The sequence below is a fragment of the Nocardia alni genome (assembly GCF_019038435.1).
Taxonomy (GTDB): domain Bacteria; phylum Actinomycetota; class Actinomycetes; order Mycobacteriales; family Mycobacteriaceae; genus Nocardia; species Nocardia alni.
Window position 1 is genome coordinate 1 of sequence record NZ_JAGPOX010000087.1, and the last position, 40,757, is coordinate 40,757.

General features: G+C 65.4%; 5 protein-coding genes and 1 pseudogene. 2 read left to right on the forward strand and 4 right to left on the reverse strand.

Annotation, left to right across the window (positions count from 1 at the left end; translation table 11 throughout):
* The 3 genes from JZ791_RS28095 to JZ791_RS28105 all read right to left on the reverse strand — a co-directional run.
* Positions 1-35,810 (reverse strand): toxin glutamine deamidase domain-containing protein (locus JZ791_RS28095; protein ID WP_216898354.1); only part of this gene is annotated, 35,810 nt, incomplete at its 3' end.
* A 43-nt stretch (positions 35,811-35,853) separates the two neighbouring features.
* Entirely contained in the window at positions 35,854-36,351 is a 498-nt protein-coding gene (locus JZ791_RS28100) for a YbaB/EbfC family nucleoid-associated protein (RefSeq protein ID WP_216898355.1), read from the reverse strand.
* Positions 36,352-36,369: 18 nt separating this feature from the next.
* A complete protein-coding gene (locus JZ791_RS28105) occupies positions 36,370-36,687 on the reverse strand; it encodes a WXG100 family type VII secretion target (protein ID WP_216898356.1) in 318 nt (105 codons plus the stop codon).
* A 95-nt stretch (positions 36,688-36,782) separates the two neighbouring features.
* Here JZ791_RS28105 and JZ791_RS28110 point away from each other — a divergent pair, with 95 nt between their 5' ends.
* Both JZ791_RS28110 and JZ791_RS28115 read left to right on the forward strand, forming a co-directional pair.
* Positions 36,783-38,888, forward strand: a complete 2,106-nt coding sequence (locus tag JZ791_RS28110) for a hypothetical protein (RefSeq protein WP_216898357.1) — start codon at positions 36,783-36,785, stop codon at positions 38,886-38,888.
* Between the two features lie 19 nt (positions 38,889-38,907).
* Positions 38,908-39,687, forward strand: coding sequence for an ESX secretion-associated protein EspG (locus JZ791_RS28115; protein ID WP_216898358.1), 780 nt, complete (start codon positions 38,908-38,910; stop codon positions 39,685-39,687).
* Between the two features lie 2 nt (positions 39,688-39,689).
* On the opposite strand, the pseudogene JZ791_RS28120 reads toward JZ791_RS28115, so the two are convergent.
* Positions 39,690-40,757 (reverse strand): annotated as a pseudogene (locus JZ791_RS28120) (hypothetical protein); the annotation flags it as partial.

The window sequence follows — 40,757 nt, forward strand, 5'->3', positions numbered from 1 at the left end:
CCCAAGGGAATCAGACGGATCTCGAAGGGGTTCTCGACCAAGCGCTGTTCGGGGACCTCGACCATCCCAGGACCGTAGAAGGCATCGAGGGCGCGGCCGAGTTCCGCCAGCGCCGCCCGATCGATGCGTTCGCCCAACGGATCCGTGACCCGTGTGCCGAGACGCAGATTCGCCGCCTGTGTCCCCTCGATCAGCCAGTACAGCGGTATGCCAGCGGCATCGGCGGCGGCGCGCAGGGCACCGAATGCCTCCGCGCGCCCGCCGTTCGACAGCCGACGCTGCTGGTTCGCATAGCGCTGGGTCATTTTGTCGATATATCCGTAATATGCCGTGACACGTCGAGCCAGCGTCTCGAAGGGGTCGGGCCGTGAGAGGTCGATCAGCCTGGTCAGGCGCATGCCGCGACGCTGCTCGGCTGCTGCCCGGTCCACGCCGGCCAATAGCCTCTCGGCGTTCATGCCGGCCGAGATCGCGCGGGCGGCCGCGACAATCGATTTACGCAACATCTCTTCGACGTCGACGCGCTGTATCGGCGCCGCGCCGGCAGCCACCAGCTCATCGAGCCGATCCTTGGCCGCTCGGTGCCGCTGGTAGGCGGCCTTGGCGACACGGATCGCTTCGGAACCGAACATGACCGGTTCACCAGCCACGACATTCAGCTCGCGGTCCAGTTCCGAGGGGGAGCGCTCCGCCGCGTCCGGGTCCACACCGGCCGCCCACGCGGCGGCACGCCATGCCCGCTTGGCGGCCTCGGCTTCCTCGGCAGGTCCCTCCCTCTCGGGGGTTCGGGCGTCGTGCAGGTCGATATCCTGTGCACGGCCCCACATATCGACCAGCGCGGTGATCACGGTGCGTGCCCGGCCCGGATCACCAATCAGCGCTGTGAGCCGATCGGTCCCCGCGAGGTAATCCAGTCCACGCACCGCGGCCGCGCCCGGCGCCGCGGCCACCACCCGCTCCAGTTCGGCTTCGAATTCCAAGGCTGCCCGGACGAATGCGTCGAGCAGCGCACGCCTTTCGACATATGCCGCGTACAGCGGTGAATTCCGGTCGGGCGCGGCCGCAGGATTCGCCACTTGCCGCAGCAGGTGGACGGCCTGCCTGGCGCGCAGATACCGCAGCGTCGCCTCGCGTAGCCGCCGCACAGCATCGGGATCGTGGTATGACCGCCGCAACGACCGCAGCTTCGCCTGCGCCGCGGGCATCCGTGTCACATCGTCGACGGCGACGCCAGGCAGCGCCGCTACCGCATCGCTCAGGGCCGCATAGGCATCGCGCAGTTCCGCCGCCGCAGCCTGGAATAGTCCGTCCACCACGTGCGCGGACAGCGGTTCCTCGGGATATCCGGCCAGTGCGCCCGAATCATCGGCCGATTCTGCCGAAACTACTGCTGGAGCGGCGGATACACCTGTCCGCCGGACGGTGGCTGACCCGTCTCGCGTGCCTGCTGATAGTCCTCGGCCACCATCTCGGCCGGCCAGCTCGGATATTCCAGCACCACTCCGGTTTCCGGATCGACCGCCAGGTTCGCCGCTCCCAGCCCCGAACCGTCCGCCCGCTCCTGGGGCGTGAGCGCCGGCCGGCATACCCACACGCCCTCGAACTCCCGCACCCGGAACTCTCGATCGACGCCGAGTACCCGCGTCAGATGGTGCGCGACCTGTTCCTTCGTCCGATACGGCATCGTCGGCTTCCTCTCCGGCCGGTCCGAGAATGAAATCTACCTTGGCAACCCTGTCGTTCCAGCTGTCCCGCGGCGCGTCGCCGGTCCAGCCGGACTGCGGATCCCACCAGACCGGGCCGTCGGCGTCCTTCGGGTAGACCACGACAACCGTATGTCCGGGCCGGTCCTGCTCATCCGTCTGTTGCTCATCCCCCGTCCAGGTCAGCGCGACCATCGCCGACGAGCCGGGGCCCATCGCGGCGACCCGATCGTGGATCTGCCGCAATTGCCCGGCAATCGTGGAACGGCGATCCGGTGTCTGCCATTTCGCCTGCAGGAAGCGTTCGGCGCGGGCCTTGCCGCCATGCTCACCGCGGAACCGGTCTGCCTTGTCGTTCTCGTCGATGTACCGTGCCAGCGCCACCTGTGGATCGCCATTGAACGAGGACAACGCCGCCAGGCAGGCGTCGACACAGTTGGTGTTGCGCCCCTTGTCTCGCATGCGCCCGGCGTTGATCAACTTGCCGTAGGCGTTCGTGCGGGGATCGGCGTGGACCAGGAATCGGTCACCATCGAGCAGGGCGTCCTCGACCGCGGCCTGGTACGCCGCATTCTCCAGGCCGCGCAGTTTTCCGCGCCCGAACGGCTTCTCATCACGCAGGCCGCGCAACCGCGCCTGTGTGCTGGCCCGTAACATATCGCCGCTGATCCGGGTGATATCAGCGGCGCTGAAGGCCGGATCGGCGCCGGGCAGGCCCAAGCGCGCACGCAGCCGGGCAGCCAGTTGCTCGGGGCTCAGCACCGGACTCCAGACGTCGGCGTCGTCGGTGAGTTGCCTGTCAACCGTGATGTGCACATCGGCGGTGGCCGGGTCGTCGGTGAAAACCACGTCGACCAGCAGCCGTTCTCCATTGGACAGCTTGCTCGTCTGGTTGAAATACTGATCGATGGCAAGCTGCGTCTTGCGCTTGACCATTACGATGTCCGACGAGTTCGCCTTACGAGCGGCGAGATGCACCGGAATGGTCAATACCGCGATGCGCATATCCCGGCGCGGGGTGTAATGGGTTACACCGTATGTATATCCAGAGCCGTCCGCACCGGTCCCACGTACCCGCGCGGCCGGGCGGCCCGCCCCGGAACGCCGCAACGTGGCACGCAGATGCCATGCTCGCGCTACCGCCTGCCTGTTCTGTTCAGCGGTGTCGCGGGGCGTGCGATCCTCGGATACCGCGGAATCGTTCTCGGACGAATCCGCTACCGATACCGAGTCCGGCACCGCGGCGACGGCTTTCGTGGGACGCGGCCCGTCGAGAGTCTCGGTGTCCCCCGCGGGTTCCGGCGACGAATAGGACGCCGAACCATCGGACGAACCGCCTGTCTGCGCGGATTCGACCTCTTCGAGTTCGATCAGCCACTGTCCCGGCTCGACCTCGCGCTTCGATATGACATCGAATGTCGTTCCGGGCGCGAACAACACCTCGTCCTCGCCGAGATATGCCTTGCCGGATATCGCCGCGACGTGGCGACCATGACGTGAGGTGATGGCGAAGCGAACGTTGCCGGCGTTCGGCTCCCGCCGGTCGGCGCTGACGAAGGCGGGCTCGGTGATCGTCGTGCCCGGTACGTAACCCGCCAGGACGCCCGCCAGATCGGTACTCCGGACGCCGATCCCGCGGTACACGATGCCGGAATACTCCGGGAAGTGACGCAATCCCGCGACAATCGCATCGATCAGCGTGCGCTGCTCCGCCAGCTGTACCGGATCACCGGACCGTAGCGCATTGTTGGCCCGCACCACGGCTTTCGTGGACGTGTAGAGCAGCACCGCGACCAGTGCGGGCACCGGAATACCCGCCAGCTCTGGAACCGTGAGTGAGCGTTGATAGGCGAACTGCGCTGCGTAAGCGTAGTCACGATCGAACTTCGCGAGCCAGCCGGGCAGCGCCGCATAGGCACGCACGACCGCGGCCGGTTCGTACTTGCCCAGCAGGGAGGGCAGCCCCTCGGCGAAGCCTGATTGCAGCTCACCCCCGACGCCGAGGGCGGCGAGTTCCTCGCGGGTGACCCACCGGGCCTCCGCCGTCTCTGTGCCATCGATCGCCGGCTCGAACATCGTCGGTGCGTCGGCGGCCAGCATCGTGTACCGCCAGCCGTTCGGGCCGCGGGAGACAACCGTACCGGACAAGGCCAGCGAGGCGAGCCACTCTCGGGTGGCCCGCAATTCCTCGATGGTCTCCCGCGCCGCGCCCTGCGCCGGTGTCTCCTTCGAGTGCAGCGCACCGCCGGGCAACTGCCAGTTACTCTGCGAATATCCCGCCGCGGACTTGGTGATCAGGAATCGTTCCACCCCGTCGGCATCGACGTTTCTGATCAGCACGCCCGCGGCGCCGTACCGGCCCCAGATTCCGCTTCCGGGAGCGAACTCCGCATCACCGGACTCACCCGGATCCTCGGCCGGAACGAAGGGATGGAATGCACCGTCCGCGCCGTGTGGCCGCACGAGGGTGTCCGGAATGAACGGCCGACCGCTCTCGTCGAGGAACAGGCCCTGGGTTCCCGGCGGATATGCCGCGGACAATGCCGCGGCGACCGATCGACCATCGAGGTCGACCTGCACGGCCATACCCTCGTTGACCAACAGGTACGGTTCTTGCCCTGGGGCAGTGACAAGGACCGCTGTGCCGACAGGCGTGGTCCGCAGCCACACCAGCAGATAATCGCGATCCGGCAGTGGCTGCGGGGTGGCCGTATCGTCCAGTAGCCGCACTCCCGGACCGGCATTCCGGGTGCGGTTCAGATCCCGCAGCACCCGCGCGATGGCGGCCTGCTGATCGAAAGGCACGGAATCTTCCCGCGCTTCAGCGAATATCGCGCTATCCAGCACACCCTGCAAGCGCCCGGTCAGCTCACGGACATTGGCAGCGGCTTCTCGACGTAGCCTGGTCCAGATCGCGCGCAGGACCCGGGATTCGAGATGTGCCTCGGCGACCGCGAGGCTGCGCATCACCCTGGACCGCTCTGCGGCGATATCGTCGAGCGTCCGCAGCGCCGCGACATAGTGCTTGCGTTCGCCGTGCTTCCACCGCGGAAGCTGCCCGAGCCTCGCCTCGGCCCGTTGACGCGCCAGCGACAGTTCCCGATCGATCTGCCCGGCGGTCGCGCCGGGCGCCGATCGGTCATCTTCTCCGCCGGGCGAACCGTCCACAGAGCCGGATTCCGGTGTGCTACGGCCGATTCTGGACTGTGGGCCGGATGTGGTTTCTTCCTCGCCACCGGCACTCGGTGGCGGCACCGGCTGCCCGGCACTGTCGAACACGATCCCCGAGAACACCGCGCCGGGTCCCGCCTGAGATGCGATCTGCTGCAGCCTCTTGTGCGCATGCTCACCAGCAAGCACAACCTGCCTGAGCTCGCGGCTACCATTGCCGACGGGAGTCATCTCGTGCAGTACGAGCCCGCCGTCCGCCGCCTGGGCGAGGGTAATGAGGTGCGTCCTGATCTGATCCGGATCATTCCCGGACTCCTGCACCGACACCAACACCACTTCGGCCGGATCGCCAACCGCTGTGAGTCGCCCCAGGAACTCCCACCACCCGGCATCGGTCCACTGCCCGCCCGCATACTGCGCCAGTTCATGCGCGTGGAATCCGGTGTACTCGAGTATCAGTCGGGTGTCCGCGTCCGGGATCCGCACCGGACAGCCCTGCGCGGCGAACCACGCCCGAATGAATTCCAGCTCACCCACGCCACAGAGCGCCTGCACCGCATAGCCGCCCTGGATCGGTGAACCCTCCATCGCCGCACGCAGTTCAGCGTCGACGAGGTCGGAAACCTGGATGGCCCTGGCGACGTCGGCGGGTGTTGCGTCGGCACCGCTGTCCTCAGCAGTCTCGTGATCGGAGGCCGATACCCGTTCACGCCGGACAACCTCGGCCGTGGTCGGAATCCACGCCCACGAGGTCGCCGGAGGCTCCGGATTACCGAATGCGGCCCGCAGCCGCTCGGTCAATACGCGGACTCGGGCAACGGCGGTGTCCGTCGCGGCCCGAACCGCCTGCCCGTCGGCTTCTTGCGCCGCCAGCGCCTGTACTGCCAGTCCCCGGGCCACCATGGCCAACTCGGGCGCCGGCAGGTCCGGTACCGCAGCCGAACTCGCGCCGTTGAGCAGCGCCAACCAGCCCGCCGCATAGTGAACGAGCGCCTGCCACGCGGTCATACCGGCGCCAGGCAGTCCGACGGCCGCCTCCGCGAGATCTCCGGCCGCGCCGATCACCATGGTTTCCGGCGACTCCGCCTCGCGCAGTTGCGCCAACCCCGGAACATGCTCGGCCATATGCCGTAACAGCTGGATCATGCCGGCCTGCTGAGGGAGGTTCAGGTGTTCCCGTATCACTCCGTGCGCATCGCCGAACTCGTCGAATTGTGCCGCTGTGGGCAATAATTCAGGCTCGAGGCCTGCCGTACTCGCAAGGCGGTGCAGGCCGGTGAGCAAGAGTTCCTGCGCCGCACCGGAATCCAGCATGGCCACGGCGATCCTCCCGGCCGCCTGCTCGAAGCGGGCCGCCGTCACCGGGTCGGCGGGCACTGCGTCCCGGCCCACCTCCGGCACCGCATCGCTGAGTCCCAGCGGCGAATTGGCCGGGAAGACTTCGTAGAGAACGAGTTCGTATCCGGTGGCCGTCAACCACAACCGGTGCTCTGGACTTTCGCGTAGGAAGGCCTCCAGGGCTTCGGCATGACGACCTGCCATGGCCACGACCCGTATGGTCGGCGGCTCGTACGACACTACGATGTGGTCGCCGCTGCGCAGGCTCGGTACATTGTCGTTGGCCAGATGCCATACACCGCGCTGGGATTGTTGCCGATTCTCCGCATCCAGCATTGCCTGTGGATCTACCGAGTCGAAGGACAGCGCCGCCGCGACCTGGTCGAACCGTGGACCCAATCGCTCGATGAGGCGCCCGAGATCCCGCACATCCCGCCGACGACCGGGGTTCAAGACGAATCTTCGGCGAAGGCGGGTCAACTCGGCATCCCACCCGGCACGGTCGAGCCGGTCAGGGTGCTCCACCTCCAGTCCTTCGGCGAGCTGATAGGCCGCGACTTCGGTGTCGTCGAGTTTCGGCAAACCGAAAATCGCCCGGAATTGCGCATCCTGCAGCGTCTTCCAGTCCCGGCCGTGCACCATCACATACGCGAACGCCTCGGCAATCGTCTCATGCAGGGAATCCTTCTTCTTCGAATATCTGGATCCACTCTCCAACCACTGCAATACGTCTTTCCACACACCATTGACGCCGATGACTCCGGCGCGTGACAATGCGCCTGCGGCGGAGTCAACAAACGGTTGCAGCCGCCGACGGTTGTCGGCTTCGTTGATCCTCCAGCCGTTGATATTGGCCATCTTATGGCCCAGTTCATGGATCAGACCGGTCGCAAAGGGGTGACCACGATCGCCCGATAGGTCATTGCGTGTAATTCTGTCCTTGAATTGTGCGGCCATTGCCGCGTAATCGGTCACCCATTTCCGACCGATGGTGATGACAGCGTCGTACGAGCCGTCCGAGCGCCTGACAATCACCGCATCCATCGCGGTGCTATCCGGGACATCGCCGACAATCAGCCGTGCGTCGTGGACATTCGCGATCTGCTGATGGACGAGTTCGAGGGCGTATCTGCATTCCTCCACCAGAGTAGCGGGCACATCCCAGGCCATGAAGCCTTCCAGGAATGCATGGTGCTCCTCGGCCAGTTGGTCGATAATCTGTTTCTTCGCAACTTGATTACCGGTATCGGGCAGGCCTACGCCAACCTGCGTATCGTAAACTCGTCCGTTCAGAGCATCCAAGAACCGTCGCAGTGAATCGACGACGGCCTGCCGACTCGCGCGATGCTCCGGTGCGACGTTGGTCACCAGGTCAGCCAGATGATTGATCCTGGCCCGCAACAGCATCCGGGACCGCGGGTCGATTATTCCGGACTGACCCTGTCGGATTCCCATCTTGGCGAGTCGAATATTCTTCAGCAGTTGGCTGATCGCCGCGGCGATATCGTCGAAATCGTCACTAGAGGCATTCCCCGCACCAAGGTCCGTATCCCCTTGCCTGGAAGACAGCTGCTGCACACCGGGGTCACCCGCCGGATCCGATGAGCGACTCGAGTACGAATCGGTATCCGGTTCGGACACATCGAATTCCGCTATACGCAGTGTTCCGCCAGTCCAGGGCTGCAGGTAGACGTCCGCGGCTTCGAACTGTTCGACCGCGCTCAGCCACGCGGCGTCGGCGAGAGGTCCGGGCTGTTGCCGGTCGGCCACGGCGATCCGCAGGCGCAGACCGTCGTCGGTGTCGACCAAGGCGACGGTCAGGGTGCCGCCGGTTGCGGTCGACCGCAGTTCTTGCAGGGCGCGGGTGGCCACAGCGAGGATGCGGTCACGCTGCGCGGCGGGCGCCGCGTCCAGCAGGCGGGTCAGGCCGTCATAACCATCCGCGAGTACGAGCGGGGCTGTCGCGGTGAGGGTCTCGCTCGGATCGGGTACTTCCAGCTCGGCGACCACCACACTCGGCGTAGTCGTTGCCCGGCGTCCTTCCAGCAGCAGATCACACAGGTGCGCTGCGAGCCAGTCGCTGCCGAAGAAGCGTTGTGCGACAACGAGCTCCACATCGGACAGCTGGATCGACCGAGACAGTGCACGCCATAATCCCGAGGTCCGGCCCGACCGATCCGGGCGCCCGAACCAAAGCCTCGATGCATCTCCGGAATTTTCTATCCACCAGCCCGCGACCCATGTGTGATCCGTCGGGAAATGTTTGCGCAGTAGATGAGTCGCCCATCCCTGGGCGGCAGATAGCTGCTCCGGATCATCCCACCCGGTGGTTCGCAGATGGGCTGCGAGCCGGCGGCGCAGACTTCGTTCGATCCGGCTGCGGTCGGCGTCGAGCAAATTGGCCATCGCCGCGCTCCCCAGCGGATTCCGGGACTCGGGCACGACCAGCTCGGCGAACCGATCCGTGACGGGGTGATACCCCACCTGTGATCGTGAACCCCGCAACCGCCACTGCATCCAACGCAGCGGCCCGATCCGGTCGTGGCGCATCTCGATTCGCACCGGTCCGGACTCCGGCACCGTAATCTGCACTCGCAGCGGCTGGTCGAGTGCGGTCACCAGGGCATGAACCTCCCGCAGCGTCTCGATCGCAAGCGCGTCGACATCGGCATCGATATCGGTCACCGCACCGAAGTCGCGGTGCCGGCTCGGGAGGGCCCCCCTTCTCTCGCCCATCAGCAGGTCGATGATGCGGGCATACAGCGTCGTAAGGTCCGACAGCCGACCGGGATTCACAGTGCTTCCCACCCGCTGGCTGATGCGGCTCCCGGTCACCTCTCGCGTGGCATGGCTCACCAGAAGCGGGCCGTGGATCTCGACGTGCAGATCGGTCACAGCCCTCGAGGAGGCGCCCTTGGCATGCCATGTCGCCGCCATCTCCTCCAGCATCGGACGCGCGGAGTCGAGGGCGATGTCGCGGTCGAACTCGCCCCCGAGATATGCGCTCAGTACCCGGCGATTTCCCAGCAACCGCATATCCAGCGTCGCACCCGACTCCCCTATACCGCCGGAGACGAACTGGAGGATCAGATCCAGCACCCGTCCGCGATCCTCGGCTGGCCACGGAGAGAGCACCGTGTGCGTATAAATATGCAGCAGCGGAACGAGATCGTCTCCCGCATCCAGTACCAGCGAACGGCCACTGGCCGCAGCAGCAAGTTTCGCCTCCCGCACCTCGAGCGAAACCGGCTCGGCGGACACCGGATTCAGCTGGTCCACCTTCAGTACACGCCCGCCAGGCGCTCCGGTGATCGTGGCGCGCACGGTCGTCGGCCCGATATCGTGCAGCGGCGATTGAGCGTTGTTCAGCAGCGCCAGCACGGCTTCGATCTGTGCCTCATCGCTCCACCCCTGTTCGGACATGAACGAACCGAGCACCTGCCTCGCGGCCGTCCGGTCCGCGCCGACCCCGACGATGAACTCGACCGAATGCTGCTCGCTCGTCTCGGACGGTGGCGCGGACCGAACGGGCCCGGCTCCGGGGGGCAACGCGGCGATCGGCCCCTGCGGCATAGGCCAGTCAGCGGGGATGCTCAGCGGCATCGCGTCGCCGGATGCCTTCAGCAGAATCGTCCACATATCGGTGACGCCCTCGGGCGGAGACCACTCAGAGAACGGCACCGGCTCGTTGTATCGCGCGTCGTCGACCACAATGACGTGCTGCCCGTCGATTCGTATCGACACCAGGACGTCGCCTCCAGCCTCCGAGGCATCCACCCCCTCGCCGCCGAACTCCATCACCACGAGCGCGGCCGCACCGTTCCATGGGGCGACCCCATAGCCCTCGTATTCCTCGAGCCGTTCGGTACTGATGTGGAGGTCGATCAACTCCCCCAGCACGATGCCGATGGCCTCGACGCTCTCGATCGGGAACAGCCGCCCGTCCACGGACAGCTGCAACTCATCAGCCGTGAGTGTGGATTTCCCAGCCAGTATCGATATGTCGACCTGCACGCCCGTCCATCGCGCGGCAGCGAGCACCAATTGCCGTAAGGGGTACTCAGGGCTGGCGACTTCGCCGGACTCGGCTTGCGGCGCACCGACATTGAAATCCGGGCCACGCTTCGTCTCCGGATCGATCAGCACTGCTTCCCGCGACACCACCGGCCAGCCATCGACACTCAACCCGCCCCACACTGGGCCGCCGCCGGCAGCCGGGCGCTCGAACTCCTCACTTTCACCCGTGGCCTCATTGATCAACTCGATATGCCCGGCCTCGCTCTGCCCGCCCACGTACACCAAGCGGAAAGCATGGCCGAGACCTGGCACTTCGCGCGGCGGCACCGTGACGATCAGCGATACGCCGCCCGCCGGCAGGCCTCCCCGTTCCGGGTGCGCCGTATCCTCGAACCACTGGCCCGACTTCTCCAAAGCGTCATAGGCCGTACGCAAATTGGTGAAGTACTGCGGCTGCCCGCCGAAACCAGCGATCACCTCCGCCGCCGGCGTGCCATTCTCAGGGTCTATGACCGGCAGCCAAACCCTTGCCCATTCCTCCTCGTATTCCACGCCATCCGCGTCCCGGCCCGTCTCACGACCCGACGCCCGCGCGAAACCCAGTACCGTCGCCGGACCACACAAATTCACCGCGTCGGGCGAACGCAACAGGAACGAAAGTGTCAACGTGCGCAACAGGTTACGTCGCACTCGCAGGGCACGGCGAGCGGCGATCAGCTGACGCTGACGGCGCACGAATTCCGCACGCCGGTTCTCCCGTATCAGGGCGGTCCGCCGAGGATGTTGGTCCTGCCCGAGTTCGGCGAGCCTGGCCGAGCCGAAGGCGCGCCATGCCGCCCATGCCTCGTCGCGAAGCCGTGTCGCCTCCTCGTAGTCCAGATGGTCGCCGAGTACCGCAGGCCCGGCGTACGTATTGACGGTGGCCGCGGAGTCACCGAACAGCTGGCGCCCGAGCCGCCGCAGATAGAGCTCCACGAATGGCAGTTCGTCCCGTGTGAACACCCCGATCACACGGAACTCCGCCATTGCGAGATCGATATCGTGCACCATCTCCGGGGTGATCTCCACGCCCTGGGCGCCGAACAGCAGCGCACCCAAGCGAGCCTCCAGCACGAAGGTGGATTGCGCTGCGGGATAACCGTTCTCGGTCAGCCATTCGATACCGTCCGCCGGGACTCCGTATTCCGCCACGGCGGCTGTGTAGACCCCCCACAGTCGAGTCGGCTCGGCATCGTCCCGCGGCTCCCCGAATTCGTCGCTGCGGTCCCGCGATTCGTAGTAGGCGACCAGATCCTCCACCGGCTGGTTGCGCCGGAGCCACCGATCGCCGTCGCCGGTCAGCTCGACACCGCCGAACTCGGTGACACAGGTTCCGTAGCCGTTCATCTCGTTCTCGGGGCGGTCGCCCATCCGGAACAGGGTGATCGTCGTCAGTTCACCCGAGAACACGTCGGGGTCGGGCATACGATCCAGCGATACGGCGTAGGTCGGATCGTCGGTGCCGCCGAAAGTACCATGCGGCTTGAACTTTTCGCCGGTCTCGGTATATCCGGTGCGGGTGATCGGACGCGGTTCTCCGAAGGGTTCGCGCTCTCGTTCCCGGCCCTGCCGGAACGGCTCGACGACCGCGATGATGGCTTCCTGCAGCGCCCGCCATTCCTGGGTCAGCCGGAAATACAATTCCGGGGCGCCGACACCGTTGGGGCCGTAGTACTCCCCGGTGGCGCTCACCGGGACCGCCCGGCGGGCTACCTCGTTCAACGCGTCGGCGATCAGCGGCGCCATCCACCGGGGCGCCTTCAGCATGAACAGCGACACGTGCGGCTGCGCGACATTGCGGTGTCCCCACGGCACCTCCCGTCCCAGGACGAACTGCGGTGCGCGGGCAGCATTTCCGGAGACGTCCGCCTCCTCCTGCATACGCCCGGCAAAGGTTTCGCTCAACGCCACCGCATGCGCGTACATATGCGGCGGCAGCGTGAACGCCACATCGAGGGTCAGCAGTCCTGCCGGATCATCCTCATCCTCGTGCCAGCCCGGCGGAATGTCCTGAGTGGCCTGCGCCGGGAGCCCGGACGCCATGCGCCGCAGGCCCGCGACATACAGCCCGAACGCCTGCCACATCAGCATGCCGCCGGGAATACCGATCGTGCCCTCCGGAGCGACCGTCCCTGGTGGAGCGAGCACCAGCGGCGGTGGATGCCCGTGGTCGCGAACGAACCGCTCCAGGAAGTCCCGCAGTTCGCACAATGCCGGAATCTCGTCCGCGAGCCGCCCGAGCTGCTGGGTGAAGTCGATCACCTGTTCCGGAACGATCTGCTGCCGCACTCCACCTTCGAAATCCCCGTCGGGCACGTCCGTGAACCGCACCGATTCGCGGAGATGAGCCGGGTCTTCACCGATCACTGTCGGCGACGTTGCCGCCGGCGGAGCCGGCACCGGCAGTGAGTCGACGAGTACCTGCTCGGCCCGTTCCCACAGCAGGTCGACCAGTGCCTCGGCCTGCTCGCGGGTTCCCCGCAGATGCCGCACCAATTTACGGATGACAGCGGGTCCGAGGATCAACCGTCCCTGCTCGGCCAGCTGCAGCGCTTCCGGTGAGACGCCCACAACCGCCCTGGTCGCAGCGAGCAAACTGTGGCCTCGCAGCTGCCGCAGCGTCCGCAATTCCTGGCCTATCCGCGCGGCGACGGAAGACCGACCGCCGCCGGTGTCCGAGGCGGCGCCATGGACGGCATCGGCGCGTGCCCCCTGCCATGCCTCGTGCACCGATTCGGCCAGATCCGGTTCTACGATCTCGTAGAGAACGGACACTGGATAATGATCGGAATCGCCCGGCCATGCACGAGCGTTGGAAGCCCTGAACTCCGCGGGAGCGAAGATCTGATCCGGCGTCTCGCCCCACGGCACGGTCCTCATGCCGAACTGCCCGAGGCTTGCCGGAGGAACTCCGACGCTCAGCCCCAGTCTGCCGATACTGTCCTGATACCTCTGCTCCGGGCTTCCAATGTTGAAGTCGCCGGCGAACGCGGTCGGGCGGCCGCCGTCCTGATCCGCGATCGGGAAGATCGTCGCTTCGATCGCCGCGTTGTACGCCGCAGCTCGGGGAGATTCGACATCGACTCCCAAGAAACCCAACGGTAGCGGATGCGCATTCACGACCCGGAAACCGCCGATCTCGACCACCTGCGCCTTGCGGTCGTATTCCTCATCGACCGGCACGCCGTTGATCTTCAGTTCGAGGCCGCTCTTGGGCAGGTCCACCGACGTGGCGTTATCGATAGGAAGCCGGCTGAAGGTCACCAGGCATAGCGTGCTGTCATCGAAATGCGACGGGCACATCTCGGTCACGTAGACATACGGGTAGCCGAGTATCCGGCCGAATACCTCCGGGGGCGGAATATTCTCGCCGACCGGCCACTCCTGCGCACACACCACATCGGCGTCGAGCTCGCTCAGCCTGTCGAAGAAGTATCTCCACTGCCGCTCGGCGCTATAGACCGACGGACCAGGGGTGTCACCGGCAGCGGGGTCGACCGATGGGGTCTCGCTCGTTTCCTCGAGCCGGAGACCCGCGACGTTGGCACTGGCCACGATGATCTCGTAGTTGATCTCATCGGACGCGGCGCCGAAGAACCGATCGCGTCCGCGTTCGGCGATGAGGTCCGTGGACCGGGGTCGCCCGGGGAGGTCGCTCGGATCGATATCCCAGTTCCGCGCCGTCGTCCCCTGCTCTTGTGTGAGCGGTACCGCAGCCCAGCGGACCAGGCCGCCCGGCGTCGATCGCGGCCCTGGACGGGTCGCCCCGTGCCACCGCGTGACGCCTTGGCGCACCTCGGGCAGATCCAAGAGGGCCGGTTCCTGTCCGGAGGCCGAATCCCCCTCTGCCATGGAGAGGTCCACGGTCGTGATCACGAGCTCTCGAGTGCGCTGTTCCTCGTCACCGACGAGATTCAGCGTCAAGATCTCAGGCCCGGTCTCACCTGCCGCCGCGAGTAATGCGACGGTGACGGACAACACCTGTTCGAGTGCGACCTGATCTCCCGGAACCCAGAGCTCGACCAGTCGCATCACCACTGCTACGAGATCACCGGGACGGCGCGGGTCGACCACGAAAGCGCGCCGGGCGATCGAGGCCGGGATCGCGGAATCCGCATTCCGCACCAGCCCATGCCGCCAGTGCCCGCGGGCCTGGAACCGGTACGGATAGAACTCGCGCACAAGCCCCTCAGGACCCGGCTCGTCCCCGATCTCGTGTGCAGGCATCGACTCGGCGCCCGGTCCGCCGGGCAGATCGCCCGCACTTGGCGGGCCTGGCTCGGTCGCCTCATTTTCGGCCATCGACCAGGAGATGCCCGCAGCGGCCAGCTCTTCTTGCAACTCCGTACTCGGCGGGCGCCGATGGAATATCAGGCGATCGATGTCGGAAACTCCGACACTCCCATGGATTTGAGCCTCAATGTAACTGTTGCTGTTGAATTGTGTTCCGGCGTAATCACGTTCGATGCCCTCCAAGCCGAAATAGGAGAGCAATCCATGATCGGTGCCGATCGCGCCGAACGACTCCGACTGCGGATCGGCGAGCGCGCTCGGAATAGCCGAGACACCCATCGAGTCGCCGACGCATGCGGTTGTTCGTTGCCGTACCGATGATTTCAGGATGACGTCCACATCCCCGTACTGGTCGAGCGAACTATTCGGCATGCTGGACGCTCCGGTGCGTACGTAGCCGTAGATCGGCCGCGACGCCGCCGGTAGATCGCTCGAATATCCGAACAGCATTCGTTCGAGTGCGACCTTCGCCGCCCGCAAGCTGGACATAACGCCCTGCACGGACCGCTGAGCGAATTCCAGCTCGGATTTGAGCCGACCGCTCCGGAGGATGAGGGGCAACTTCCCGGTGTGCACACGGATCGCGACCTCACCGCTGAACGCGCGGTCCAACTCCCGCGTCTCCCGCAATCGCAACTCGCCGACGGTGATACCCAGTTCCGCCGCGAGCACCGCCTCACGCCGTTCGTTGATCACATACCGTTCCGCGTAGGCGCGCTCACTCTCGTCCGGAAGCAAATCCGCCAGTTCCGCGAGCAGTTCGGCAGCCTCCCGCTCCCGTTGGCCATCCTGCGCCGCATCCAGATATCGCGCGTACAGCTCCCGCACCGCAGTGGTGGGGCGGCTGCGGAGGACGGGCCGGTCAAAGACGGGTTGCTCGTCGTCAGCGCCATTTCCAGACAGGTGGACGCGCATTTCCATGATCTCGTTGTGGCGCGGCGCCCTCGGGCGCTGGTAATTCCCTGAACCGTCGCCGTTACCGTGCGCGGCCTCGAACCCAGCGACGCCTAGGCGGTAGACAATAGTTTCGCCCAGGGTGGGCTCCAGGCCCGGATGGCGTACGGCCACGAATGATTCGGCAAAAGTCTCGGCGAACAGCACAGTGAGATCAATTTCACCAAAACGATCCGGCAGCTGACCATCTGGGCCGAATATATCGTCGTCCACCCACTCGGGGAATTTCGGACGACCGTTCGAGCTGAACTGCTCGTAGAGCCAAGCCTTGAAGTACAGCTCACCTATTCCGCGGCCGCGGTTCGGATTCTCCTGAGTATACGCTTCGTACAGGCCGAACAATATCACGTGGGCATAGTTCGAGGCGCCGTCGTACCATAAGACATGCGAAAGCTCGTGCAGGGTGACCGTGTACGGCTCGCCGCCATGGAATATCTCACGCTTCCCGGTGTGTCCCGCCCTCTCTGTTTCAGCACGGAATTCTTTACTCGTCAACAGCGGCTTTGCAATCTCGATATTATTCAGGCCGAGCCGATGGAGTTTCCCAGATTTTCGCAATCGGCGAACATTTACAAGATGCAGAGCAAACCGCACGGTAGTGTTGGCGGCGCCATAGAGCAGTAGGTCTCGTACCGCCATCGGGCGATGGGTCGACTCTGCCCAATAGGCCGCCAGCGTCCGCCATATCGCGCTGAAACGGAGACTCGCACCCTTCGCCCGATAGCCGGTGGAGACCATCTGCCCATACAGCCCCGGTTGCTTTCGAAATCCCTTACCGCTGAAGAAATCGACGGCGCCGACAGCGTGCACCGACAGCGTCGGGAAATCGTGATAGGTGTCGACGAACGCCAGCGCAACCTGGCGGACCGTATCCGCGTCGTACTTCCGGAAACTGGTAACCGGGTTCAGGCCGTATCGGCGCAGGAACCGCACACCATACTGCCGCCGGATCCACCGTGAAGTACGCCGCACCGACCAGCTGTAGAACCCGTCCGGCGGATCAGCGGGCCGATCGTTTCCGGCCGCACGGCGAGCCCGGGTCCACTGGACCAGCTTGACGGCCCCGGTCCCCAGCCCCCACAGCCCGAGCAGGATGGCTGTCCCGGCCTCAATCGAGCCACGCTCCCCGCTTGGGTCCTCCTCCCGCCTCTCCCTATAACGCTGGCGGGTCCACCGCACCTTGTCACCGGCGAAACCTATGAGCCGAGCACGGAATCGGCGGCGGCGCGGCTGTGACGCCTCGTCGTCGCTCGCATCTACAGACGCCTGCTGCGGCGGGCTCCAGGGTTCATCGATCTCAGGGTCCGTGACCGTGCTGCCGAGCTGATTCCCGCGTTCTTCCAACGTTGATCTGGGTGCGCGCCAACCGATTCCACGAGCGGTGCTCGGGTCGGGGAGAGCGCTGCCGTCCGCGGTGGCCAACCAGGCTTGCGACCCTGAAGTGGCGAGCCCGGCCGTCGACTGTGTAGCGAGTAGACGGACCAGTGGGCTGAGGTTCGCCATCGTGGTGGGCCACAACTGGCTGGCGGACGGCTCGGCGTGCGCCTCCAGCGCGGCGAGGAACGCCCGGAGTTGTTCCAGCACAGCCAGTTCCGCGGGGCTGAACGTCCTCATCTGTTCCCAGAGCGAGAACGCCCCGCCCAGCGTGGCCGCGTCCACGGCGCCCAGAAATCCGCCGAGTCCTTCGCGCTCCAACAAGCGAATTGGCGTGAAGTCGAACGCCTCGACCGAAAGCGCGGGATCGAGCGTGCCTGGCTCGCTGTCGAAGTGGGCGCGATCAGGCTCGGCGTAGCCTTGATAGACCGCCCAGATTTCGCCGCGGATTACTGCCTGCAGGGCCGCCCCGGAATACTCTGCGCCCGTGTACAGGTCGTAGGTGGAGATCTCACCGTATGCCTCGGTCAGTGCGAGTGCCAGCAAATTGCCGTCGGCACCGCGAACCAGAACTACCGACCGCTGCCCGGAACCCAGTCCCGTCAGTGCGCTCCGGACCGCGCTGTACGACGGTTCCCGCACAAATCGGCGCCCGAGCGCATTCTCCCAATCCGCGACGTCGGCATCACTTCCCAGCGCCAGGGGCGCCTGCGCCAAGTCGTGAATGCTCTGTGGCGGCGACCAATCGGTGACCACGGGTAGCTCGAGAGTGTCCGCGCCGCCCGGATCGCCGATCATCGATGCAAGTGCGACCGTTTCGAATAGCAGCACACCGGCGTGCATTCCGACCGGCGTGCCATTGGGGAATACCTGATAGAGATCGACCTCGTACCCGTCCCTGAGCAGCGATTCGAGTAGCCGTGGCTGGGCCGTAGCGAACGCCCGGACAGCCGCGCCATGACGACCCTCCGTGGCGACGATCGCGATACGCCCGTCAGGGTAGACCACCACGTGATCGCCGTATTGAACGCCGCCCGAGCGCAGACGCCCGATTCCCCGCCGCGACCGTTGGGCATCCTCGGCGATCAGCGTCTGCTCGTCGATCTTTCCCACCCGAGCCCGTGCCGCCTCGGCCAGCCGAATATCCGGCCGCAGTACCCGGTCGACCAACTCCACGAGTGTCGCGACAGCGTCCGACAACTCGGGCTCGCTGACCAGTCGCCCCCGCAACAATGCCAACGCAGCGTCCCAGCCCGCTTCGTTGAGCGTGTCCGGTCGGCCCACACCGAGCTTCTCTGCCAGCAGATAGGTGTCGATCGTTTCGCCGTCCAGCAGCGGCAGCTTGAAGCGGGACCGCACCCGTGGGTCCTGCGGCATGATCCAGTTGTGCCCGCCGCCGACGATATAGGAGCCGGCCTCGGCGAGAGGTTCCTCCGAGGGGCCCGCCTTGCTATATCCCGACTCTTGCTCGAGATATTCTTCGATGCTGTTGTATATCCCGGCAGCCACGAGCAACCGGCCGGTCATTTCAACCGCGTCCTGTTCGGCCTTCTCAGCAGACTTCAGTATTTGGGGTATTTTGGCCGGATCACCGCGCCATGCCACATTTCCTATTGCGACGTGGCCCATTTCGTGAAGTATCAGATCGAGCAAGCGGTTGCCCGTGATCGGCAGATAGAATCTATTGCGGATATGCTCGTCATATTTCTGAGCCATCAGCGTCGGATCGGTCGCCCATCGTAGGTCGATCGCCACAATACCCGCGCCGTGATCACCGTGGCGAAGAAATCGACTCGTCATCATGAAGGCGCCCGGCGCACCGGGCCCCACCCATATCATCGGAATTCTAAGGTTCGGAAATACGTTATGGAAGATATTAACGGCCATTTCACAGGTTGCGGCCAGGTACGGCGGGATGTCCTGCCCTCTGAATCCGACCAACATCGTTCCCCGAGCGGCCGTACGAGAGATGATCGCATCCTTTTCCGCGAGCTCTTTCGCATTCTGTGGACGATCGACCGAACCCGACAGATGGACGCGCCCTCGCAGATCGTATAGATAATCCGCAACCGGCTTGATTACATCGGCTGGGACCAGTAGCGTCAGTAACGCGATCAGCAGGCGCAGTGATCCCGATTCCACCCCGGATGATTCATCCCGATAATCTATCACATTGTTTCGATAGTCGCTGATCAGACCGGATATTTCATGCAGTATATCAAACCACGACTCGCTGTCGAAACCCGCTGACTCACAGAACTCGTCCACAACCCGATACTGCAGCACTACCGTTCGCAATACCGTAGCGTAAGATGCCGCAGTACTGTACACCGGACCGCTCTGTCGAAGGTGATGAATTGCCAGCTCGGCTCGGATCAACGGATCGCCGAATTTCTTTGTCAATCCCTCGACATAGTCGACGATATCGCCGGATACGGTGAGCCTCGCGAGTATGCTCGCCAGAACTCGCGTATGCCGGACCGCCGCCGCCTTGATCTGGGTACCCTCCACACCCGCCGTGGCCAGCGCATCGGCCAGTTCGAATGACACAACGGGTGCAGGCTCGCCGCGTGCCGCCTCCAGTACCCGCATAGCATCGACAATCTGATGAAAACGCTCCACATCGGCCCGCAACTCCATCATCGTCTGCACACCGGCGTCGGAGAAACCACCCGCCCGCAACTGCCCGATGACGGCATCTATCAGCCCGATTCCGCCGGCCGCGGTCACCACCATGTCGAAGTCGATCGGGACACCTGGTAACAGAGCCCCGAAGACACTATCCCGAAGCCGATCCACGGATCCTCGAAGATAGTCCTCGAGACTTTCGCGCGACCAGCCAAGAATGTCATAGCCGCGCGACACCAGTACCTTGACGAGGTTCTCTCGCCGATCACCCTCCGCGCCGGACGACCACGCACTCTGCCGCATCGAGGTGTCATCCGGTGACTCATCAGGGCGGGTGGGATCGACCTCCGCCAACCGGATCAGCCATCGTCCCGGTTCGGTCTCGACCGGCGGCTCCAGAACCCGGAACGCCGTCCCCGGCGGGAACAGGATCTCGTTCTCGATGTGGTCGTACGCCGTGACATCGCCGATCCGGCTGCCTGTTCGGGACAGGATTTCGAAATGCACGTTGCCGGGGTATTCGTCGCCGATTTCGGTGCTGACGAATGCGGGATCGGTCACGATGCCCCCGCCGTACTTTCGTAGAAAACCAGGCAGATCCTCGGGCGCGATCTCGATCGCACGGTGCACCCAGCCCTGATATCGCGGCAGGTGTGCCAGCGCACCGGTCAATGCGTCGGTGATGACGCGATAGCGTGCGAGCTGGGCGGGATCACCCGATCGGAGGGCATGGTTGGCCGCCGGTGACCACCGATACCCGAGCACGGCCACCAACGCACTCAACGGAATCCGTGCCAGGTCGGGGTCCGTGGCGACCTGGCGATAGACCATCTCGAGGAATTCGGCATAGGGAGCGCCGAAGCCGACGTGATCGGCGAATGCCGTCGGCAACTCCCGATAGGCGCGGACTGCGGCGGCCGGCTCGAGCTGTTCAAGTGCCGCAACAATATTCGAAGTCAGTGCAGGATCGAGGTCGCCTCGTGCGGCCAACTCCAGCATATCGGTTCGGGTCACCCACCGGGCGTTGCCAACCTCGCCACCGACGACGACCGGGAACCTGCGCTGCGCGTCGGCCACCAGGACGACCGTGGAGCCGGCCGCGTCGACAGGCTCACCGTTGAGCTCCAGCAGGCTCATATCATCGTCGCCGACTTGCAGATTCGCAGCGAGTGCCCGCGAGACCCCCTGTGTGGCATTCTCGTTCACGCCGAACGCACCACCCGGCGCCCGCCAGACCCCAGGACCATCGCCGATGCTCGCCTGCTCGAGCAGGAAGTATTCGTTCCCGGCAGCGTCCACATGCCTGATCAGCACATGTGCCGTGCCCTGCACCTGCTCCGGCTCGCTGTCATCGGCGGGAACTCGGAACGGATGAGTTGTGGCATGCACGGCGTTCATTTGCTCGAGCTCGTCCGGAACCACCTGGCGGCCAATGGCATCGAAGAACAGCCCGCGCACCGACGCCGGATAGTTCATACGCGGCGACGGCCGCCCGACCTGCCCGTCGAGCGCGACCCGCACGATCGCGCCATTCTCGTTGACCAGAAGATACGGTTCCGCACCGCGCCCCCGAATCAGCACCGACGCATGCTGCCCCATGATCCGCAGCAGCGCGACCAGGTGGTCATGATCGGGCAGCGGCCGGGTATCGGAGCTCGACTGCTCCCCGGCGAGACCGGGCTCACCGTATAGATCGCGCAAGGCCCGGGATGCAGCGGCCCACTCGTCGAAAGGTACTGTCGCCGACTCGGATTCGCCCATGAGCAGCGGATGGACAAGCGCCGCTTCCAACTCCGCGAACAACGTCTCGACCTGGACTGCGGCCGACTCGCCCATGGCGGACCATCGAGCCTCTTCCGGCTGGCTCGGCACATCCTCCAACAGTGCTCTGACGAACACGTGGAACCGCGCAGCCTCAGCCAGCCGCTGCGCGATGCCCTCGACCTGCCCGTACGCTGCCGCGGCCTGCTCGAACAATTGCTGATCCGAGGGCGAGAGTTCGGCCCGCGCCGCCAGCCGTCCGAGGCTCGCATCCGCGATCTGGCGTGCCTTGGCCACGTCACGACGACGACGCCACTCCCGCAGATCCGTCTGCCAACCGGGAACATCACCGGGTGAGCGCGCCGAACCTCCGGGCGTGTCATCGTCATCGACCGTCGGGAGATCATCCCGTGTCTCGTTGTCCGATGCGGTCGTCTCGTCGAGTACATCGTCGCTCAGCTCGGGCAGATCCTGCGTCTCCACCTTCGACACGCCCACACCGTCGAGCACATCATCACTCAGCTCAGGCAGATCCTGCGTCGCATCCCCCGCTCGGACCGGACCATCGAGCACCTCGTCTGTCAGCACCGGCAGATCACCGATTGTCGGGTCGGCGGAATCGTCGGTCGGCTCGATGAGCGGTCGACGGGTGTTCGAGCCGGAGGCACGCAGCTCTCCCAGCGTCCCATCGTCCAGCCGACCGCTGTCGATCAGTTCTCGCACGGCCTCCGACAGGTCGGTGTTGGCCACTACCTCAGGCTCCTGAGTGTCGTCACCCAAGTTGCGGTAGGGGTGTTCCGGATCCACTCCCCCGTCACGAAGCGCATCTAAGGCCGCCGCAACGAAATCGGCTTCGCTGGTACTGATGGTATTGACGAGCACGGGCCAGATCAGTTCACATCGAAGGCCTCCGAAACTCTCGCCGTTCTGTTCCGGCTCGGCACCGATGGAAACCCCCGGCCCAACCTGATGCGTCATGGCAGGAACACGCCAGCCCAGTGATCCCGTATGCCGCCGCCCGTACCCCGTCAACCACGCCGAGGACCTACCTGCGGCGTCGAGATCGCCGGTATAGATCACAACGCCGTCCACGCGCGTATGGTCCGGACCTGCGATCTTCGTAGTAAGCACGCCCCGGAATCTGCCGGGATCCGCAACGATCCCGAGAGCCACGGCTCTGGGTACGGCCGCGGTGGACAGCGCGTTCCGATCCGTACCCACCGGGTTGACATACACGCGGTATTCGACGCTGCTCGAGTCTCTGCTCGAACGGAAGTACGCCACGGACACGACCTGGGCAGGATCGACGGCGCCCCCGCTATCCGCTGTCAAGTCGATCCGGAACCTGCTGCTCGCGTCCCTGCCCTCCAGTTGAGCCGCTGGCCTCAGTCCCGAGGTGCGCATCTCCATGATCTCGACCAGAGCATCCACATATGCCTGTGGATCGTCCACGGGGTCGATGAGCCCGTGGTGGTTATAGATCCGATAGACGGCATCGGCGCTGTCCAGCGATTCGCGACGCACCCAGAGTTCGTGCAGGAACGACTCCAGATTCTCCCGCGACAACGATGGCGGCTGCTCGCCGTTGCACCGATACGTCAACTCCCGAATCGCCAGCAGCTCATCGAACGGCGTTTCCTCCGAAAGCCTCTCGTGCAATTCGTCGAGAGTCCGCGGCTCGTCCAGCACCTCCGGATAGTCGGCTGTCGCCCGTGCGACCGCCTCCAACAACGCCTGCTGGTCAACCGTGGGCCGCAGCTCCTGTGTATCGTCGCTGACGGTCGAATCCGGGCCGCGCCCAATGCCTTCGGGACCGTGATCGTCATCCGCGGGCGTGCGGCCGACCGGGAACGTCTCCAGCACATTGGCGTAACTGCCGGAGGTATTGTCCACGCCCCACAGGAACAGGCGGCGGCTGAAGGCGTCCAGGAAGGTTGCCAGGATAGGGCTGCTCGGCTGTTCGGGCAGGGTGTAGGGCACTTCTTCGCCGTCCACCTCGACGACCAAGCGGCCGTGCGGCACGACGATATCGCCGATACGGGTGTCCTCGGCGTTGCTACGGAAGATGATTCGCCGGGTGTGGCCGGCGTCGTCCGGATCGTCCGGGCTGGCGGGGCGGGTGGTCAGGATGACGGAGATGCCGTCGCTTTCGTTCTCCCAGATCCGCGGGTCGCCGCCGGCGTCGATGCGGTCGCGGTGTTGCAGCCGCTTCGCGAACTCGAGCAGGACGCCGATCGCTTCGGCCTCGTCGGCTTGTTCGCGGGCCTGGGCGGGCATGCTTTCCTGGAACATGTCGTTCGGTTGCAGGCCTGTGCCGAGTTGGGTGATATCCGTGCGTTCGCGTGCCCGGTCCAGCGCACCATCGGCGGCGCTGGCGGCCGAAGAGGCGAGGTACAGCTGACGGTAGACGGACCTCAAGACCAGGTCGACACAGTTATCCTCTTGCGAACCTTGCTGGGCTGCAACGCCATTGGATAGCAGAGCAATCGAGACCGGGGTGTCCGCACTCGCCGCCCGCGACCGGGTCGACGTGGCGCCCTTCGCAAGCCGCTCGCCCGGGGGAAGCAGACGGAGTTTGCCGGGGAGCCAACGATAGGGCGGCATGCCGTCGGCCTGACGGTTGAAGTTGCGATAGGCGGCGACGCCGAGGCGGTAGACGATCAACTGGCCCGCGGTGGGCTGGGTGGCGGGGGCAGCGGGAGCATTCTGCTCGCCGGTGTACGGCTCGGCGCGGAAGCGCACGGCCTCGAACGACTCGGCGAACAGTTCGGCGAAACGCTTTATCTCCGTGGCACTGTCGGGGTCCTGCTCGGCCGCGTCCGGGATCTCGACCGCGGGGCCGTACATCGGGAACTGTTCGGCGAACCACTGCGCGAAGGTGACCGTACTGCCATCGGCACGCGCGGCCGGCGGATGCTGCTCGAAGTATTGGCGCAGCGCCGCCATCATCAGCACAGCGCCGTTCTTGGCCCCGCCGTACCAGACGGTATGTGCCGCCTCGTGCAGCATCAGGCGGTAGATCGCCAACTCGTCCGGAGACTCCGACTCCGATGGCGCCGCTTCGGATTCCACATCCGAGGCCCGTACCAGCAGCGCCTCGTTCACCTCGATGTCGACCGCATCGATGGCGTCCGACTCGTCGGCGCGCCCCCAATTCCGCAGTGCGCGGGCATTTCCCGCGAATCGCACAGCGGTGATGGCACCGAGGGCAAGGATCGCCCCCGGCAATCGGCCCGGCAGTCCGAACCCCTGCGATACGAGTGCCACGGCGAGGCCGAGGCCGACCCCGAGGCGCTGCCGTCGCTCCACCCCCGGATAGTCCGGACGGCGGCGCAGCGTGTGGGCCTCGATGTCGCTGTCTTCTTCGGGCATGTCCGCCGCGCCGACTTCGCGCAACGGCATCTCCGGGAAGTCCGCGAGGGTCTCGGCGAGCGCACGGCCCGCCTGCCGTACGGCGGCCGGTCTATATCCGGGCTCGTCGAGTTTCACGACGAGGCCGTAGGAGTTGCGCAGCCATCTGACTATCCGGGTCGGGCTTCCGGTGCGGAAAATCTCCGGGAGAATCGCGGGTTCGGTTGCGTCGCCCGATGTTTCGCCGAAGGCCACGGCGAACTTGCTGCCCAGCAGCTCATCGACCCCGGACCGGACGGGCCGCTGGTAGGCCACGGATCCATCCAGTGCGCCGACGGCGTCGTCGGCTGCCGCCGCGACGAGGCGGTAGACGATCTGCTGACCGATGGTCGGTTTCCCATCCGCGCGCATATGCGCCTGGAACGCATCCCGGTAGAGCCGGTAGAGGACCAGCAACCGGACATCGACGCCGAGGGCTGCGCGGTCCTCGTCGGACACGCCCGCAAGGACCTTGTGCTGATCCGGTCTCAGTGCCTCGGAGCTGAATTGAGTTTGCAGCCACACGCTCAATTCGGCATCGGACAGCGCACCCGAGGCGGTACGCAGCACATCGAGGACATGCTTTTCCGCATACATGCCGCCCGAATTCCACACCCAGCCGTCCAGCTGAGACAGCACCGCGCCGTAGACCGCGTCGCGCGGATCGACACCGGCCTCCTGCGCCGCCTGCGACAGCCGGCGGAGATTGACTTCCAGAGTCGTGGTGTTCCTGCCGCGAGGCACGAAGCGCCGGCCGCGGATACGCGCGCCTATCCGTCCGAAAGCATTGGCGCCCATGGCGGTGAAGATCGATATCGAGCCCGGCAGAGCCAGGGCGAACCGTGTGGAATCCGGCGCTGCCGCCTTGGCCCGCAGCCGATATAGGCCCGGGAATTCGGCCAGCGTCGTCCACAGCGCGACCGCCACCGTGCGCACCAGTTCCGGGTCATCCTCCTCGGAGAAGCGCAGTGTCACACCGTGGTACCACTGGAACCAGACCGCGATATCGGTCACCGTCCCGGACTCGATGACCTCCGGCAGCACCGGAGCCTGCCGCACCTCGTTCTCACCGGTCGACCGACCGGTCTTCGCGATCGGCGCCGCGCCCCGTGACCGCCACAGCCTGGCAAGCCTGGCCGTCAGCCACACCGCGGCCGGGACGGCGGCCAGACCGGCCACCGCGAACACGGTATCCACGACGCCGGTTCCGTTGTGGCCGTTGCGATTCGCTGCGGACGCCAAGGGAAGCGCCGGCGCGGCGGTAGTATTCCTGATCTTCCCCGTGAATCCCTCGAAGCGGCCGCGTAGGCCCTTTCGTTGCTTCGTCGAACTCTGCTTGTTCTCGGCCTCTCCCGGCGCTCCGCCGGTATCCACCTCTGTGGTGTCGTCACCGGACACCACACCGACCTGGTACAAGATCCGACGGGAAAGGCCGATAGCCCGCTCTGCCGACGCCCAGATGGGCTCGGCCTCACTTGCCAGGATATTTTCGTTCCTCTTGACGACATCATCCCGGCCGACTCTGCGGTACTGGTACGGAGCCTGTAACCCCATTCGTCTCGCGGATTGGACGTAGGTCCACGCCCGCTCGGTGGTGTTCGCGGACGCGGCCCAGCGGTCCATCGCCGCCGCCCGCACCACCAGTTCGTGCCGGCGCGCAACCCATTCGGACACGGCCGCCAGATTGTCGAGCAGCAATGGGTGCCAGCGCGAATCGACATGAGGATCGGCCAGCATTCCCAGCACCGCGAGCTGTTTGTCGAAGAACTCCGTGTAGTGGTGGTCGGAATAATGCTCGCGGATCTTTCGCAGCTGCTCGAGCAGCCCAACGGCCCGGTCCCTGGCCTCATCCATGTCAGCGGGCGCGGGCACGAAATCGGTACGGACATCGCCAGTTCCATTACCGCCGCCAGCAGGCGCCGCCCCCGACGACGTAGCGCCGCGACCGGTACCAGGCTTGGCCGCCGTAATCACGATGTACGACACATCCCCATCAGCGACGTCGTCGAAGTCGACATTCTCGAATCCCGCGCGCTGCAGCGTATTCATGAAATCGCCGACCAGCCCGGCGTTCGTCTCGTCCGATCGCCACCCTGTTTCGATACGTACCGATCCGCCCCCCGAGACGACCCGGAATAGTTCACTCAGACCTGACGCACCGGCAGCCACCAGCGACGACGGCCCGCCCCACACATCCTGAATCACTACCGAGTCGAAGAACTCATCCGGAATCGGACCTAAATCCTCGAGTCCCAGCCATCCAGCCGCCGAGCCGGTATCCCACTGCCGCGCATGCCGTCCCGCGCCGGACGCATCCGAGTACGGCACTACGACATCGGACACGTACACCTTGTCCGCATCGGCCGTCTCCCCCACCCCGACCCGGCCGAGCACCAACGTCAAGCCACCCGCGACCGCCTTCTTCCGGTCCGCCAGCCACCTTTCGAATTCGGAGCCATGGCGGCGTTTCCACGCTGCCAGCAGCTCCGCACGCAATGCACGCAACACACTCCGCTGCAGTGTCCACGGGCTCTTCCCGCGCGAATCCACCGACACCTGCGCGAACGACAGCGACTGCGCGGTCAATGCCCCCGACCGCAATTCACCGGGCTGTGCCACCCGCCAAACGTTCCTACCCGTCTGCCCAGGAACCCGCACCAGGAACAGGCGGACTCCCTCGAGTGGATTCCACTCCTGCCATTCCGCGGGTTCGCCGCCCTCCTGCCACACGCCATCGACGGGATCGACCAGGGTGACGCCACCGCTGACTGCGGTAACCGGCGGCCTATCGGTACCGCCGAAGGTTGTGTGCTCGATCGGAGTCTGCGGTTCGTCGGCTGCTGGTCCGGCGCCGACAGGCACCGCCGCGGACTCGATTGTCCGGTGGCGCCGTGTGGGACCAGCGTGGGTGAGGCGCCCGGAAAAGGTGCTCGGACCATTGGCCCCCGCCCCGCGTTTCGAACGGCTGGCACGGGAGGTACGGGCGATCGGGCCGTCGAGGCGAGCCGCAGCGACCTGCTCCGCGACCGCGATCGGAACCAGTGCGATTCCGCCGGTACCCGCTGCCCGGCCACGCAGTGGCTGTGCGGTCAGCAGTATGGTGTACGCCTGCCTGGCGGACTCGAGTGCGTCACGCAATTGTGCTGCGCGCGAGTCGAGTTGAGCATCGGAGTAGTCACCGTAGTCACCGGCGAGACGATGCTGCTCGAAGCTGAGCCACTCCTCCCATGCCCTGTCGCGGACGGCCAGCGCCGCTCGGCGGGCCGGGCGCAGGCGGACCGGAACCAGCCCGGCGTTCGGCTCTCGGCTCCTGGGGATCGGCGCTTCGGGGCCGAACATACGGTCCGAGAGCACCTGCAGATACGTGTGCAGAATCGTCGATTCGGCGGACGTGAGCTGTTGCAGTGCAACGGCTTGCGCCATGACGGCACGCGACCGCAGAAGCTCCGGAGTCAGCTCGATCCCGAGCCTCTGTAGCAGTTCCCCGGCGAGTTCGGCGTGCAGCACTACCACAGCGCGCTCGGCAGAAGTGTTGTCCGAACGCCCCAGCAGCCCGGTACTGTCAGCCAGATCGCTCGCGCGCTGGCCGGTTACGGAGGCCGAAGCCGGGGCGTGCAGGATGGGGGCCGGGCGTAGCCGCTGTACCTGCTGGGCCAGTGCATCGAGATCCTGTGCGGCCGCCGCGATCTGTGTCTCGGCTGCCTCACGGCGCTGCTTGGTTTCGGCCCGCGCCTGAGCCTTGTTGCGCTGCTTCGTCGCCGTCTTACCACGGCCCAGCTTATGCGCCGCCTTCGTCGCGGCCGGATTGAGTCCGGCCCGGTGACGCTGGGTGATGCCGTTGTGGTAGCGGTCCAGTGCGTGGAGCGCGTCCTCATCCGCCAGCGCCTCACCGGCCCACCACAGTTCCGATGCGGCGGCGTAGAGCGCGGCGCCCTCGAAGACATCCACGGCCAGCCCGTCGACGGCCTCGAAATATCCCGCCCGCGTGCGCAACCGATCGATATACTCGTGCACCGGCGTCCGCGACGCCTGCCCGGGCAGCCCGGCGCGAGGTACCTGCGCGGCATTGTCGAGGCCGGTGGCCACCCGGCCGAGTCCGATCCATGCCTGCGCCCAAAGTATCGCCGCCGCAGCGTATTTGCGCAGTAGTTCGCGTACCGCCGGATCCTCCACCGGCTGATCGAGCTGTCGTAGGATCGCCAGTTGACGATCGACCACCGCGGTGAACGGTGAACTGGGAGGGAGCCCTTCCCTGATTCCCCGCAGCTCTTCGGCGGCCTGCTCCACCCGCGCCGCGAATTCATCCTCCAGCAGCGCGTCCGCACCGCCGTCGGGGTGATGCAGCAGTACCGGCCGCAACGTTCCGTCGTGCTGAGCGCCGATCAGCTGGTGCAGGCGCCGCACCCCCTCGCCCGCCGTCCACAGCTCGGATGCGGTGACGAACAACTCACCGATGGCCGGATCGCCTGCGGCGACGGTATCCGCTGCCTCCCCGTAACCCTCGGGAGTACGCAGCAGGTGGACGTATTCACGCACCGGTGTGCGCTGGGCGTGCCGCGCATCACCCGTGCGCAGGAAATTCGACTCGGCGAGGGCATCGACCTGGACGGCGAGCACGGTCAGCCGCCGTCGGCGCCGCACCCAATCCGAAGCCGCGGCGGCGTGGTCGAACAGCCACTGCCGCAGGACGGGATCATCGATCGGCTCGTTCAGCAATGCGAGCATTTCGAGCTGACGGGTCACGAAATCGGCCTGTGGAGAACCTTTGACGAGGGTCGTCAGAATCTGCCCGAGGTTGGTGACCGTCTGTTCGAGCTGCTCGAAAAATATATCGTCATCGACACCCTGGACGCGACCGTCCGGCCCCGTCAGCAGAATCTGCTGCGGCGGCGGCAGCGACTCGAGCAATTGGCTGCGTAACCCCTGCAGCATCTGCTGCGTGGCAGGATCGCCGGTCTGCCCCGCAACCTGGTCCAGGCGCGCGATCTGGGCCATGACAGCAGCTCGCTGCTCCCGGTTCGATCGGCCGGAATCCGTTGTTGGGCTGCTGGAATCGGCTGAACTACTGTGGGGGCTGGTAGTCGTGGTAGAAGAGCCGTTGCCACTGGCCGGCGGCGCGGGGGTGCTGGATCCCCTGGCAGCCGGATGACTGGACCCGTCCGCGGTGGTGCCGGATACGTTGGCGTGTGGTGTTGAAGCCGTCCTGCCCGGAGGGGCACTCGAGAGGGCGGAGCCGTTGCGCCCCGGGATCGGGGTAACCGGAGTGCCGAGGCTCCGGCTGCCGTTCGTGGGCGCGCCGTTCCGCATCGGCGATTGTGTCGCGGGCTTGCCGTCCGGCCGCGATGTACCGGCGGGGGAAGCGCTCTGGCTCGCCGATGTTCCACCTCGACCCCGCCCGCCGGAGGCCGCGGCGATGAGATGCGCCTCGACCGCGGCCTGCATCCTGGGCACTGCGGAATTGACCAGCACCTCGGTGGCCTCATCCAATTTCTGCTTGGTGCTGTCGACCGCGCGTTTGTTCTCCGGCGTCGGGTCTGCCCGATACGCGTCATTCGCCCCCCGATGGGCCGCGCTGGCGTTCTCATACATGATGACCTGCTGGATCACCTCGCCGTCCGCGACCGGCCCCTCGAGGGATTCGGGGGAAAGATATTGCCTCGCCCGTCCGGGAGTACCGCCGTTCTCCCGGTCATCGCCTCTGCCGGATCGAGCCGGCCGACCGAATGCCTGGTCGATCACACGCGGCGAGGTGTTCGCACCGCCGAGAACCTTCATATCGACGCCACCGAGCTTCACAGCCTCCTCGGACGGCGTGTAGTCCGTACCACGGAGCTTGCCCTTGTTGACGAAGATCAAGCTGCCTGTATCCCCGAATTCCTTGACCTTCGCCTTGACATTCAGTTGCGCCCCGGTGCCGCCGCCGTGAGCCGCATCCTCATCGGCGTCAAGGACGTCATATTTCACCTTGTATCCGGAAACGAGGCTCTTCTCATACTCCTGCTTCAGCGCCGCCGCGTCGCGCTCGGACAAACCCAAGCTGTCGACATGGTCGGACACCATTTGCCTGACATGCTCGGTGGCCACCGTGTCGACATGATCGACCACACCCAGTACACCGGCTTCATGGTCACCGCGCAGGTAGATGTTGTCCATGGCGCCGACGATCTGCGGCTGCCCCGTCGCCCGGACACCGACGATATTTCCGTCCTCGTCGACAACAAGTTTCAGATTCAGGTCCTGCACAATGTCCCGGGCCGCGCCCTGCAGCATGCCGTCCTGGGTTTCGAATACCGTCGGAGGAAGTTTTTCCAGATTGCTCTCATAGTACGGCTTCATGACGGCTACCGGCCCGACTCCTCCATTTCCGTCGCCCTTGTCGCCGAACTTGTCGTAGAATTCACCCTCGATAGTTTTAATGGTTCCGGTAGTTCCGGAGAGTCCGTGCAGCAGCTTCGTGCCGACGAGCTGATCGACCGAAATACGCAACGCGCCTTCGGGGTGATTCGCGCGCATTTCGACCCCTTCTTTGAGGTCCACGAACTGACCGATCTCCTGCCACCGGGTCTGGGTAGCCTTATCTCGGTCCCACAGCACCTGGTCGTTACTGTCGGATTGAATCAGAACGACTTTGCCGCGCCCCTGAGGGTCGCTGGGGTCCTTCACAACCAGGTAGTTGCTCTTTCGGCGCGCCCCCCATTGCGCCAACGCCGCATTTTCATAGGACTTCAAGTCGGCCGGGTCTATGGGATCTTCACCGGGCACCGCATTGAGTTTCCGGATCGCTTCATCGGAAACCTTGACCGCCCACATCCCACTGGTACGGTCCGGCTTTCCAAGATCCTTCGCCGTCAGCCGCAGATCGGGATCCTCCGCATGCGCTGCCCGCTGCAGGCGACTCCAGATCTTCTCATTCTTTACTCTGATCGGATCGTTCGGGTCGAGTACGTCATCGGCGGATCCGGGCGACAGGATCGCCTGCTTCTTCCCGTCCATCAGGGTATCGATTTCGTCGACCCTGTGCTTGCCCGCAGGGAAGGGTTCAAACCTGTCCGGCAGCCGATATTTCACCGCATGCGCGTCGAAGACTGCCTTGATTTCGTCGAGCGACGGCTCCTTGATATCCATCCACCGTCGCAAATTCTTCAGCTCTGTTTCGGATGCGCCATTCTTCTCGAATTTATCGAGCATCGATTTCATCTCGGCGAGGGTGCGAAACTCGTACTCCTCTGCCGTGCCGACGACGATCATCTTCCGGCCCGGAACCGGCTCCGGCAATTTCGTGTCCTTGTCCAGCCTGACGATATCCACCCCGGTATCGCCTGCGCCGCCCGCTCTCTTCAGCTCGTCGATCATCTCGCCGACCAGCTCATCACTGCTGGTCCACACGTGCACGACACCATGTTCCATGGCGTCGGCATACAGGGTCATCGCCATGACGAGCGTCTTACCCTCGCCGGTGCGCATCTCGACCAGACCGTGATGCATCAGCAGGTGGGCCTCGATCTGCGTCTCGCGCGCGACACGCAACTGGTCGTCGCTGACGCGGATCTTCTCGATCATCGCGGCGACCCGCTCGGCCGCGGTGCCATAGGACAGCCTGTGGTTGAGCACCGACTGATCCATGCCCATGTATTCGCGATCGTCACCGGATTCGTAGAGGGCGGCGATGACTATTCGCGCGGCCCGTGCCGCGGCCTGACGCTCATCGACGACCGCCTGGAAGATCTGGTCGCGCTCACCGTCGAGCAGCCCGGCTTGAAAGGCCTGCCACCGCGCCTTGCCCGCTTCGTCGGAGGCTGCGATCAACTCCTCGGACACTTGACGCAGCGACTGCCGGTACTCCGTGGTCGCCTCTGCGAATTCGGCCTCGAACTTATCCAGGTTTTCTTTGGCCGTCTTCAGCTTGTCGGCAATGTTTTCCCTGGCCGTCTTCAGCTTGTCGGCAGTCGGTTTGAATTCTTCCGCCAGCTCGTCTTGACGGGCCTGCACGTCAGCGAGGAAATCCGTGCGCCGATCATCGTCGGGCACCATGGAATTGCGGTCGGTGACGGCCGCCTGAAGCGCGTTGAGCCTGCCGCTGAGATCGTTCGCGTCCGGCGCGGCCGAGGCCCGGCGCAGTGCCTCGTGCTCACTGGTCAGCTCGTTCAGCTCTGCCCGGCGAGCATCCAATTCCCGTTCGAGATCAGCGATATGCCGATCCATCTCGGCGACGGCATCATCGTCCGCCCCGGCCTTGACGGCTTTCTCGCGGTCCGCGACCGCACGGTTGCGCGCCTTGCGTGCTGCCTCGACATCAGGTTTGGTTTCGGCGATGTCTCGCTCGACTTCGTGCAGCCTGACGTTCAGTTCGTCGCGGGCCTCCAGGACGGGAGCGGCCCGCAGCACGGCCTCCCGCTCGACCATCACCGCGACCACATCGGCCCGCCGCGCATCCAATTCATGCCACAGATCGGCGATGTGCTGGTGAATTTCGGTGATCGCGTCTTCATCCGGAGCGGCCGCGACCGCCGCCTCTCGACCCGCCACAGCGCGTTCATATTCCGTGCGCGCGCCCTCGGCCCTGGATCGCGCGTCGGCGAGATTGCGATCGATCGCCTCCAGCCGAGCGTTCACCTCGGCGCGGACCGCGGCTACCGCTAGGTCGTATTCGTCGCGACCGACATCCCGGTTCTCGCGGGCGGCGGCGAGCTGTCGCAGCGCCGCATTCATCCGGTCGGTCGCATCGAACCGGTGTTCCGCCGCCAGGGCCTCGGCGGCGGAAACATGTTCCAGTGCAGCGGCTTTCAGCGCATCATGCGCCTCGTCGACGACGTCCTGGGAGGCCTCGAGACGGCGCTGTACCTCCTTGGCCAGCACGTCGTCGTGGATCTCGATCGCCGCGGCATGCAGATCCGCGGCATGCGACGCCGCAGCGCGCGACTCCTCCACTTGCGGATCGGCCTCGGCACGCGCCCGCGCCTGCTGCTGGGCTGCCTCCTGATCGAACTTCCCGTTCTGGGCCTCGGCTTCGGCACGCAGATCAGCCAAATGGCGCTCGACTGCGGCCTGATATGCCCGCTCATGGTCCGCCGCAGCCTCTTTAGCGGCGGCAGCGGCGTTATCGCGAGAGACGGCGGCGCCCCGTACCTTCTCGTCGTCGGCCGCCACCCGCTCCGCGGTGCCTGGCTTGGTCAGCTGCTCATGCGCGGCCTTCGCCGAGTCGTACTGCGCCTGCCGCTGTTCCTGGGCGATCTGAGCGTTCTCGAGCCGCGCCGCGCCGACGGCGGCGGGGTCGGCCGGGACTTCCCAATTTACCGCCGGCACAACCACTCCCACCGCCCCGTGAACGCCGGCGTTCGGATCGGTGACTTCCACCGCGGAACCAGCTCCCCCGGACTGCTCGTTCCCGAGCTGGATCCCCTCCGGTTGGGCGTGCTGCTCCGCGTCACCGCTACCGGATACGCCGTGCCCGGTCGTCTGGGCCGTGACCCCCGCCGCCGCGGGCCCTGCCGAGGCGGTGCCCGCCCGACCGGCGCCGGACTCCTGCGCCACCCCCCGGGCCTCCCACGCGATCTTCACCGTGGCGAATGCCTCACGACCCTGGAAGTACGCCCTGCTCGCACGATCCAACGTGGCTTGCAAATCGGCCCGCTCGGCATCGCTGAGATTATCGGCCTTCAGCGCATGGCGCACCTCGTGAAGCACCTTCCAGGCATCCTTGAAATGCGGCGCCTTCGATGCTTTCGCCTTACCGCCCGCCGCATCCCCCGCACGCCCGGCATCATCCGCCTTGGGGGAACTGTAGCGCCGGACAGTGTCATCGAATTCCTTGCTGACATCCTCCCCCTTGATCGCGCGCTCACCGAGATCATCCATTTTGGCGGTGAACTCGTCCCTGGTAAGGCGCGTGTTTTCACTCGCCGCCGAGTCGTCGGTCCGGCCGAAATTCTTGAACCCCAAATTCCGCACGAAGGATTGCCGAACGGTCGGTTGCCCGCTGCCCGCGGGGGAGTCCTTCGCACCCGAAGAACTTCCCGACTCCGTCCCTCCCTTCCCATCGTCGCCTCCGGCGGCTCCCTTCTGGCCGTTCGCGCTGTCGGGGAGGGGTGCGGTCCCGTCCCGAGACTCCGCGAGGCCCGCCGCGTCGAGGTCACCCGACCGACCCGCGATATCGTGAATACCCAGGGCCCCCATGGCCAGCCCTGGAACGAACATGCTGGCGCTGAACCCGTACTGGGTATTCTTCGCACCGAAGCCGTACTGCGCGACGAGTTCGTTGGCATCCTGAAAGCCCCACGCGCCCAAGCCGCCGGTGATACTCGAACCGAACGACAACGCCATCTTGGTGGTGAAGGCCCGTGCCGGCGACCAGTCCGGAATATCCTTCGCCGAACCGCTCAACCACTTGCCCAGGACGCCTTCGCCGAGCGCCTCCATGCCCGCCGCGCCGGCGAACTGGGCGGCCATATCGAACATTTGCATGTATTGCCAGTTGCTGTTGCGGCGATCACCGATCAGCCACTGGAATGCCTGAATCCCGCCGGACAGCACAAAGCCGAGCACGTACCCCACGACCATCTTCGCGAGGATCTTCCCGATCAGGTCTTTGATCCCCGCCCAGGTGGCCTTTTCCAGCAAATCCTCGAGCAGCTTCTTACCCAGATTCTCCAGGGCCATTTTGCCGATCGCGAGGGCGCCCGGAACAGCGAGAGAGCCCCACAGCGTCATGCACAGCTGGATCACGGTGTAGAGCGTCATGACCGCGAAGGCGATCATCTGCAGCTTCGCATACTGAATCGCGGTGCCGCCGTCTTCGTAGTAGTCGGCGAGCTTCGACAGGGCCGTCTGCAGATCCTTTGCGCCACCGCCCGATCCAGCGGGACCATTCACCAAGTAGTTGTAAACATCTTGGGCGCGATCGGAATTCAGGCTGTCGTAGTCGCTCTTGACCTGAGAGGCGGCGGACATGACCTGCTTGATCAGCGGATCCAGGGTGGACTGCAGTTCACGTAGCGAGTCGGCCGCGTGAAAGAGGTCACCCTCCTTGCCGTTCGGCCACGTGCCCTGTGACTCGGACTCCTCCGGATTGAAGTTCAGGGCGTCGATCAACCACGCGACGACACCGGGTAATTCGATGGTGCCATCGAGATGTGCGAGCGGCACTGTCTGTGCTCCGCTCTGCTAGGTCCGGAAGCCGGGCGACATGTCAGAGACCCCGGCCATCGAAGATGTCGGAGAGCTCTTCGGAGTCGGCGCCGCGCGCGGTACGTGCGGTCGCGCGATCCGGGTTGCGCTCGAGCGAATCGGGCGGTGAGGTCAATGCCTGAACCGGTTTGGGGAACAGCTCACCAACATCCGGCAGGTCCGGGAAGAAGTCGGAAACCTTCGGCACGGCAGCCGAATTGGCCTGCGCCGGGGCCATCAGCTCGGAGACCTTCTGCCTGGCGGCGGCCGCGGCCTCTTGGGCAGCGGCAGTGACCCCACGCGCGAGTTCGGTCAGGCTCATTTGATCCGCATCGGAGGTGAACCGGGTCTCGATCACCACGCCCTCGGCGTTCACCACGACCGTCACCCGCTTACCGGCCGCGGAGCCCGTGGCCGTGATCAACGCCCACTGTTGTTGTGCCTGAGCCATTTCCCGCACACTGTCCTGCACGGTCTGCATCAGATCGGACAGGAAGGACTCGGCAGCCTCGTTCGCCATATCGATATCGCCCGTGTCTCAGGCCTGCTCGCCGAGCTGCTTGAAGTATGCCTCGGCATCCTTTTCGGCCTGGATGTAAGTCTCGGCCGCGTTCTTCAGAACCCCCGCGATTTCGGTGAGCTGACCGGTCACGAAGTCCAGCGGAGAGAGCATATCGCCCTCACTGGGCAGCGAACTGGCGAAGGTCTGGCCGTAGGAGTCGGTTCCCCACTTGCCGTTGACGGCGTCGAGGGTGTTCTTCATGGGCGTACGCACTTCGTCTTCGATGGACTTGGCCAGCGCTGTATCACTATTGGCATGGCTGATCAAACCGTCGGGGTCTACCGTAACGCTCACAAATCCTCCAGCCATGGGGAATACCGATCACCGATGCTATAAAACCGTCGACGAAGGCGGGCGAGCCAAACCTTCCCACCACAGGAGACACCGCGATGACCGGCACCGGCAGCAGCGACCTGACCTCGCTGGAGAACAAGTTCACCGGATACGAGTCGGACTCCAGCCTCTACCCCAGCAGCACGGTCGATTACGTCACGAACCCTGTCGCGCAGGGGACGATGCAGTTCCAATACGAGAACGCCCAGACCGCCGCCACCGCCTGCAGCAACGCCCTCACCCAGATCAACGACATGTATGACGCCATCATCGGCGGCTCAACCCCGTTGACGATCAAATCCGCATGGTTCGGAAGCCGCTACGCGAACGGCGGTGTCGTCCAGTGCGGGGCTCAGCTATCGCAGCAGATCGACAACACCATCACCGATCTGGCCTCGGTCCTGCAGGCCCACGGAAACATCCTGCAAGACATGGAAACCACCTTCGTCGACGCAGGAGTCAAATACAGCGAGACCGAAACTGTCAACGCGGCGACCTTCAACGGCAAATCCGGATTCACCCTTGCCGATGCTCCCAGCGAAGTAGCCTCCACGGCCGAGGCAACGGCGAGCGCCGATATCGCGGCATGGGGGGGCGCCACCGGCGCCAGCGGCTCCCCCGTCGGCGGGCTCGCCACCTGGTCCACCAGCGCCTCTGGCAGCAATCCTTTCAGTGACCCCAAACTAACCGCCGCCGAACAAGCGGTTCCCAGTAAATGGACCGCGCCCAGCTTCAGCACCGGTGGCGCCCTCGCGGTCACCAGCGACGTCTGGGGTAACTACACGTACGCCGACTGCCATAGTCTCTACGAGACTATTCAGCCGTCCAAGGTCGCGGAAGTTGCGGGGAACTGGCAAAACTTCAGCGACTCACTGTCGAAAATCTTCTCCGACCTCGATAAAACCATCACTGGCATCGGCCAGGGCACAAACACTGGCGCCGGCGCCTGGACCGGTGCCGGCTGGGCCGGTTTGTACACGGCCTTCAACAGCTACAACGAGCAGGGGAAGGATCTCGCCAAGAATCTGAGTACTGCCAGTGGGGATATTCGGAACATCGCCGGAATGCTCGCATACGTCAAAAGTCGAATGCCTGTGAACCCGTCACCTAAGGCCACGACCACAACCACCAGCGATTACACGCTGTCCGGTATGCAAATGCATACGGGTCTGGGGTCTACCACCTTCTCGACAACGACCAACTATATCGAGTCTGCGGCGCTGGCGCCCAATTCCGGAAAAGCGTACTGGCCGATCCTGAGCGGCGACTACTGGCCGGGTGTGGTGGTGGCCTCGCAGAGTTTGCCCGTGTTGGACATACCGGCGGCGGCGAGCGGGGCCACCGGGGCCACCGGGGCTACCGGGGCCACCGGCAGCACCGACGCCACACTTGCCAAGGAAGAAGCACTCGCAAAGGAACTCGCAGCCGAGGAAGCCGCCGCAGCGAACAGCGCGGCCAGCGACGGCGCAATCGGAAGCAGCTCGGCCGCGCTCGCTGCCGAAGAAAAGCAAGCCGCTGCGGCCGCAGCCGCCACGGGCAGTCCCAACGTTGTTACCGCGGCCGACAATGCCGCCAGCACGGCCGGTGCTGAAACGAGCGCAGCCGACCAAGCCGCCGCCTCCGACGGCTCCTCCAGCGCAGATCCCCTCAGTGCTCTGGGCAGCGCCGCCAGCACGGCAGCCCAACAAGCTGTGTCGGCCTTGCCCCAGCCACAGCAGGCGCAACAAATAGCAGACCAGACCAAGCCCCTGGACGATCCGGCCGGCATCGCCGGACTCGGCACCGCGGCCGCAGGCCTGGCCGGCGGTGGGGGTGGGGTCGGCGACGACTCGGCCGGTGTCGCCAGTGCCAAACAGATGCTCGCAGCCGAATCTGCTGACGCCAAACTATTTCCGCGCGCCTCCGCGATCGGCACACCGGACGAGGCCGCCGCGGCCGAGGCCGAGGAATCCACGCTGGGCCGTGCGGGCGCCGCTGCCGGCGGCGGCTATCCGGGCTCGCCCGGCGGCGGCATGGGCGGCGGGGCCAGCCGCGGCCAGGAGAAGGAGAAGCAGCGCAATGCCGCCCTCGATTCCCGCCGTCATCTGGACGAAGCGATCGACGACAACCTCATCGCGGTCAAACCCATCCTCGGCGCCGCGCAGCCTCCCGAACAGCAATGACATCCGGAGCACAGTACGCATGAACAGAACCTGGACCCTTCCCGACGTCGATTTCTACGTGCTCTGGGACGATATGGACGAGGGCATCCTGCCTGATCCGCTGGAATTTCTGGCCCGCACCGACGACTACAACGAGTTCGAGACGCAGCGCCTGCGGGCCAGGGCGAATCTGACCGCAGCACCGGGCGATGCGCTGGATGACCTGCGCGGTGCCCTCGCGCATCCGGATATCAGCATCCGCGTCTTCGGCCGCGACGCCCGCACGCCCGACGATCCGCAACACTGTGTTCGCGTACTGGGTGTGCGCAAAGGCCCCCGCGGCTACGTGATACGCCAGCTACCCGGCGAAACACTCTGGCACAGCACCGGATTCGTGGTCACCGAATGTGAGGCGACCCGCCTGGGTCCGCTGGTCGCCGAGCAACTACCCGCAACCGAACCTGGCCGCGGCGGCGAAATCCCGCTCCCCCCACCAGAATCGGTCCACCTTGACTACGAATACGGCCAATCCGCGGTCTACGACTCGGCCCCGCGGCGATCGGTCGATTCATCCGAATTCCTGCGGGCCGCCGTAGCCCACACCGGGACCATCCAGGTGGTGCAGAATCTGTCCCGCTTCGGCCCCCGCGGCGCCGCCACGCGCCTGCTGGTGTGGCGTGACCACATCGACGACGGCCGCTACGCCATCGCGGCCGACAACCAACCCAGGGCCGTCCCCGCCGACACCAGACGGCTCACCACCATGATCGACACCGCGATCGCCGATATCGTCCAAGCCATCAAGGACGAACGCCGGTAGCACTATCGGGCGGTCACACCGGCACGAGATCGGGTCGAGCGGGAGTAGATCCCGGCCAGGGCGAGCTGGTATATCGCGGCGTCCAGTTCGGCCGCGGGGCCCAGGGCGGAGGCTAACGTCTCCTCGGTGACATCGGCATCCTCGGCTGCGGTGACCAGTGCCTCGATCCGGGCTCGACGCAGATCGTCTCGGGGCGAGGCGACCAGGCCGGTGATGATGTCCGCCACCGCATCCGCTGACCACACGCCGGGGATGGCCGACGAATTCTCCTGCACCGAAGGCGACTGCGCCCGATACCATCTCCCCTGGTCCCACCAGTAGCAGAACGACAGCAGGCCCTGTGCCGCACGGCCGCTCAGCAGTTGATCACAGACCCATTCCGGTGCTCCGGCATAGTAATCCGGCATGGGCGCACCGTCGCGGTAAACCGCCTCCAACGTCGGAGCGTCCCATACCCCGCCCGAGAGCACAGCACGTTCACCGGGCAGGAGATACAGGGTGGATCCGCTGTTGCGGGCGCTCTCGAACATCGCCAGCGACGGCTGCATCCGCGGGCCGAGCCGACTTGCCGCACCGCAGAACGCGGCTGCCAGCATGCCCCAGCGCACCCACATCAACGGCAGAGGCGGCAGATCGTCGCCGACCGGCACCGGCCACCTGCCGTCGCCTGGCAACCGGGTCGCGGCGACGGCGTCGCGCGGGCTGCGGAACTGGCGTTCGCCGTGATTGATATAGGCGGACAACCATAACGGCAGCCGCGAGCGCGGATGAGTCTGCAGATCCTCGCGATACGCCTCCGGGCCGAACAATTGCCCCGGCGGGAAAGGAGTGTCGCCATAGTCGTACTCGACCTCGACGATATCGGGATACTTCGCCGTGAGAATCAATCGCCACCAGGGCGATTGCCCCGCCTGCGCCACCAAGGCGCGTTGGCGCCGCACCACCTCCAGCACCTTCGGCGGCGAGGTCATCATCGCCGACCGCGCACCGTCGAAGTAGGTGACCTGCCCGGTTGCGGTGGTCGTGGTGACGGCGAACTCCGCCGTCATCTCCCGCCATCCCTCGGGTCC

Coding starts and splice junctions, on each gene's coding strand:
- JZ791_RS28100 (WP_216898355.1), bottom strand. CDS start 36,351: ATGGCGAACGAGGCTGCCGAGTCCTTCCTGTCCGATCTGATGCAGACC.
- JZ791_RS28110 (WP_216898357.1), top strand. CDS start 36,783: ATGACCGGCACCGGCAGCAGCGACCTGACCTCGCTGGAGAACAAGTTC.
- JZ791_RS28115 (WP_216898358.1), top strand. CDS start 38,908: ATGAACAGAACCTGGACCCTTCCCGACGTCGATTTCTACGTGCTCTGG.